Raw genomic sequence first — 56,445 nt, forward strand, 5'->3', positions numbered from 1 at the left:
CGGCGACGTTCCGCACGGCGGACGTGGTCGGCCTCGACACGATGGCGCACGTGATCAAGACGATGCAGGACAACCTCGCCGACGATCCGTTCTTCCCGGTCTACCAGACGCCTGCCGTGCTCGCCGAACTGGTGAAGCAGGGCGCGCTGGGCCAGAAGACGGGCGGCGGCTTCTACAAGAAGGAAGGCAAGGCGATCAAGGTGCTCGACGCGAAGACGGGCACTTACGTCGATTCGGGTGCGAAGGCGGACGAAACCGTCGGCCGCATCCTGAAGCGCCCGCCGGCGGAACGCCTGAAGTTGCTGCGCGAGACGGACCATCCGCACGCGCAGTTCCTGTGGTCGATCTTCCGCGACGTGTTCCACTACATCGGCGTGCATCTCGAGTCGATCGCCGACAACGCGCGCGACGTCGACCTCGCGATCCGCTGGGGCTTCGGCTGGAACGAAGGCCCGTTCGAAGGCTGGCAGGCCGCCGGCTGGAAGCAGGTTGCCGAGTGGGTGCAGGAAGACATCGCGGCCGGCAAGGCGCTCGCGAACGTGCCGCTGCCGTCGTGGGTGCTGGAAGGCGCGGTTGCCGAGAAGGGCGGCGTGCACACGGCCGAAGGCTCGTGGGCGCCTGCTTCGAAGCGCTTCGTGCCGCGTTCCGACCTCGCCGTCTACGGCAAGCAGGTGTTCCGCGCGCCGCTCGTCGGCGAAGCCGGCGCCGATCCGAAGACGTACGGCAAGACGCTGTTCGAAACCGACGCGGTGCGTGCATGGGTCGACGACCGTGCGGGCGAGGACGACGTCGTGATCGTGTCGTTCAAGTCGAAGATGAACACGATCGGGCCGAGCGTGATCGACGGCCTCGTGCAGGCGATCGAGCTCGCGGAGAAGGACTACAAGGGCGTGGTGATCTGGCAGCCGACGTCGCTGAAGCTCGGCACGCCGGGTGGCCCGTTCTCGGCCGGTGCGAACCTCGAAGAGGCGATGCCCGCGTTCATGATGGGCGGCGCGAAGGGCATCGAGCCGTTCGTGAAGAAGTTCCAGGAAGGCATGCTGCGCGTGAAGTACGCGAACGTGCCGGTCGTTGCGGCCGTGTCGGGCATCGCGCTCGGCGGCGGGTGCGAACTGATGCTGCACAGCGCGAAGCGCGTCGTGCACGTCGAGAGCTACATCGGTCTCGTCGAAGTGGGCGTCGGCCTCGTGCCGGCCGGCGGCGGCCTGAAGGAAGCGGCGCTGCGCGCGGCGGATGCGGCAACGGCCGCGAACGCGACCACCGACATCCTGAAGTTCGTCACGAAGTCGTTCGAGAACGCGGCGATGGCCAAGGTTTCGTCGTCGGCGCACGATGCACGCGCGATGGGCTACCTGAAGCCGTCCGACACGATCGTCTTCAACGTGTTCGAGCTGCTCGACACCGCGAAGAAGGAAGCACGCGCGCTGGCGGCCGTCGGCTACCGTGCGCCGCTGCGCGCGAAGGACGTGCCGGTCGCAGGCCGCTCGGCGATCGCGACGATCAAGGCATCGCTCGTCAACATGCGTGACGGCCGCTTCATCAGCGACCACGACTACCTGATCGCGAGCCGTATCGCCGAAGCCGTGTGTGGCGGCGACGTCGAAGCCGGCAGCCTCGTCGACGAGCAGTGGCTGCTCGCACTCGAGCGCCGCGCGTTCGTCGAGCTGCTCGGCACGCAGAAGACGCAGGAACGGATCATGGGCATGTTGCAGACCGGCAAGCCGGTGCGTAACTGAGCGAGCGACAAGGCAAGGAGTCTGAAATGAGCAAACAACTGCAAGACGCATACATCGTCGCCGCAAGCCGCACCCCGATCGGCAAGGCTCCGCGCGGTGTCTTCAAGAACACGCGCCCCGACGAGCTGCTGGTTCACGCGATCAAGTCGGCGGTCGCGCAGGTGCCCGGCCTCGACACGAAGGTGATCGAGGACGCGATCATCGGCTGCGCGATTCCGGAAGCCGAGCAGGGCCTGAACGTCGCCCGCATGGGCGCGCTGCTCGCGGGGCTGCCGCAGACGGTCGGCGGCGTGACGGTCAACCGCTTCTGCGCGTCGGGCATCACGGCGCTGGCGATGGCGGCGGACCGCATCCGCGTCGGCGAATCGGACGCGCTGCTCGCGGGCGGTTGCGAATCGATGAGCATGGTGCCGATGATGGGCAACAAGCCGTCGATGTCGCCGCACATCTTCGATCGCAGCGAGGATTTCGGCATCGCATACGGGATGGGCCTGACCGCCGAGCGCGTCGCCGAGCAGTGGAAGGTGAGCCGCGAAGACCAGGACGCGTTCTCGGTCGAATCGCACCGCAAGGCGCTCGCCGCCCAGCAGGCCGGCGAGTTCGGCGACGAAATCGCCGCATACACGATCACCGAGCGTTTCCCGAACCTGGCGACGGGCGAAGTCGACGTGAAGACGCGCGAGATCAAGCTCGACGAAGGTCCGCGTGCGGATACGTCGATCGAAGGCCTCGCGAAGCTGCGCACGGTGTTCGCGAACAAGGGCTCGGTCACGGCCGGCAACAGCTCGCAGACGTCGGATGGCGCGGGCGCGCTGCTGGTCGTGTCGGAGAAGGTGCTCAAGGAGTTCAACCTGACGCCGCTCGCGCGCTTCGTGAGCTTCGCGGTGCGTGGCGTGCCGCCGGAAATCATGGGCATCGGCCCGAAGGAAGCGATTCCGGCCGCGCTGAAGGCCGCAGGCCTGAAGCAGGACGATCTCGACTGGATCGAGCTGAACGAAGCGTTCGCCGCGCAATCGCTGGCGGTGATGCGCGATCTCGGCCTCGACCCGTCGAAGGTCAACCCGATGGGCGGTGCGATCGCACTCGGCCACCCGCTCGGCGCGACCGGCGCGATCCGCGCGGCGACCGTCGTGCACGGCCTGCGCCGCCGTAACCTGAAGTACGGGATGGTCACGATGTGCGTCGGCACCGGCATGGGCGCCGCGGGCATCATCGAACGCCTGTAAGCGGGGCGGGACAAGAGCGACGACGGTGCGCGGGCCACGAGCTCGCGCACCGTTTTTTCATTCCGATAGAGGAAAGTCAAAGGAGACGGTTGTGGCCGAAATTCAAGTGGAACGCGCCGACGGCGTGATGACGATCACGATCGCGCGCCCGGCGAAGAAGAACGCGCTGACGGCGGCGATGTACCAGACGATGGCCGATGCGCTCGCCGACGCGCAGGAAGACAAGGCGGTCCGCGTGATCCTGCTGCGCGGCAGCGACGGCAACTTCAGCGCGGGGAACGATCTCGAGGATTTCCTGAAGGCGCCGCCGAAGGACGAAAACGCGTCGGTATTCCAGTTTCTCGCGCGGATCAGCAGCGCGACCAAGCCGATCGTCGCGGCGGTGCCGGGCATCGCCGTTGGCGTCGGCGTGACGATGCTGCTGCACTGCGATCTCGTCTACGCGGCCGACACCGCGGCGTTCTCGCTGCCATTCGCGCAGCTCGGGCTGTGCCCGGAAGCCGCATCGAGCGTGCTGCTGCCACGCCTGGCCGGCCATCAGGTCGCCGCTGAAAAGCTGCTGCTCGGCGAAGCCTTCGATGCGCTGGAAGCGCACCGCATCGGCATCGTCAATCGCGTGCTGCCGGCCGCCGAGCTCGACGCATTCGCGGCGAAGCAGGCCGCGAAACTCGCGGCGCTGCCGGCGTCGTCGCTGCGCGTGACGAAGGCGCTGTTGAAGGAGACGGGAGGCGTGGCCGTTGCCGCGCGGATGAGCGAGGAGGCCGGCCATTTCTCCGCGATGCTGCGCGCGCCGGAGGCACGCGAGGCGATGACGGCGTTCTTCGAGAAGCGTAAGCCGGATTTCCGTCAGTTCGACTGACGGCGCGGCCTGACGGCATCAGGCCGTGCCGTAATCGACGTGGCCGGTTTCGCGGCAGAAGCAGAGCAGCCGAAGGCCGGCCGCCTTCGCGATCTCGATCGCGAGCGACGACGGCGCGGAGATCGTCGCGACCATCGGGATTCCGACCCGCGCCGACTTGCGCACGAGCTCGTAGCTCGCGCGGCTCGACAGGAACACGAAGCCGTCGGTCGCGTCGGCGCGCGACAGCACGAGCGAGCCGATCAGCTTGTCGAGCGCGTTGTGGCGTCCGACATCCTCGAACGCCATCCGGATCGCGCCTGTTGCGTCGCACCACGCGGCCGCATGCAGGCCGCCGGTGAGTCTCGTGAGCGCCTGGTGCGCCGGCAGCGCGTGGGCCGCGCGCGCGAGCGCGTCGGGCGCGAGGCGCGCGAGAAAGCCGGTATCGGGCACCCGTTCGGGCGCGAGGTCGAGCAGGTCGATGCTCTCGATCCCGCACACGCCGCAGCCGGTGCGCCCCGCGAGCGCGCGGCGGCGGTCCTTCAGCGCGGCGAACGCCTGCTGGACGACCTCCAGATGCACCTCCGCGTGCGGCAGCGACGCGTCGGCGTGGAGGATCACCTCGATGTCCTTGATGTCGCTGCCACGTTCGACGATCCCTTCCGAGATCGCGAAGCCGACCGCGAACGCCTCGAGGTCGCGCGGCGTGCACATCATCACCGCGTGCGAGATGCCGTTGAAGACCAGCGCGACCGGCCATTCCTGGCCGACGTAGTCGTGCGCGGTTTCGACGGCGCCGCCGCGCGTGCGGCGCACGGACAGCTCGATTGCGCCGCGCGGTTCTTCTGTTTCAGTCGGATTCACGAGCACTCCCGTTGATTCGAGGCAGGGCGGCGACGATCGTGTCCGCCGCTCGCGCGCAGAGGTTCTAAAATACCTCAGGCAGGCCGGCCGCGCCGGCATCCGCCACTCAGGTAACGACCATGGGACTCAGCGACGCTCCGCTGCTATTCAATTTCGAACACGATTCGTCGGAAAACCTGACGTACATCCCGATGATCGTGCGTTTCAATCTCGACCGTTTCGGTCTGCGGATTTCGCTGGAGCAGTGGCAGCTGCTGCCGCTCGAGGACCGCAAGCTGCTCGCGCGCTTTCCGGCCGACGACGACACGGCGATCGAGCCCAATTTCGATCACGCGCTGTTCGAAATGCTGCGCACGCACGCCGACCTCGAACCGTCGTGGTTCCAGCCGGACGAGCAGCCGAGCTGGCGCGCGACCGATTCGGTGCCGGACGCACTTGTGCAGCAGAGCGCGCTGGCCGGGCTGCCGGCGCCCGCGCTCGCGCAGTGGCAGCGGCTCGCGCCGTTCCAGCGGTACGTGCTGATGAAGCTGTCGCGCAAGCCGAAGCTGAACCACGATTTCCTGCCCGCGATGCGGGAGTTCGGGCTGACGGCCACGCACTGAGGCGGCCGCGGGCCGGTGGAGGGCGCCGTCGCGCGGCACTCGCCCGTCAGAGCGGCGGCAGTTGGCGCGGCTTGCGGTCAGTGCCGGTCGCGACGTAGGTGAGGGTTGCTTCGGTGACCTTCACGATTTCACCCATCAGGCGCATGCGCTGCGCGTACACCTCGACGTCGACCGTGATCGACGTGTTGCCGGTGCGCATGATGGTCGCGTAGAAGCTGAGCAGATCGCCGACGAACACCGGCTGCTTGAACACAAACGAGTTGACCGCGACCGTCGCGACGCGACCGTTCGCGCGCTGGCTCGCGGGGATCGAGCCGGCGATGTCGACCTGCGACATGATCCAGCCGCCGAACACGTCGCCGTGGACGTTCGCGTCGTGCGGTTGCGGGACGACGCGCAGCGCGGGTTGCTTTTGCGGGAGTTCGAGGGTCGAATCGGTCATGGCGGGGGCTTTCATCCTGTAATAAACATGCCGCCGCGCGCAGGCCGGCCGGCGAGGGCGCCGGCAGCGGCGCGAAGCGGCTTCTGCGACAATACAACGTTCGCAAATTGTACGAGAAAGTGACCAAGCCGGCCGCCGATGCACGCGCCCGGCGCCGCCGCCGATCCTTCCCCCCATGCGCCGATTTCCTGCTTCCGGCGAGCCCGCGCCGGCTTCGACCGGGCCTCGCAACGACTGGCAGACCATCCGGTCGTTGCTGCCGTACCTGACCACCTACAAATGGCGCGTCGCGCTCGCGCTCGGCTGCCTGATCGGCGCGAAGGTCGCCAACCTCGGCGTGCCGGTCGTGATGAAGCGCATCGTCGACCACCTGTCCTACGTCCAGCAGATCACCGCACTCGGCCGCGCCGAACAGTCGGCCGGCATCGTGCTCGCGGGCGGCGTGGGGCTGCTGGTCGTCGCGTATGCGCTCGTGCGGCTGTCGACGTCGCTGTTCACCGAGCTGCGTGAGATCCTGTTCTCGAAGGTCACCGAGAGCGCGGTGCGCCAGCTCGCGCTGCAGGTGTTCCGGCATCTGCACGGGCTGTCGCTGCGCTTCCATCTCGAGCGCCAGACGGGCGGCATGTCGCGCGACATCGAGCGCGGCACGCGCGGCATCCAGCAGCTGATTTCGTATTCGCTGTACAGCATCCTGCCGACGCTCGTCGAGGTCGGGCTCGTGCTCGGCTTCTTCGTGGTCAAGTACGAGGCCTATTACGCCTACGTGACGTTCGCGGCGCTGGTCACCTACATCGTGTTCACGGTGAAGGTCACCAACTGGCGCACGCATTTCCGCCGCACGATGAACGAACTCGATTCGCGCGCCAACTCGCGGGCGATCGATTCGCTGATCAACTACGAGACGGTGAAGTATTTCGGCAACGAGGAGTGGGAAGCGCAGCGCTACGACGAGAACCTGAAGCGCTACCGGAAGGCCGCGATTCGTTCGCAGAATTCGCTGTCGGTGCTGAACTTCGGCCAGCAGGCGATCATCGGCACGGGGCTCGTGTTCATCCTGTGGCGCGCGACGCAGGGCGTGCTCGCGGGCAAGCTGACGCTCGGCGATCTCGTACTGATCAACACGTTCATGCTGCAGCTGTACATTCCGCTGAACTTTCTCGGCGTCGTCTATCGCGAACTGAAGCAGAGCCTCACCGACATGGACCGCATGTTCGGGCTGCTGTCGGCCGCGAAGGAAGTGGCCGACCTGCCCGATGCGCGGCCGCTCGCGGTGGCCGGCGCGCAGGTGCGTTTCGAGCACGTGAACTTCGCATACGAGCCGGCGCGGCAGATCCTGCACGACGTGACGTTTACGATCGACGCGGGCACGACGACCGCGGTGGTCGGCCACAGCGGCTCCGGGAAGTCGACGCTGTCGCGGCTGCTGTTCCGCTTCTACGATCTCGACCGGCAGACGGGCGGTGCGATCCGGATCGACGGCCAGGACATTCGCGACGTCACGCAGGACTCGCTGCGTGCATCGATCGGGATCGTGCCGCAGGACACCGTGCTGTTCAACGACTCGATCTACTACAACATCGCCTATGGCCGGCCGACCGCGACCCGAGACGAAGTGATCGCGGCCGCGCGCGCCGCGCACATCCACGACTTCATCGAGAGCTTGCCGAAGGGCTATGACACGCCGGTCGGCGAGCGCGGGCTCAAGCTGTCGGGCGGCGAGAAGCAGCGCGTCGCGATCGCGCGCACGCTGCTGAAGAATCCGCCGGTGCTGCTGTTCGACGAGGCGACGTCGGCGCTCGATTCGCGCTCGGAGCGTGCGATCCAGCACGAACTCGACCAGATCGCGCGGCACCGCACGACGCTCGTGATCGCGCACCGGCTGTCGACGGTCGTGCATGCGCAGCAGATTCTCGTGATGGACCACGGTCGGATCGTCGAGCGCGGCACGCACGACGAACTCGTGCGCGCGGACGGGCTGTATGCGCAGATGTGGGCGCTGCAGCAGCAGCGCGCGGCGGCGGGCGGGGAAGCGGCCGAGGCCGCGTGAGCGTGGATGCTGCGCCGGGCGGTGCGGGAACGGTCCGTTCGCCGGCCGTTCGGCATCGGGCGGCGTTGCGCCGTCACGGCCCGGCGCTGCGGCGCAGCGTTCGCGGCGTTTGATCCAGGCGCGGCCTGCCGGCGATCGACCGGGCCGTCATCGGCCTTTCGGGCCCTTGGCCGCCACGCCGGGTGGCCCGACGGTCAGCCGCGAATCAGCTCAGCCCGCGGTGGCACGCAGCCGCGCATCCAGTTCGCCGAGCTGCGCGGGCGTGCCGACGTTCTCCCAGATACCTTCATACAATTCGCCGCTCGCGCGGCCGGCCTCGATGGTCGCCTTGAAGTACGGCGTCAGCGGCCGGTGCGTGCCGGGCACGATGTCGCGGAACATCCGCGTGTCGTACACGCCGATGCTGCCGAACGTGACACGCGGCGCGCCGGCGAGTGCCAGCCGGCCGTCGTCGCGGAGCACGAAATCGCCGTCCGGATGGAACGGCGGGTTCGGCACCATCACGAGATGCATCGCGGGCGCGTCGAGCGCGGCCATCCGCGCGGCGTGGGCGGCGAGCGTCCGGTAGTCGAATGCGCAGTACACGTCACCCGCGACCGCCGCGAACACCGTCGGCCGGCCGTCGCGCTCGAGCAGCGGCAGCGCCTGCGCGATGCCGCCGGCGGTTTCCAGCGCGTCGCCTTCGGCGGAATACGCGAGCCGCACGCCCCAGCGCGAGCCGTCGCCGAGCGTTGCCTCGAGCTGTTCGCCGAGCCACGCGTGGTTGATCACGATCGTCTCGATGCCCGCGCGCGCGAGCGCCTCGATCTGCCAGACGATCAGCGGCTTGCCGCCGACTTCGAGCAGCGGCTTCGGGCGGGTGTCGGTCAGCGGGCGCATCCGTTCGCCGCGCCCGGCGGCGAAGATCATCGCCGTGGTCAGGGTAGTGCTCATGTTCGGCTGAATGTGAGGGCGGTCAGAACGTATAGCCGACGTCGGCCGCGCCCTTGCCCTCGAGCTCGTCGAGCAGCTTCGCGAACGGCACGAGCGGGCGGTAGCGCAGCGCGACCTTGCGCGCGTACGCGAGGAAGCGCGGCAGGTCGTTCAGGTAATGCGGCTTGCCGTCGCGGTAGTTGATCCGTGCGAACAGGCCGAGGATCTTGATGTGGCGCTGCAGCCCCATCCACTCGAGCTGGCGGTAGAACTCGCCGAAGTCCGGATCGACCGGCAGGCCGGCCTTCTTCGCCTTTTCCCAGTAATACGCGAAGCAGTCGAGCTCGAACTCCTCGTCCCAGCTGATGAACGCGTCGCGCAGCAGCGACACGACGTCGTACGTCAGCGGCCCGTACACGGCGTCCTGGAAATCGAGCACGCCGGGGTTCGGCTCGCAGACCATCAGGTTGCGCGGCATGAAATCGCGCAGCATGAAGCCCTGCGGCTGCGCATGGGCGCTCGCGACCAGCAGCGCGAAGGTGCGGTCGAGCGTGCCGCGCATCGCGTCGGTGACGGGCTTGCCGAGGTGCCGGCCGACGAACCATTCGGGCAGCAGCTCCATCTCGCGGCGCAGGAATGCCTCGTCGAACGGCGGCAGCACGTCGGGCTTCGAGCTCAGCTGGAAGCGGATCAGTGCGTCGAGCGCGTCGCGCATCAGCGGGCGCGCCGCGACCGGGTCGGCCGGATCGAGCACCGAGATGTACGACGTGCGGCCGAGGTCGGTCACGAGCATGAAGCCCGCGTCGAAATCGTGGGCCAGCACGTCCGGCACGTGGTCGCCGGCCGCGGCGAGCAACTGCGCGACCTGAACGAATTCGCGACACTTCTCGGGCGGCGGCGCGTCGACCGCGACCAGCGAGCCGCCGGGGCTCGTGGCCGACGCGACGCGGAAATAGCGGCGGAAACTGGCGTCCGACGACGCGGGTGCGAGGGTCGACAGGTCGAGGGCGAAGCGCTCGGCGAGCGGGCGCAGCCACGCGGTCAGTGCGTCGAGACGGGCGTCGGGCTGGGATGCGGCGGATGGGGGTGTCATGAAACTCGGCGGAGGGGGGAACGTCTTGCCATATAATACCCCACGACTTTTTTGACGCGCCCCGCGTCAGCTTCCGCCGTGCAGGCCCGCCGCCTGTCGCGCCGTCCGCCCGCTCGCCTCCCCGGTTTGCGCTCAGCCGCAGTCGCGGTGCGACGGCGCGGCCCGCCGTGCGCGAATGTGCCGTGCAGGTGCGGTTGACAAGGGGCGATTCGCCAAACGATAGATGCCGCCCAAACCGCTATTCCCGAATGTCTTCCCCGGTGACGGGGCGCCGCGCAAAAGGCGGCTCGCGCTCGCGCTCCTGGCCGTGCCCGGCCTCGTGCCGGCCGTGTCGTACGCGCAGCTGTCGGGCGCGGCCGCGCAGCCGCAGCCGCTCGACTCGCCGTGGGACCTGCGTCTCGCCCCGCAGCTCGAGGATCATCCGCTGAAGGACGGCGCGAAGCCGGCCACCTTCGTGATTGCCGACCATACGAGCGGCACGGCCGATCAGGACCTCGCCGCGAAGGGTTCGGCCGAGCTGCGCCGCGGCGACGCGGTCGTGAAGGCCGACGCGATCCACTACGATCAGGATACCGACATGGCCGATGCGTACGGCCAGGTCAAGGTGATCAACGGCGGCACGTCGTTCGCGGGCCCCGAGGCGCATCTGAAGGTCGAGGCGAACCAGGGCTTCATGACGGCGCCGAAGTACCACTTCAACGTGACGGGCGGGTCCGGCAGCGCGGAGCGCGTCGACCTGCTCGACAGCGAGCGCTCGGTGTTCGTCAACGGCACCTACACCGCGTGCCAGTGCTCGACCAACCCCGCGTGGTACATCAAGGGCAGCCGTTTCGACTTCGACACGGGTGCCGACGAAGGCACCGCGCGCAACGGCGTGCTGTTCTTCCAGGGCGTGCCGATCTTCGCGAGCCCGTGGATGACGTTCCCGCTGTCGGGCGAGCGGCGCAGCGGCCTCTTGCCGCCGACGTTCTCGATGAACTCGAACAACGGGTTCGAGCTGACGCTGCCGTACTACTTCAACATCGCGCCGAACCGCGACCTGACGCTCACGCCGCGCATCATCTCGCGGCGCGGCGTGCAGACCGAAGCGACGTTCCGTTATCTGTCGCCGACGTATTCGGGCACGTTTACGGCCAATTACCTGCCGGATGACCGGCTCGCTCACCGCGACCGCTACGCGATCTACTGGCAGCACCAGCAGAACTTCGGCGGCGGTTTCGGCGGCTACGTCTACTTCAACAAGGTCTCGGACAACACGTATCCCGAAGACCTTGGGTCGATGAACCAGTTCATCAACGGGACGCAGACGCTGTACCAGCAGGAAGCCGGGCTCACGTACAACAACGGCCCGTGGTCGGTGCTCGCGCGCTACCAGCACTGGCAGACGCTGCCGCCGTCGATCGCGCCGTACAGCCGCGAACCGCAGTTGAACGTGAAGTACACGAAGTACAACGTCGGCGGCTTCGACTTCGGCGCGGAAGCCGACTATTCGCGGTTCCGCATCACGACCGCCGATGCGACCGAAGGCGACCGGATCGTCTTCAACCCGTACATCGCGTACGGCGTGTACGGCCCAGGCTACTTCGTCGTGCCGAAGGTCCAGTATCACTTCGCGTCGTACGACCTGAACTACCTGTCGTCGAGCACGCCGAACAACCCGAAGCGCTTCACCGAGTCGATCCCGACCGTGACCTTCGACACGGGCCTGATCTTCGACCGCTCGGTGCGCCTGTTCGGCCAGGACTTCATCCAGACCCTCGAGCCGCGCCTGTACTACGTGTACACGCCGTATCGCGACCAGTCGAACGCGCCGCTGTTCGACACGGCGGAATCGGACTTCGGCCTCGCGGAGATCTACCAGCCGAACACGTTCGTCGGCAACGACCGGATCGCGGACGCGAACCGGATCACGGCCGGCCTGACGTCGCGCTTCATCGATCCGCGCACCGGTGACGAACGCGCGCGCTTCGTGGTCGCGCAGCAGTACTATTTCGCCGACCAGCGCGTCACGCTGAACTCCGGCCAGAGCGCCGTGCTGGCGCGCCACTCGGACTTGATCGTCGGCGCCGCGCTGAAACTCGGCTCCGGCTTCATGTCGGAGACGGCGTTCCAGTACAACCAGAACAACAACCAGCTCGTGAAGTCGAGCGTCGGTTTCGGTTTCAGCCCGGGCGAGCGCCGCGTGATCAACGTCGGCTACCGCTATACGCGTGCGAACACGACGCTCGACAACCAGCCGATCAACCAGTTCCTGGTGTCCGCGCAATGGCCGCTCACGCGACGCCTGTATGCGATCGGCCGCTTCAACTACGACCTGGCCGCCGACCGGATCGTCGACGGTCTGCTCGGCTTACAATACGACGCGGATTGCTGGGCGCTCGGGGTCGGTGTCCAGCGGTACGCAAACGGCGTGAACACATCGGGGCAGCAGAATTCGTCGACGCGAGTCATGATGCAGCTGACGTTGAAGGGGCTCTCGAGCGTCGACAACGGTCTCGTGGCCGCATTCCGCGCCGGGGTGCCGGGCTACACGCCGCTGCCGTCCACGCCGCCGCCGATGTCCCGCTTCAGCAACTACGAGTAACGCCGGCTTGTCTGCACCGGTCAGCACGATTTCAATGGAGTATCAGTGGCAATGAAGAAAACCCTTCGTTTCGCGGCAGTCGTGTCCAGCCTCGCCGCGTCCGCCGCGCTGCTCGCCGCCGCGCCGGCCGCGGCGCAGGCGCTCGGTTCGCAAGGTGCGCAGCTCGCCGACGAAGTCGTCGCGGTCGTCAACAACGACGTGATCACGGGCCGCGAACTCGACCAGCGCGTCGGCCTGATCTCGCGCCGGCTGCAGCAGCAGAACGCGCCCGTGCCGCCGGCCGACCAGCTGCGCGCGCAGGTGCTGAACCAGATGGTGCTCGAACGCATCCAGGTGCAGAAGGCCAAGGACGACGGGATCCGCATCGACGACGCGACCGTGCAGTCCACGCTGCAGCGCCTCGCGCAGGCGAACGGGATGACGCTCGAGCAGTACCGCGCGCGGATCGTGGCGCAAGGCGTGCCCTGGAGCGTGTTCACGAGCGACGCCCGCACCGAGCTGATGCTGTCGAAGCTGCGCGAGCGCGAGGTCGACGGCAAGATCACCGTGTCGGACGCCGAGGTCGCGAACTACATCGCGAGCCAGCGCGGGCCGAACGCATCGCAGCAGCAGGACCTGCGCTTCCAGCACATCTTCATCAAGGCACCGACCAACGCGCCGCAGGCCGACATCGAAGTCGCACAGAAGAAGGCTGAGGCGCTGCTGCAGCAGGCCACGTCGGGCGCCGATTTCGAGAAGCTCGCGAAGAACAATTCGGAAGCGAATGACGCGAAGAAGGGCGGCGACCTCGGCTTCAAGGCGCCGGGCGCGCTGCCGGCCGACGTCGTCGAAGCCGCATCGAAGCTGCGCCCGGGCCAGGTCAACCCGACGCTGATCCGCGTGCCGGACGGCTTCGAGATCGTGCGCCTCGTCGACCGCCGCCAGAGCCAGGGCGCGACCGCCGCGGCACCGAAGATCGTCCAGACGCACGTGCGCCACATCCTGTTGCGTGTCGGCGAAGGCAAGTCGGAAGGCCAGGCGCGCCAGCAGCTGCAGGACATCCGCCGCCAGGTCGAGGCGGGCGGCGATTTCGCGAAGTTCGCACGCACTTACTCGCAGGACGGTTCGGCGTCGCAGGGCGGCGATCTCGGCTGGATCAGCCCGGGCGAGACCGTGCCGGAATTCGAGCGCGCGATGAACAATCTGCAGGACGGCCAGATCAGCCAGCCGATTCGTACCGAATACGGCTACCACCTGATCCAGGTGATGGAGCGCCGCGAGGCGGAAGGCTCGGTGCAGCAGCAGATGGATATCGCGCGCCAGGCGATCGGCCAGCGCAAGGCCGAGCAGGCGTACGCCGACTGGCTGCGCGAACTGCGCGATTCGTCGTACGTGCAGTACAAGATCGGCGGCGTCGGACCGGCGAACTGAGCGAGCTTCACATGACGGCATCCGCGCTGCAGATCGCGATCACGACCGGCGAACCCGCGGGTGTCGGCCCGGAGCTGACCGTGCAGGCGTTGCAGGATGCCGCGCGGCGCTGGCCGGGCGCGCATTTCACCGTGCTCGGCGATGCCGCGCTGCTCGACGCGCGCGCGGCGGCGGTCAATGCCGACCGTGCGCTGCTCGCCGGCGGCGGTCCGGTGTCGGTCGAGCATCATCCGCTCGCCGTGCCCGCGCAGGCCGGCAAGCTCGATGCGGCCAACGGCCGCTACGTGCTCGCGCTGCTCGATGCCGCGATCGACGGTGCGATGGCGGGCCGGTTCGACGCGATCGTCACCGCGCCGCTGCAGAAGAGCACGATCAACGATGCCGGCGTGCCGTTCACCGGCCATACCGAATACCTTGCGGAACGCACGCACACGCCACGCGTCGTGATGATGCTGGCGGGCACGGGCGAGCGGCCGCTGCGCGTCGCGCTCGCGACCACGCACCTGCCGCTGAAGGACGTGTCGGCCGCGCTGACGATCGACGGGCTCGTCGAGACGCTGGCGATCGTCGATCGCGACCTGCGGCGCGACTTCGGCCTCGCGGCGCCGCGCATCCTTGTGACGGGGCTGAACCCGCACGCGGGCGAGAACGGCTATCTCGGGCGCGAGGAGATCGACGTGATCTCGCCGGCGCTCGCGCGCGCGCAAGCGCGGGGCATCGACGCGCGCGGCCCGTATCCGGCCGACACGCTGTTCCAGCCGCGCCATCTCGAGGATGCCGATTGCGTGCTCGCGATGTTCCACGATCAGGGCTTGCCCGTGCTGAAGTATGCGACCTTCGGCGAGGGCATCAACGTCACGCTCGGGCTGCCGATCATCCGCACGTCGGTCGATCACGGCACCGCGCTGGATCTGGCCGGCACGGGCCGGGCGGATCCGGGCAGCATGGTCGCCGCGCTCGACACGGCCGTCACGATGGCGCGCCATCGCCGCGCGGCCTGACGCGCACGGCCCCAGGCCTCACTTCATTCGTCGTATTTTTCGTTTTTCTCAGTCGATGTCGAACAGCAGACAGCACCAAGGCCACTTCGCGCGCAAGCGCTTCGGGCAGAACTTCCTCGTCGATCACGGCGTGATCGACTCGATCGTCGCGACGATCGGTCCCGCGCGCGGCCAGCGAATGGTCGAGATCGGCCCCGGCCTCGGTGCGCTGACCGAGCCCCTGATCGCGCGTCTCGCGACGCCCGAGTCGCCGCTGCATGCGGTCGAGCTCGACCGCGACCTGATCGGTCGTCTGCAGCAGCGCTTCGGTGCGCTGCTGGAGCTGCACGCGGGCGATGCGCTCGCGTTCGACTTCGGCTCGCTCGCGGCACCCGGCGACAAGCCGTCGCTGCGGATCGTCGGCAACCTGCCGTACAACATTTCCAGCCCGCTGCTGTTTCACCTGATGACGTTTGCCGGTGTGGTCATCGACCAGCATTTCATGCTGCAGAACGAGGTCGTCGAACGGATGGTCGCGGAGCCGGGCACGAAGGCGTTCTCGCGGCTGTCGGTGATGCTGCAGTACCGCTACGTGATGGAGAAGATGCTCGACGTGCCGCCGGAGTCGTTCCAGCCGCCGCCGAAGGTCGATTCGGCGATCGTCCGGATGATTCCGTACGAGCCGCACGAACTGCCGGACGTCGATCCCGTGCTGCTCGGCGAAGTGGTCACGGCTGCGTTCTCGCAGCGTCGGAAGATGCTGCGCAACACGCTCGGCGACTACCGCGAGACGATCGATTTCGACGGGCTCGGCTTCGACCTCGCGCGACGCGCGGAGGATGTGAGCGTGGCCGAATATGTTGGCGTCGCGCAGGCGCTTGCGAAGGTGCGCAAGGCCGCGGAGTAGCAGGATCATGCGGGCAACGCGCGTGGTGCCCGCCGGCTCGAGATTCATGAGGCTGCCCTGACGGGCAGCCTTTTTGTTTTTCCGCGCCGCTCTCGTCGAGGCCGGACCGCGGCCGGGCGGCGTTACGCGCGCCCGCGCGGCGGCGCGTTGACGAGCGCGATCCCGGTCAGCACCAGCGCGGCCGCGGACATGAAGCGCCAGCCGACCGACTCGCCGAGCAGTAGCACGCCGAACGCGACGCCGAACAATGGCGACAGGAACGTGAACACCGACAGCCGCGACGCGCTGTAGCGCGTCAGCAGCCAGAACCACGACAGATAGCTGACGAACGCGACGATCACCGACTGGTACGCGAGGCTTGCGAGCGCGATCGGCGTGACCTGAGCGAACGACGTCTGGCCGAGCAGCGCGGCGAGCGCGATCAGCACGACGGCCGACACTGTGAGCTGGTAGAACAGCGTCTTGCTCGCGCTGGTCCGCGCGAGCGACGTCGAGCGCACGACGACCGTCGTGGCAGCCCACATCGCGCCGCCGAGGATGCCGAGCGCGTCACCGGCCAGCCCCGCCAGCACCGAGGCGCCGGGCGAGCGCGGCTTGAGGAAGCCGTCCGCGAACGCGAGCGCGATGCCGGCGAACGCGAGGCCGACGCCGGCCCACTGGACGCGCTGCAGCCGCTCGCCCGGCGCGAACAGGTGCAGGCCGAGCGCCGTGAAGCACGGTGCCGTGTAAAGGAAGATCGCCATGTGCGACGCGCTCGTCAGCGTCAGCCCCAGGAAAACGCAGACGAACTCGCCGGCGAACAGCGCACCGGCCGCGATGCCCGCGCCGAGCGTGCCGTCCGCGCGGAACAGCGGCGTGCCGCGCGAGCGGGCCCAGCCCCACAGCAGGAGCGCGGCGATCACCGAGCGCAGCCCGGCCTGGAACATCGGTGGGATCGCAGCGTTCGTGCTCTTGATCGCGACCTGCTGGAAGCCCCAGATCGCGCACAGCAGCAGCATCACACCGATGGCGCGCGTGTCGAGCGCGCGGCGCGCGTGCGTGCCGGCGAGCGCGGTCATCGGCAGACCTCGCCGATGCGGCGGGAAGGGGGCACGGGCATGGGCAGCGGCGGACGGATGTCGCGTCCGGCGCGCTCGATTCGGCGGTTTCGCACGGCAGGCTGTGTGGCTGAATGAGGGGGTGGTCGCGTTCAAAGCGGCGGACGGCATGCCCGCTTTTGGTGCGAGGTGAGAGGATGTTACCCGATCGGTGGACTTGCCGGGGGCCGTCGGATTCGGTGATCACTGCCGCCGCACGGGCATCGGACTCGCCGTCCGGAAGCCCGGTATCGGCCGAGGGCGGACGGGGCCGCCGGCGGCGGGATTCACCCGACTCCGGTAGAATTTCCGCTTCTGGAAAGTCCCCACAGGAGTACAACACATGCGTTTGCTGCATACGATGCTGCGAGTCGGCGATCTCGACCGCTCGATCAAGTTCTACACCGAATTGCTCGGCATGAAGCTGCTGCGTCGCGAGGATTATCCGGAAGGCAAGTTCACGCTCGCGTTCGTCGGCTATGAAGCCGAAAGCACGGGCGCCGTGATCGAGCTGACCCATAACTGGGATACGCCGTCCTACGATCTCGGCAACGGCTTCGGCCACCTGGCGGTGGAAGTCGACGACGCGTACGCGGCCTGCGACAAGATCAAGGCGCAAGGCGGCAAGGTGACTCGCGAAGCGGGCCCGATGAAGCACGGCACGACCGTGATCGCATTCGTCGAGGATCCGGACGGCTACAAGATCGAGTTCATCCAGAAGAAGGCGCACTGAGCGCGGGATGAGCGGCGCGCGACGCACGATGGGCGTGGCGGGCAAGGAAAACGGGCGATGCGGAGGGATCCGCATCGCCCGTTCGTATTTTCGGTGCGGCCGATCCCGTTACAGCGACGGCAGCAGCTCGGGCGGGTGATGCTTGAGCGTGTGCCGCGCTTCGCGGAATTCCGGGAAGATCGATTCGACGGTGTGCCAGAAGGCCGGGCTGTGGTTCATTTCGCGCAGGTGCGACAGCTCGTGCGCGACGACGTAGTCGATGATCGACATCGGGAAGTGGATCAGCCGCCAGTTCAGCCGGATCTTGCCGTCGCTCGAGCAACTGCCCCAGCGCGTCGCGGCCGACGACAGCGCGTACATCGAATACGTGACGCCGAGCTTTTCCGCATAGACGACGAGGCGTTCGCCGAAGATTCGCTTCGCTTCGCCCTGCAGCCAGCCCTGCACGCGATCCTTGATCTGCTGCATGTCGGCTTGTGCGGGCAGCGGCAGCGACAGCCGCTGCGCATCGGCATCGAATGCGGCCGCACCGGCGCCGAGCGCGATCGTGATCGTCTTGCCGAGATACGGGAGTTGCGCGCCGTCGCGCCAGTCGATCTGCGGCAGCGCGCGCTGCTCGGTGCGGGTTTTCCACTCCGCGAGCTTCGCGAAGATCCAGCGCTGCTTCTCGGCGATGGCGGCTTCGATGTCGGCGAGCGTGACCCAGCGCGGCGCGGTGATCGACAGCCCGCTGCCGTCGATCGTGAAGCCGATCGTGCGGCGCGCGGAGCGTTTCAGCCGATATTCGAGCACACGGCTGTCGAGTGCGAACGTGCGGACGCGGGAGCGATCGGGCGCGGGGCCCGGATCGAGCGGCGCCGTGGGCACCGCGGGAGCCGCAGCCGCTTCAGGCGACGAGGGGGGGGCGGCGGGCGCCGACGGTGTCGGCGATGCCGCCGGCCCGTCGAAGAGCGGCAGGTCCATCTGGCGATGATCGAGGGCCACGACGGCAGGCCGTGGCCGCGGCCGCTTTTTCATCAGTTCGCTTCGTTTCGTCGTTCGCAACGGCTGCAATCCGGGTGATTCAGACGCGCGCGGCATCGCGCGCGCCGGCACTGCCCGACTGGCGATAGGCTTCGGGATCGATGCGGCGCATTTCCGCTTCGATCCATGCTTCCACCTGCGAGTTCAATACGTCGGGCGTCTTGCCGTCGACGGGAATCGGCTTGCCGATCGACACGGTGACGACGCCCGGGAATTTCGTGAACGAATTGCGCGGCCACACGCGACCTGCATTGTGCGCGATCGGCACGACCGGCGTGCCGGTTTCGATCGCGAAGCGCGCGCCGCCCGTCTTGTACTTGCCCTGCTTGCCGACCGGCGTGCGCGTGCCTTCCGGAAACATGATCATCCAGGCGCCTTCCGACAGGCGCTTCTTGCCCTGGCGGATCACCGACGTGAACGCGTTCTTGCCTTCCTTGCGGTTGATGTTGACCATGTGCAGCAGCCCGAGCGCCCAGCCGAAGAACGGCACGTACAGCAGTTCGCGCTTGAACACATAGCAGAGCGGCTTCGGCATCAGCGCCGGAAACGCGAGCGTCTCCCACGCGGACTGGTGCTTCGACAGCAGCACGGCCGGGCCGTCCGGCAGGTTTTCCATCCCTTCGATCCGGTAGCGGATGCCGTTCAGCCAGCGCACGACCCACAGCGTCGATTTGCACCAGCCGGCCGCCATCCAGTAGCGTGCGTCGGGACGCATGAACGGGAACGCGATGAAGCACGCGGTGGCGTAAGGCACCGTGTACACGATGAAGTAGATCAGCAGCAGCAGGGAGCGGACGAAGCGCATCGGCGTGGGTCTGACAGTAGGGAGGATGCGCGCGGCAGCCGCATCACTCGTGTTCGTGTGAAAGGAAGTCGAGCGCGAATGCGCGCAGGTCGTCGTGGACCTTCGTGCCGTCCGGCAGATTCCCCGCGGCGAGCGTCTTCTTGCCCTTGCCGGTCAGCACGAGGTGCGGCTTGAAGCCGACCGCGACGCCGGCCTGCAGGTCGCGCAGGGAATCGCCGACGGTCGGCGTGTGACCGGGGTCGACCTCGAAGCGCTCCGCGATCATCTGCATCATGCCGGGCTTTGGCTTGCGGCAGTCGCAGTGGTCTTCCGACACGTGCGGGCAGAAGAACACCGCGTCGATGCGCGCGCCGACGGCGGCCGCCGCGCGATGCATCTTCAGGTGCATCGCGTTGAGCGCGGCCATGTCGAACAGCCCGCGGCCGATGCCGGACTGGTTGGTCGCGACGACCACGCGATAGCCTGCGTGGTTGAGTCGTGCGATCGCCTCGAGGCTGCCGGGTAGCGCGATCCACTCGTCGGGCGTCTTGATGAACGCGTCCGAATCGACGTTGATCACGCCGTCCCGGTCGAGGACGACGAGCTTGCGGTTGGGGCTGGTCGGCATCGTTCGGCCCTTATGCGGCGAGCTTCGAGATGTCGGCGACGCAGTTCATCTGCTGATGCAGCGCGGACAGCAGCGCGAGACGGTTCGCGCGCAGCGCGGGATCCTCGGCGTTGACCATCACGTCGTTGAAGAACGTGTCGACCGGCGCGCGCAGCGCCGCGAGCGCCGACAGCGCGCCCGTGTACTCACGCGCCTCGAGCTGCGACTGCACGCGCGGCGTCACGGCCGCGAGCTGTTCGTGCAGCGCCTTTTCGGCGGCCTCGACGAGCAGCGTCGGCTGCACCGCACCGTTCGCGCCGCCTTCCGACTTCTTCAGGATGTTCGAGATCCGCTTGTTCGCGGCCGCGAGCGCTTCGGCTTCCGCGAGGCGCGTGAATTCGCGCACCGCGTCGAGGCGTGCGACGAGATCGTCGACGCGCGTCGGGTTCAGGCTCAGCACCGCGTCGACTTCGCCTGCCGAGTAGCCGCGTTCGCGCAGCAGGCCGCGCAGCCGGTCCATGAAGAACGCGAAGATCGCATCGGTCGATTCGGCGACGCCCGGCACGCCTTCGAAGCGTGCGTGCGCCGTGCGCAGCAGCGAGACGAGATCGAGCGGCAGTTGCTTCTCGACCAGCAGGCGCAGCACGCCGAGCGCGTGACGGCGCAGCGCGAACGGATCCTTCTCGCCGGTCGGCGCGAGGCCGATGCCCCAGATGCCGACGATCGTCTCGAGCTTGTCGGCCAGCGCGACGGCGGTGGACACCGGCGTGGTCGGCAGCGCGTCGCCGGAGAAGCGCGGCTGGTAGTGCTCGGCGCAGGCGAGCGCGACGTCGTCGGCTTCGCCGTCGTGGCGCGCGTAGTACGTGCCCATCGTGCCCTGCAGTTCCGGGAACTCGCCGACCATGTCGGTCAGCAGGTCGGCCTTCGCGAGGCGCGCGGCGCGCTTCGCGTGCGTGGCGTCGGCACCGATCGCGGGCGCGATCTCGCCGGCCAGCACTTCGAGGCGCTCGACGCGCGCGAGCGCCGAACCGAGCTTGTTGTGATAGACGACGTTCGCGAGCAGCGGCACGCGCTCGGCGAGCGGCTTCTTCTTGTCCTGCTCGAAGAAGAATTTCGCGTCGGCGAGGCGCGGGCGCACGACGCGCTCGTTGCCTTCGACGATCTCGCCCGGCGTGTTCGTCTCGATGTTCGACACGATCAGGAAGCGCGAGCGCAGCTTGCCGGCGATGTCGGTCAGCGCGAAATACTTCTGGTTCGTCTGCATCGTGAGGATCAGGCATTCCTGCGGAACCTGCAGGAATTCGTCCTCGAAGCGGCACGGGTAGACGACCGGCCATTCGACCAGCGACGTCACTTCGTCGAGCAGCGATTCGGGCATCACGACGGTGTCGCCGTTCGCGTGCTCGTTCAGCTGCGTGCGGATCGTTTCGCGGCGATCGGCGAAGTGCGCGATCACGCGGCCCTTGTCGCGCAGCGTGTCGGCGTAGGCGCGCGCATGCTGGATCGCGACGAGGCCGTCGGACAGGAAGCGGTGGCCGAGCGTGGTGTCGCCGGCGTCGACGCCGAACGCGGTGACGGGCACGATGCGATCGTCGTGCAGCACCGTCAGGCGGTGCACCGGGCGCACGAACTTCACGTCGGAGCCGTCCGGGCGCTGGTAGGTCATGACCTTCGGGATCGGCAGCTTCTCGAGCGTTTCGTCGAGCGCGGCCTGCAGCCCGTCGGCGAGCGTCGCGCCGGCGGCCGAGTAGTTGACGAAGAACGCTTCGGCCTTGCCGTCCTGCGCGCGCTCGAGATCGGCGATCGACAGGTTCGGATGGCCGAGCGCCGCGAGCTTCTTCGCGAGCGGGGCGGTCGGCTTGCCTTCGGCGTCGAGCGCGACCGACACGGGCAGGACCTTTTCGCGGACCTGCTTTTCAGGCGCGACGGCGCGCACGTTCTGCACGACGACCGCGAGGCGGCGCGGCGTGGCGTAGCGTTCGAATACGAGTTCGCCTTCGACGAGGTCGCGCGCCGCGAGGCGTTGCGCGAGACCTTCGGCGAATGCGTCGCCGAGGCGCGCGAGGGCCTTCGGCGGCAGCTCTTCGGTCAGCAGTTCGACGAGCAGGGGGGCGGGATGATTGTGCGTCATGTCTGGAATAAATCTCGTCTCGTCAGTCCTGATCGATCTTGCGTTCGACCTTGAGCGGCGGCGCCCATGCCGGCTGGGCGGCGTCCTGGGCGTCGGTGGTGAGGCCCGGCACGCCCGGCGGGTTGCCGAGCATCGGGAAGCCGAGCTTCTCGCGCGAGTCGTAGTAAGCCTGCGCGACGAGACGCGACAGCGCGCGGATGCGGCCGATGTACGCCGCGCGCTCGGTGACCGAGATCGCGCCGCGCGCATCGAGCAGGTTGAACGTGTGGCCGGCCTTCAGCACGAGTTCGTACGCGGGCAGCGCGAGCTGCGCGTCGATCATCTTCTTCGCTTCCGCTTCGTAGCTGTTGAAGAACGTGAACAACAGGTCGACGTTCGCGTGCTCGAAGTTGTAGGTCGACTGCTCGACCTCGTTCTGGTGGTAGACGTCGCCGTACGACAGGCGGCGCAGCTCGGGGCCGTTCGGGCCGTGCTCTTCCCACTCGGTCCACACGAGGTCGTACACGTTCTCGACCTTCTGCAGGTACATCGCGAGGCGCTCGAGGCCGTAGGTGATCTCGCCGAGCACCGGCTTGCAGTCGAGGCCGCCGACCTGCTGGAAATACGTGAACTGCGTGACTTCCATCCCGTTCAGCCACACTTCCCAGCCGAGGCCCCACGCGCCGAGCGTCGGGTTCTCCCAGTCGTCCTCGACGAAGCGCACGTCGTTCTGCTGCAGGTCGAAGCCGAGCGCTTCCAGCGAGCCGAGGTACAGGTCGAGGATGTTTTCCGGCGCCGGCTTGAGCACGACCTGGTACTGGTAGTAATGCTGCAGGCGGTTCGGGTTCTCGCCATAGCGGCCGTCCTTCGGGCGGCGCGACGGCTGCACGTAAGCGGCGCGCCACGGCTCGGGGCCGACCGCGCGCAGGAACGTGTGAACGTGCGACGTGCCCGCGCCGACTTCCATGTCGATGGGCTGGAGCAGGGCGCAACCCTGCTTGTCCCAGTAGGACTGCAGCGTCAGGATGATTTGCTGAAACGTAAGCATGAAGAGCCTTCGTGGCGCTGGCGCTCCGTTGCGGGCGGCGCTCCGGGCGGGGCCCGGAGGGTCGGCTCGCGCGGCGGCGCGGCTTGTTAGTGTGCTGAAACGTGCAATTTTACCGGATCGGCGGGCGGATGCGGCTGGAACGCGGACGAAGGTGCCGCCGGCGGTGTTCCGGCGAGCCGTGCGCAGCCTGTGCGCGGCTCGCCCGTATGCGCGGTGCGCGCGCGCGTGCGGCGTCGCGATGCGCTTGTTGCACTGCCTGCCGCGCCGCTTTGCGAGGGCGTTAAGATGCGCGTATCGCGGTGCGCGCGACGCCTGCCGCGCGACCGATTTTCCACTCCGGGCCGCATGGACGATTCGAACGATCTCCTCATTCCACTGATGCCGCCGCTGCTCGCGCTGCTCGGGCAAGCCGCCGACGCGCAAGCGCGCGGCGAGCACGACGCTTACGCACGCTGGCTCGCCGCCGCCGGCCATCTGCACGCAGTCGACATGGCAGCGCTCTCGCAGCTCACAGCGACGCTCGTGGCGCGGCAGCGCACGGCCGACGCGCTCGCGCTGGCCGAGTGCGCGGCGCGCATTCATCCGGACGCCGGTGGCCATTTCAATCATGGCTACGCATTGCAGATGCTCGGTCGTCACGCGGATGCCGTCGCGCCTTACCGCGCCGCCTATGTGCTCGATCCACGCTGGCCGTCGCTGCGCAACAACCTGGCGATCGCGCTGCGGCTGTCGGGCGGCGACCGCCGCGAGGAAATCGCGCTGCTCGACGCGGCCGTGGAAGCCGACCCGCACGACGTGCAGGCGTGGATCAACCTGATCGTCGCGCGGCTTGCGACGCTCGACCTCGACGGCGCGCTCGCCTGTGCGGCACGGCTTGCGGAGATCGCGCCGGACAATGCGCTCGCGTCGAACAACATCGCGATGGCGATGAAGGAGGCGCAGCGCTGGGACGACGCCGAGCGCTACGCGGCGCGCGCGTGCGAGCTGGCGCCCGACGACGCGTCGTTCCGTTTCAACCTCGCGATCATCCAGCTCGTGCGCGGCAATTACGCGGCGGGCTGGCGCGGCCACGAAGCACGCTGGGACGGCGCCGGCGAGCTGCGCGGCCAGCGGCCGGTGCTGCCCGGCCCGCGCTGGCAGGGCGAGCCGCTCGCGGGCAAGACGCTGCTCGTCTGGGGCGAGCAGGGGCTCGGCGACGTGCTGCAGTTCGCGCGCTTCGTCGCGCCGCTCGCCGAGCGCGTGCACCGCGAGGGCGGCCGGCTCGCGTGGAACACGTTTCCGCAGGTGGGCACGCTGATGCGGCGCAGTCTCGGCGCACACGCGGACGCGTTCAGCGCCGGCGGCGGCGTCGACGCGCTGCCTGCCTTCGACTATGAAGTGCCGCTCATCGGCCTGCCGCTGATGCTCGGGATGCAGACGTCGACGCTCGGCGCGTCGGTGCCGTACCTGCATGCCGATCCGCACGCGCGCGACGCCTGGCGGGCGCGGCTCGCGGGCGACGGCCGGGTGAAGGTCGGGCTCGTGTGGACGGGCAGCGCGGGGCACCAGCGCAATCCGTTCCGGCGCGTCGGGCTCGAGCGCTATGCCGATGCGTTTCGCGGCATCGACGGCGTCGCGTTCCACTCGCTGCAGCCGGGTGCGGAAGCGGATGTCGCCGCGGCGCGCGCAGCCGGTTTCGCGATCGAGGACTTTACCGCCGAACTGAAGAGTTTCGACGATACGGCCGCCTTCATCGGCGCGCTGGATCTGGTGATCACGGTGTGCACGTCGGTCGCGCACCTGTCGGGCGCGCTCGGCGCGCGCACCTGGGTGTTGCTCGACGTGAATCCGCACTGGCCGTGGCTGCTCGAGCGCACCGACAGCCCGTGGTATCCGACCGCGACGCTGTACCGGCAGCCGACGTTCGGCGCATGGGCGCCGGTGATGGAGACACTCGGGCGGGATCTCCGCGCCCTGGCCGCGGACGCGAAGCGCAGGGGCTGAGCGGCCGCCGCACCGTGTGCGACGGCCGCCCGATGCGTCAGGCGTTCCGGTCGTCGCCGGCCTTCGCGCCGTTGCGGCGGCGCAGGCCCGGCCCGAACGTGAAGCCGAACGCGAGCAGCACCAGCGACACAGCGAGCACGATGTTGTTGCCGCTCGTCACGTAAGGCGTGAAGCTGCTCGTGCCTTCGATGCGCACGTCGAGCGAGCCGATCGTGAACGGCTTGAGCTGGCCGAGCACGCGGCCGTGCGCGTCGATCGCGGCCGTCATCCCCGTGTTGGTCGAGCGCAGCATCGGCCGGCCCGTTTCGAGCGCGCGCATCCGCGCGATCTGCAGATGCTGGTCGAGCGCGATCGTGTCGCCGAACCACGCGAGGTTCGTCACGTTGACGAGCACACCGGGCGGCTGCGGGTTGTCGCGGATCGTCGCGGCGATTTCCTCGCCGAACAAGTCCTCGTAGCAGATGTCGGCCATCACCGGCTGGTTGTGCACGAGGAACGGCTTCTGCACCGGCGCGCCGCGCGCGAAGTCGCCGAGCGGCATCTTCATCAGGTCGACGAACCACCGGAAGCCCCACGGGATGAATTCGCCGAAGGGCACGAGATGGTGCTTGTCGTAGTGATAGATGTCGCGCGAATGCGGCGTCACGCCGTACAGGCTGTTCGTGTAGTCGACGTAATGACCGTCCGGCGTCACCGACGCGCCGACCGCGCCGAACAGCACGGCCGAGCCCGTCGTGTCGCTGAACTTGCGGATCGCGACGGCGAACGGCTCGGGCAGCTCCTGGATCATCACCGCGATCGCGGTCTCCGGCGTGACGATCAGGTCGGCGGGCTTCTCGACGATCATCTGCGTGTACATCTTGATCGCCGCGTCGATGCCTTCCTGCTCGAACTTGATGTCCTGCTTCACGTTGCCCTGCAGCAGCCGCACCGTGAGCGGCGCGTTCGCGGGCACGGTCCACGTGGCCTGCGACAGCCCGAGGCCGGCCGCGACGAGCGCGACGGCGATGCCGGCCGGCGCGACGACGCGCACGCGCGCGTTGCCGGCGCCGCCGGATTCCGATTCGAATTCGGGCGACCGGCGGCCGGCGACGAGCGCCTGCACGACCAGCGCGGCGAACAGCGCGAGCACCCAGGCGACCCCGTACACGCCGACGACCGGCGCGAAGCCCGCGAACGGGCCGTCGACCTGCGGATAGCCGCTCGCGAGCCACGGAAAGCCTGTGAACACGGTGCCGCGCAGCCATTCGCCGAGCGCCCATGCGCTCGCGAAGGCGAACGCGCCGTGCCAGCTCGGCGAGAACGGCCGCGGATCGGGTGCGCGGCGATGCCACGCATGGCCCGCGCAGAACGACCAGAGCCCCGCCGAGAACGCCGGGTACAGCGACAGGTAGAGCGAGAACAGCACCAGCGCGCCGCCCGCGAGCGGCGCGGCCATCTCGCCGTACACGTGCATGCTGATGTACAGCCACCAGATGCCGCTGATGAAGTTGCCGAAGCCGAACGCGCCGCCGGTGAGCGCGGCGCCGCGCCAGCTCGACGTGCGCGTCAGCTGCGCGAAAAACCAGACGAATACGGCGAGCTGCAGCCAGCCGCCGTGCGGGGTCGGTGCGAAGCTGAGCGTATTGGCCGCACCGGCGAGCAGTGCGGCCGGATAGTGCCAGCGCGGCAGCGTGCGGCCGGGGGCCGGCGCGAAAAGGCCGCCAGCCGGGCGAGACGGGATCGGATCGTCCATGTGAAGCGAAAGAGGGCGAGCGGTTGAAGGAGACGCGGCCGGCGCGAGACGGTCAGTCCTCGTGCGAGGTTTCGGCGCGGCGGCTCGCGAGCGGGTTGCGGCGCACCAGCAGCACGTGGACCTGGCGCGCATCGCCGCGCTGAATCTCGAACACGAGGTTGCCGAGTTGCAGCTTCTCGCCGCGGTGCGGCACGCGGCCGAAGTGATGGGTGATCAGCCCGCCGATCGTGTCGACCTCGTCGTCGGGGAAGTCGGTGCCGAACGTCTCGTTGAACTGGTGGATCTCGGTGAGCGCGCGCACGCGGTAGCGGCCGTCCGGCCCAGAGATGATGTTGCCGGCTTCCTCGTCGAAGTCGTATTCGTCCTCGATGTCGCCGACGATCTGTTCGAGCACGTCCTCGATCGTGATGAGGCCAGCGACGCCGCCGTATTCGTCGACGACGATCGCGAGGTGGTTGCGGTTCACGCGGAAGTCGTGCAGCAGCACGTTCAGGCGCTTCGATTCGGGAATGAACACGGCGGGGCGCAGCATCCCGCGCACGTCGAATTCATCTTCGGCATAGAAGCGCAGCAGGTCCTTCGCGAGCAGCACGCCGATCACGTTGTCGCGGTTCTCCTCGAACACGGGGTAGCGCGAGTGCGCCTTCTCGAGGACGAACGGGATGAAGTCTTCGGGCTTGTCGGCGATGTTGATCGCGTCCATCTGCGCGCGCGGCACCATGATGTCGCGGGCGCACAGGTCGGACACCTGGAACACGCCTTCGATCATCGACAGCGAATCGGCGTCGATCAGGTTGCGTTCGTGGGCGTCCTGGAGAATTTCCAGCAACTCGGTCCGGGATTCCGGCTCGGGCGAGATGAAGTCGGTCAGGCGCTCGAGCAGCGAGCGCTTTTCTTGCGGTTTGTCGGTGAGCTTACGACTGGGATACGAATCGTTCATGGTGGTGCGCCCGGGTCATGCCGGAGCGCGCGGTCACGGAGTAGGCAAGGATACACCAAGGACATGGCGCGGCCGTGTCGCCCCGGCCGTCCGGCCAGGGGCATGCGGCGCGCGCGAGCCCCGCTCGGGAACAGCCGCGCCGGGCGCGGCGCCGTCCTTCGTCTCCATCCTATCTCAGAAAGGGGCGGCGGGGCAGCGGCGGCAAAAAAGCGGGGGCGACCGGCCGGTCAGTCGGTGTCAGCGGCATTTCGTCGCGAGCGCGACAAGCCGAGCCGAGCCGACGTTCGGGCCCTCAGAAGCGCATGCCGGCAGAGCAGCCGCCGGCAGCAGCGCCGTTGGTCGCGGCGCCGCCGCAGCCGAGGACGCCGCAGCCGGACAGCGCGACGCTCGCAGCGACGAGCAGCGCGGCCAGCGTCATGCGCGATTCGCGTGCCGGTTTCATGGGCGTCGTGCCGCCTTCGCGTGCACGGGCGGTGCGGCCGGCCCTGTCGAGCGTCACCGGCATCGCGCGAGCAGCCCTTCCAGCGCGCGATCGGGGATGCCGCTCGCACGCAGCGCGTCCACGGTGCGGCTCACGTAGTCGAGCGTCGTGCCGTAGCGGCCGGCCGCGCAGCTGAACACTTCCTTGACGACGGGGTCGGTAAGCTTGCCGGTGTAAGTGGGCACGTCGCGGCGCATCACGAATGCGAGTGCGCGCACACGTTCGCCGGTTTCGAGCGAGCACGGCAGCCACGCGGGCCGGTATGACCCCATCGGCATTTCGCGTTTCCACAACGTCTCGAGATGCGGCTGCGCGGTCGGGCCCGCGAGCCGGAATGCAATGCCCGAGCACGAGCCGCCGCGATCGAGCGCGAGCACGAGGCCCGGACGTTCGGGCGTGCCGCGGTTCACGCGCGACCACAGGTAGAGCCCACGATGATAGCCATGCACCTTGCCGCGCACGGCGGAGACGGTCGGCAGCCCGGGGTTCCAGATCAGCGAGCCATAGCCGAACAGCCAGAGATCCTGCCGGCCATCCCAGTCGCGCATCGTGTGCGCGAGCGACGCGGCGAGCTCATCGTCCGTCAGCAGCCGTCCCTCGCCGATCGACGGCGGGTAGGCGGGCGGCAGCAGCGCGGCGTGGTGCATGGTGCGGACGGCTTTACTGGTACGGGTTCGGAAAGCCCAGTTTCGCGAGGATGTCGACTTCGAGCGCTTCCATTTCGGCGGCGTCCTCGTCGCTCGTCTCGTGATCGTAGCCCTGCGCGTGCAGCGCGCCGTGCACCAGCAGGTGCGCGTAGTGGGCAGCGAGCGGCTTGCCCTGGTCGTGCGCTTCCTTCTCGACGACCGGGCAGCACAGCACGAGGTCGCCGATCACGGTGCCGTCGGGCGCCGGGTCGTACGCGAAGGTCAGCACGTTGGTCGGGTAGTCCTTGTGGCGGTAGCCGGCGTTCAGCGTGCGACCTTCTTCCTCGCCGACGAAGCGCACGGTGAGCTGCGCGCTCGCGAACAGCGCCGGCTCGATCCATTCGGCGATCAGCTTGCGCTTGGGAAGCGTCTTGCGGATGTCGCCGGTGATTTCGTCACCGTACTGCACGGACAGGTCGAGCTCCAGCTCGCGCACCTCGTTCGCCATTTCCGCGATTTCCTCGTCGCGCGGCGCGGGTTCGGCACCCACGTGCAGCGTCACGCTGTCGTAGTGCTCGGGCTGCAGCGCGAGCTTCGCGCGCATCGCCGGATCGTGGTGCTGCGCAACGATCGCAACGGCCGCCTCGCCCGAACTGCCCGACAGGTCGAACATCAGGCTGCGGCCGTCGGGGAAGTCGATTCGAAGCCCTTGCGCGCTGACGGTCCGGGCCTTGCCCTTCGCATCGAACAGCGAGAGACGGGGGAAATCGGGCGCGGCGGACTGGTCGCGCCCGGACTTGCGGGAACGGGAAGATTTCATGACGGGTGCGGCGATTGGAACGCGTTGAGGATACACCAAACGGCCGATCGCTCCCGAATTCGAAACGGCCGCGCGCGGGTGAAAAAAAGCCCGGCGCGCCGTCGGGCGGGCCGGGCCGGCAGGCCGGGGCAGCGCGCGGGCGCCGCCGGTCAGCCGTCCTGATGCTGCGCGTGGAACTCGTCGTACGCCTCGACGATGCGCGCGACGAGCGGATGGCGCACGACGTCCGCGCTCGTGAAGCGCGTGAGCGCGATGCCGCGCACGCCGCCGAGCACCTGCTGCGCCTCGACGAGGCCGCTCTTGTGCCCGCGCGGCAGGTCGACCTGGCTCGTGTCGCCGGTGACGACGGCCTTCGAGCCGAAGCCGATCCGCGTGAGGAACATCTTCATCTGCTCGGGCGTCGTGTTCTGCGCCTCGTCGAGGATGATGAACGCGTGGTTCAGCGTGCGGCCGCGCATATAGGCGAGCGGCGCGATCTCGATCATCTGGCGCTCGAACATCTTCGCGGTCTTGTCGAAGCCGAGCAGGTCGTACAGTGCGTCGTACAGCGGCCGCAGGTACGGGTCGACCTTCTGCGCGAGATCGCCCGGCAGGAAGCCAAGCCGCTCGCCGGCCTCGACGGCCGGGCGCGTCAGCACGATCCGCTTGACCTGGTCGCGCTCCAGTGCGTCGACCGCGCATGCGACCGCGAGGTAGGTCTTGCCGGTGCCGGCCGGCCCGATGCCGAACGTCACGTCGTGCGACAGGATCTGCTTCAGGTATTCGCGCTGCGCGGGCGTGCGACCGCGCAGGTCGGCGCGCCGCGTATAGAGCTTCGGCGCGGGCTCTTCGTCCGGCGTGTCCGCGTCGAGCTGCACGACGGGCTCGTCGAACGGATGGTCGGGGTCGCCGCGAAAGCGCACGTCGATCGTGTCCTGGCGGCCGTTGCCGGACGTGTGGCGCACTTCGACCAGCGCGAGCTGGATATCGTCGACCGACAGCGGATCGCGCGCGCGGTTGTAGAAGTTCTCGAGCGCCGCGAGCGCGAGCTTCGCGCCGCGCCCGCGGATCGTGATCCGGTGGCCGCGCCGCGCGAGCGTGACGTCGAGCGCCTGTTCGATCTGCCGCAGGTTCTCGTCGAGCGGGCCGCAGAGGTTGGCGAGGCGCGCGTTGTCGTCGCGCGGCGCGGTGAATTCCAGTGCTTGGACGGTCTTCAAAGTAGCGTCGGGCTCCTGTTGAACGTCAGTCGGTCAGGTCAGTGGGTGGCCGCGCTCGCGTCGTCGCTCACGAGCAGGAGCTCGCCGCGCAGCGAGTGCGGGTACGCATGATTGATCTTCACGTCGATCATCTGGCCGATCAGGCGCGGGTGCGACGCGAGCGGCGCCGGGAAGTTTACGACCCGGTTGTTCTCGGTGCGGCCCGACAGTTCGTTCGGGTCCTTGCGCGACGGGCCCTCGACGAGGATCCGCTCGACCTTCCCGACCATCGACTGGCTGATGCGCGCGACGTTTTCCTCGATGGTCGCCTGCAGATGTTGCAGGCGTTTGAGCTTGACCTCGCGCGGCGTGTCGTCGTGCAGGTTCGCGGCCGGCGTGCCGGGGCGCGGGCTGTAGATGAACGAGAAGCTGGTGTCGTAGCTCATCTCGTGCACGAGCGCCATCATCTTGTCGAAATCTTCCTCGGTCTCGCCGGGGAAGCCGACGATCATGTCGGTCGACAGCGACAGGTCCGGGCGGATCGCGCGCAGCTTGCGGATCACCGACTTGTATTCGAGCACGGTGTAGCCGCGCTTCATCGCCATCAGGATGCGGTCGGAGCCGTGCTGGACCGGCAGGTGCAGGTGGCTCACGAGCTTCGGCACCTTCGCATAGGTGTCGATCAGGCGTTGCGTGAATTCCTTCGGATGCGACGTCGTGTAGCGGATTCGCTCGATGCCGGGGATGTCGGCGACGTATTCGATCAGCGTCGCGAAATCGGCGATCTCGGTCGAACCGGCCGTCAGCGCGCCGCGATACGCGTTCACGTTCTGGCCGAGCAGCGTGACTTCGCGCACGCCCTGGTCGGCGAGGCCGGCCACTTCGGTCAGCACGTCGTCGAGCGGACGCGACACTTCGTCGCCGCGCGTGTACGGCACGACGCAGTAGCTGCAGTACTTCGAGCAGCCTTCCATGATCGACACGAACGCACTCGGCCCCTCGACGCGCGCGGGCGGCAGGTGGTCGAACTTCTCGATCTCGGGGAACGTGATGTCGACCTGCGCGCGGCCGCTTTCGCGGCGCGCATCGATCATCTGCGGCAGGCGGTGCAACGTCTGCGGGCCGAACACGAGGTCGACGTACGGCGCGCGCGACACGATCGACGCGCCTTCCTGGCTGGCGACGCAGCCGCCGACGCCGATCAGCAGGCCCGGCTTCGCTTCCTTCAGCTCGCGCACGCGGCCGAGGTCGGAGAACACCTTTTCCTGCGCCTTCTCACGCACCGAGCACGTGTTGAACAGGATGATGTCCGCGTCTTCCGGGGTATCGGTCTTTTCGAGGCCTTCGGCCGCATTGAGCACGTCCACCATCTTGTCCGAGTCGTACTCGTTCATCTGGCAGCCGAAGGTCTTTACGTAAACTTTCTTGGTCATGGGGATTCGCCGTTCGCAGTGGTTGACCTGGGGGCGTCGTCAAGGGTGAATCGGGACGGCTGCTGCCGGTGCAGCGTGGCGGACCGGGGCGCGCGGTGCGCGTCGAGCGAGCATGTCGCGAATACTCGCGCATGCATGAAAAGCCGTCGGGAAAGCTTTCCATTATAGCTTTACGCGCCGCTCCGGGCGGGCGGCAGGTTGCGGCCGCGCGACGCCTTTCATTGAACTCCGACCCCGATATGGCGGCGCGGCAACCTTCAGCGGCACGCGTTCAGCAGGTCGTCGAGCGCCGCTTCCTCGCGCGCGAAGCGTTCGGCGAGGAAGTCGAGCAGCACGCGCACGCGCGGCGCCATGTAGCGCTTGCCGTGATAGAGCGCGTGCAGCGGCGCGTCCTGGTGTCGCCAGTCGGGCAGTAGCACGCGCAGCCGGCCGGCGCGCACGTCGTCGGCGATGTCCCAGAGCGACTTCAGCGCGATGCCGTGGCCGCGCAGCGTCCATTCGCGGGTGAGGCCGCCGTCGTTGGTCTCGAAAGCCGTCGACACCGGCACCGTGTGGGTCTGTACCTCGTCGCCGCGCGTGAAGCGCCACGTGTTCATCGGGCCCGACGCGATCGTGATCACGTTGCAGGGAAAGCGGGCCAGATCGTGCGGATCGGCCGGCACGCCGTGGCGCTCGACGAACGACGGCGCCGCGCACAGCACGCGCCGGTTCGCGGCGAGCCGGCGTGCGATCAGCGCGCCGTCGGGCGGGGCGGCGAAGCGGATCGCGAGGTCGATCTCGTCCTGCCACAGGTTCGACGACGAATCGGACGCCGTCAGCGAGAACGTGACGCCCGGATGCAGCGTGGTGAATTCGTCGAGCCAGTCGAGCAGCTGATTGCGGCCGAAATCGGACGTCGACGACAGCCGCACCTTGCCGGCCACCACGTTGCGGCCTTCCTGCAATAGCGCGTGCGCGTCGTCGAGCGCCTGCAGCGCCTGCCGGCAGCAATTCAGGTAGAGCCGGCCTTCGTCGGTGAGGCGCAGCTGCCGCGTCGAGCGCTCGAACAGCCGCGTCGCGACCTTCGCCTCGAGCTTCGCGAGGCGCGCGCTCGCGGCGGCCGGCGTGAGGTTCAGCTTGCGCCCTGCCGCGGACAGGCTGCCCAGTTCCGCCGCCTCGACAAACAGCCGGATGTCGCCCAGTCGATCCATCGGATTTTCCACAATCTTTTGAAAATGGTTCAAATGCCGCGCCAATTATCAAAGATAGGCGTATTCGGGACAATGCGCGCACATCCCGCTTTTTGTGCGGTGCGGTACGGACCGGCTGCCGCGTCCGCCGCCTTTTCGGAGAACGTCATGCCCATACCGTTACTGGCGCTCGCGATCAGCGCCTTCGCCATCGGCACCACCGAATTCATCATCATGGGACTTTTGCCCGAAGTCGCGCACGACCTCGCCGTGTCGCTGCCGTCGGCCGGCCTGCTGGTCACGGGCTACGCGCTCGGCGTCGCGGTCGGCGCGCCGCTGCTCGCGGTGCTGACGAGCCGCATGCCGCGCAAGGCCGCGCTGCAGCTGCTGATGGCGATCTTCATCGTCGGCAACGTGTTGTGCGCGACCGCGTCCGGCTACGCGATGCTGATGGTCGCGCGCGTCGTCACGTCGTTCGCGCACGGCTCGTTCTTCGGGATCGGCGCGGTGGTGGCCGCGTCGCTCGTGCCGGCCGACAAGCGCGCGAGCGCGATCGCGCTGATGTTCACGGGCCTCACGCTGTCGAACGTGCTCGGCGTGCCGTTCGGCACGTTCGTCGGCCAGCTGCTCGGCTGGCGCGCGTCGTTCTGGATCGTCGCCGCGCTCGGCGTGCTGTCGCTCGGCGGCGTCGCCCTGCTGGTGCCGAACCGCCACGACAGCGGGCCCGTCGGCCTCGGCCACGAAGTGCGGGTGCTGAAGGAGCCGCAGGTCTGGCTGGCGCTCCTGATGACCGTGCTCGGTTTCGGCGGCGTGTTCGTCGTGTTCACGTACATCGCGCCGATCCTCGAAACCGTCACCGGTTATTCGCCGCGTGCGGTCGCGTTGATCCTCGTGCTGTTCGGCGCGGGGCTGACGGTCGGCAACATGCTCGGCGGCAGGCTCGCCGACCGCGCGCTGATGCCGTCGCTGATCGCGATCCTGGTCGCGCTGATGGCCGTGATGGCCGTATTCGCGAAGACGAGCCACCTGCCGGTCGCGGCCGCGGTGACCGTATTCGTCTGGGGGATCGCCGCGTTCGCGACGGTGCCGCCGCTGCAGGCCCGCGTGGTCGAAAAGGCCGCGAGCGCGCCGCATCTCGCGTCGACGCTGAACATCGGCGCGTTCAACGTCGGCAACGCGGGCGGCGCGTGGCTCGGCGGTCTCGCGCTGGGGCACGGCTTCGCGCTCGATGCGTTGCCGTGGGTCGCTGTCGCGGTGACGTTCGCGGCGCTCGTCGTCACGTGGCTCGCGATGCGGCTCGATGCCCGCGCACCGGCGCGCTGCGCGGCACCGGCCGCGCATTGAGCGGTGCACCGGGCGGCGGCGTGCCGGCGCTATGGCGACAGGAAAAGGTTCGCGAGAAACGCTTTCCTCCGCGATGCTGATAACGGTGTGAAGATAACTTCGTTTGCCGGGTCGGGGCCGGGTGATAGCGTCTCGATACGCGCCGTTCGTGGCGCAACCCGATTCCGGCTAACCCCATTCGCAGGGCCGCGCGGCGGCCCGGAGGCCATGTTATGTCTTCACCCCTGGCGCTGGTGCGCGGCGTGTCTTCCTTCGAGTCCGGCAATGCCGCCGACGCGCGGACGTCCGCGTCGCTCGACGTCCTCGAGCAGGTCGTCGGCGTGAATCTCGCGCGCTTGCGCGCCGAGCGGCAGCTGTCGCTCGATGCGCTCGCGCGGCTGTCCGGCGTGTCGCGCGCGATGCTCGCGCAGATCGAATCCGCGCGCAGCGTGCCGTCGATCAAGGTGCTCTGCAAGATCGCCGCGGCGCTGAAGGTATCGGTCGCCGCGTTCCTGCGCCGTCATGCGGTGAACGGCTTCGAGCATCTGGCGGCCGAGCGCGCGGCGCGCGTCGTCAGCTCGAACGGCCGCTTCTCGGCGCGCGCGCTGTATCCGGAAGGCGAGCCTGCCGCGGCCGAATTCCACGAGCTGCGGATCGCGCCGCTGCACACGGAACCCGGCACGCGCCGCGCGCCCGGCACGACGGTCAACCTGGTCGTCAGCGAAGGCACGCTCGAAGTCGGCGTGCACGATCGGCGCCAGCTGCTCGCGACCGGCGACGCGATCGTGTTCGACGCCGACCAGCCGTACAGCCTGCGCAATCCGGGCGACAGCGAGGCGCGCGCGTTCCGCGTGACGGTGAGCCCCGAGGTGCCGCCGCGCTGGCTCGTGCCCGACGCCGCGCACGCGGCCGGCTGAACGCGCGGCTCGCAGGGCCGGCGCCGGTTCCGTTCGGGACGGCGTGCAGGCCCGGTGTCGGCCGTTCGGACGATGCCGTTAGACGGAGTCGTCAGTAAGGTTTTAAGTGTGGTTCGCTGCGCCGCGTGCGCAGCTGATGTATGCTTGGCCCGCCGGTTCCGGGGTAGGCCCCGGCCGGTAATCAGTGCGTCTTCAGGGCGGGGCGAAATTCCCCACCGGCGGTAGGCTGGCGTTAGCCGGCGAGCCCGCGAGCGCTCGCGCATCCGCGCGGGGTCAGCAGATCTGGTCGAATGCCAGAGCCGACGGTCACAGTCCGGATGAGAGAAGATGTGCAGATAGTCATGTCCGTCAGGGCCGCTTTGCCATGCGTGCGAAGCGGGTTGTCGTTCTGTCTGTTTGCAATGCCCTGAAACGTTTTTCGCCCAAATCGTAATTGCGAGGAGCGTTTCACATGTCCTTCATGTCCGTTTCGTCGGCACCCGCCGACGCCTTTGCCGATCTCCCGTTGCTCGATTCCGAACCGGTGCCGCCGCGCATCGCCGCCGCGCTCGACGCGTTGCGCGCGGGCCGCGCGGTCGTGTTGCAGGACGATCACGACCGTGAAAACGAGGCCGACCTGATCGTCGCAGCCGAGCGCATCACGCCCGAGACGATGGCGCTCCTGATCCGCGAGTGCAGCGGCATCGTGTGCCTGTGCCTGACCGACGACAAGGTCCGCGCGCTCGAGCTGCCGCCGATGGTGCAGACCAACGAGAGCCGCAACGGCACCGCGTTCACCGTGTCGATCGAGGCGCGCGAAGGCGTGCATACCGGCGTGTCCGCGGCCGATCGCGTGACGACGATCCGCGCGGCGATCGCCGACGATGCGAAGCCGTACGACATCGTGCGTCCCGGCCACGTGTTTCCGCTGCGTGCGCAACCGGGCGGCGTTCTGGCGCGCCGCGGTCACACCGAAGGGACGGTCGACCTGTCGATCCTCGCTGGCCTGAAGCCGGCGGGCGTGCTGTGCGAGCTGATGAATCCGGACGGCACGATGACGCGCGGCGACGACGTCGAGCGTTTCGCGCAGCAGCACGGGTTGCCGATGCTGACGATCGCGGAACTCGTCGAATTCCGCGAGGCGCTGGCGGCCGCGCGCGAGCGCTGCTGCGAGCCGGCCTGAGCGAGGAGGGAGCGGGCGCGTTCGCGCGCTCCTCTCCGATACGGCGTGCGTGAACCGGCGCACGCCGGGCCGGGCTGATCCGGCCTGTATGAAAGTCAGGACTGCACGTCGCCGAATTCGCCGCGCAGGCCGGCTTCGACGAGCGCCGGCAGTTCGTCCATCTTGCGCATGATCCGCGTGATGCCCATCGCGCGCAGCGCATCCGCGTAGTTGTCGGGGATGTGGCTCGCGCCGACGAACGCGATCGTCTTCATCCCCGCCGCACGCGCGGCATTCAACCCCGATACGCTGTCCTCGACGACGACGCAGCGCGCCGGCGCCACACCGAGCGTCTGCGCCGCATGCAGGTAGACGTCGGGGTAGGGTTTCGGCCGTGCGACCTGCTCGGAGCTGAACACGCGATCGCCGAAGATTTCGGTGAGCGACGCGCGCTTTAGCGAGTTGCGCACACGCACGAGCCGGCTGTTCGACACGACGGCGGCCGGCAGGCTGACCTTCAGCAGCGCGTCGCGCACGCCGGTGATCGGCGCGAGCGATTGCGCCAGCGCGATCTCGATGTTGCGCTCGATGGTCTCGATGAAGTCGTCGGGCATCTCGACCCCGAAGCGGGATTCGAGCCCCGTGAGGAAACGCGACGTCTGCTGGCCGAACGCCGACTTCGCGGCGGCTTCGAAATCGATGTGCGGAAAGGTGGCGGTGAGCGTGTCGAGCAGCACGCGGTCGGCGATGACTTCGCTGTCGACGAGCACGCCGTCGCAGTCGCAGATGAGGTGATCGAGCATGATGGTGAAAAAGCGGGATATCGGCGACGCCGATCGATTCGCCATGATACGTGCTTTCACGCGCATGCCGCGCGACGTTTCGGCAAATCTGCCCGATGCGGCCGTGCCGTCGCAGTATTTCGTACAGGTGTGCTGCCGATCATGCGACGATGGCGGCCCGCTTGCACGGGCCGCTATCGCTTGCGTCACATCTCGATCACGCGCCCCGTTTTCCACGACGTCATCGCGGCCTCGGCCAGCTCGAGCGCGGCGAGCCCGTCATCGATCGTGGTCCTGACCGGCGTGCCGTCGCGCAGCGCGTCGACGAAGTGCGCGATCTCGGCCGCGTACGCATGCCGGTAGCGCTCCAGGAAGAACGGCTCCGGCACGTCCGACGCGATGCCGCCGGCCAGCCACGCGCTCACCTCGGTCGGCCGCACGTTGCCGGCCTGCAGCATCCCTTTGCTGCCGAGCAGTTCGAAGCGCTGGTCGTAGCCGTAGGCCGCGCGCCGCGACGTGTTGATCTGGCACAGCAGCCCGCGCCGCGTGCGGATCGTCACGGCGGTCGAATCGATGTCGCCGGCATCGAGCACGGCCGGGTCGGTCAGGCAACTGCCGGTCGCGTGCAGCGTCTGCGCTTCGTCGCCCAGGATCCAGCGGAACACATCGAAATCGTGGATCAGCATGTCCTTGAAGATGCCGCCCGAGCTGCGGATGTAGTCGACGGGCGGTGCGCCCGGGTCGCGGCTCGTGACGACCAGCATCTCCGGCGTGCCGATCTCGCCGCGTTCGACGCGCGCCTTAAGCGCGGCGAAGGTCGGATCGAAGCGGCGCTGGAAGCCGATCATGCAGGTCACGCCGGTGCGTCGCACGACGTCCGCGCATTCGCGCGAGCGCTCGACGGTCAGGTCGACCGGCTTCTCGCAGAACACGGCCTTGCCTGCGTTCGCCGCCGCGACGATCAGGTCCGCATGCGTGTCGGTGCTCGACGCGATCACGACCGCCTGCACGGCTGCATCGCCGAGCGCGCGTTCGATATCCGCGACCTGCGCGCCGTGTGCGTGTGCGAGCGCTTCGGCCGACGGTGCGTGATGGTCGATCACGTATTTCAGTTTCGCGCGCGGATGGCGCGCGAGATTCGCCGCATGGATCTTGCCGATTCTTCCCGCGCCGAATAAAGCGAATTCGATCATTCTGTTCTCCTCTTCCGTTGAGTCCGCTGTCTTCTTCCTGTCAGGCCGGCGCCTAGCGCGCACATCGAGTGCATGGCCGCACGCGTCGTCACGTGTACGGGTCGTCACGCCGGCCGCGCACTGCGGCGACGCTCAGCAATCCGCCAGTTCGCGCCGCACATAGTCGATGCTTGCCCGCAGCCGGTCTTCGATGTCGTCGGCTTCGGCGATTTCGTTCGCGAACGGCTCGAACGAGAACGCGCCGCGGTAGCCGCGCGCGAGCAGTTCGCGCAACTGCCGGATGTTGCCGAGCCGGTCGGCGCCGCCGACCAGCACGCGATGGCCGTCGCGCATCCGGTCGACCGGCAGGCCGTCTTCGTCGACACCCGAGATGTGCACGAGGCCCGTCAGGTTCGGGAAGAAGATGTCCTCCCCCGACAGATGATGGTGGAACGTGTCGTGCACGAGCCGGAAGACCTGTTCGCCGGCCGCGGCGTAGATGCCTTTCACCGCATCGGACTTGCGGCGCAGCGCACACTCCTCGAAACCGAGCGGCTCGATGAAGCCGAGCAGGCCGCGCGCTTCGAGGATCGGCTTGAGCGCCTTCAGCGCCTTCACGAGATCCGCATGGCGCACGTCCGCGCCGCGCGTGTCGCCGCGGCTGTTGGTCGGGCACAGCACCAGCGCACGCGCGCCGCACTGCGCCGCGTAGTCGGCCAGCACGGTCGCTTCGTCCGCGCGCTCGGCGTTCCATTGCTCGAAGCGCTGCAGCGCGTTGATCGTCAGGATCGTCGCGCCGACGGCTTCGGCCGTCGCGCGCACGGTGGCGGCCGGCGTGCCGTCGACGATCTCGACGCCGTCGAGATCGTTGCGGATCTCGATCGTGTCGATGCCGAGGCGCCGGCACAGCGCGACATAGCGGTCGAGCGGCAGGCGCGGCGCGCTCATCCGGTTCAGCGAAAAATGGAATGCTTGCGTCATCGTTCTGTCCTTGCGTGTCGAGTGGGGGCGGGGGCCGGATCAGGTGCCGGTGCGAGCGGTGCCGCCGGCCGGCGGGTTTGCCGGCGGCGCGGCGAGTGCGTGCCACGTGTCGCGCAGCCAGTGCGCGCACGCGACGTTGTTGTCGAAGATCGAATAGCGTGCGCCGCCGCCGTAGTCGGGAAACGGGATGAACTCGCAACTGATCTGCTCGAGCCGCGCCGGCCGAGCGTGAGCCTGCGATTGCAGCAACTGGCGCAGTGCGGTTTTCCACGTGTCGAGCAGTGCCGCGCGCCATTCGCCGTGATAGGCGCCCGGTGCCGGCGCGACGAACGGATACTGGATGCCGCGGCCGGACCGGCCGTCCGCGCGGCGCATCCAGCGGTTCTCGGGATTGTTCGGAATCACGCTGCGCGCATGCGCGTGCCGAACCCAGCCGCGCGCGATCCAGTCGGCGTAGATGGCGGCCGGCGACGCAGGGTCGAGCACGAGGCTGCCGCTGTCGACCCGTTCGCGAATGCCCGATGCGTCGAGTTCGGCGCGATTGCCGATCTTGAACAGCAGGTGCGAATGATCGAGCGTGATCCGGAACGGCGCGCCGGCCTGCTCGACATGCCGCGCGACACGCGCGACGCGCGTGAAGTCCTCGCTCCACATGTCGACGTGTACTTCGAGGCTCGGCAGGCAGCCGACCGGCTCGCCGCGTTCGTACGTACGCAGGTAGAAATCGGCGACTTCGCGGTCCGACAGCGGATGGCCGTCCGCGTGATGCGCGTATAGCTGGCAGTTGAGCACCGTGCTGCCGAACCGCGCGCCGGCATCGACGATTTCGGCGACATGCGGTTCGTCATGGCCCGCGCGCCAGATGCCGCCGATCACGCGAATCGGCAGCGCGTGGCGTTCAACCAGCGCGAAATACGGCGACAGATCTTCGCCGCGCGCCGGGTTCTTTTCGACGTAGTCGAACACGCCGGTGCCGGCGATCATCCGGAAGCGTTCGGCGGGCACCGGCAACGGCAGGCCGTCGTGTTCGAGCACGCCGTCGAGGTTCACGCCGATGAGGATCGGTTCAGCCATCGTCTCCTGTCCGTTGTTGTGCTGGGGATGGCTGTCCAATGTACGGATGCGCCGCGCGGGCTGCATGGCAAACGTTGACGAAAAAACGCCAATGCGCCGGTCGATTTTTTTCGCCACGCGCGTGCGCCGCGATGCGCGGCGCCATTCAAGGCTGCAGGTAGGCGCTCGTCCTCACGTTCGCTGCACAGAACACGCGGAATTCGACCGGGTCGCCCGGCGGCGGCTGTTCGACGATCCCGCATGCATGTAACACGTGCTGCAGCGCGGAAATCGCCTGTCCGTCCGGATCCTGGTCGATCGCGAGATCCATCGCGCCGGCGTCGATGAAGGTGCGGTGCTCGTCGAGCATCTCGTGCCCGATCCAGACCACGCGGCCGGTCGCGCCGGCCTTGCGCAGCGCCGCTTCGATGCCGGCCGAGCCGGCGCCGCTGTTGTAGATCGCGACCACGTCGTCGTGTGCCTGCAGTGCCTTCGTCACCGCGCGGTAGCAGCGGTCGTCCTGGTCGAGCGTCTCGACCGGCTCGCCGTCGCAGCGCAGCGTGGCGAACGCGTCGGCGAGCTGGTCCCGGCAGCCGGCCATCCGGTCGGCATGCGCGCGGTAGCCCATGCGGCCGCCGAGCAGCAGCACGCGGCCGGGGCGTGCCGCCAGGCGGCCGACGTAGTAGCCGGCCGTGCGCCCGGCGCGGTAGTTGTCGATGCCCGCGTAGTGCACGCGATCGATGCCGCCGATGTCGGTGACCATCGTAACGACAGTTTCGCCGCGCGCGATCGCGCCGGCCAGTGCATCGCGCACGCGGGCGGTGTCGCGTGCCGTGATGATCAGCGCCGCGCGCCGGTATGCGGGCCGTTCGATCAGAGCGGCGGCGCGTTCGTCGTCCGCGGCGGGCAGGATCGTCCGGTGCACGACCACGCGCCGGTCGAGCATCTGCAGCGAGCGCTGCAGCGCCTGCTGCAGCCGCCGGAAGAACGGCGCGTCGGTGTCCGGCAGCAGCACGTCGACGTGGATCAGCCCGTGCCGCGTGTCGGGCAGTTGCCGCGGCACGCCGAGCTGCCGCGCCGCCGCGACCACGCGCTCGCGCGCCTGCGCCGACACGCTGCCGCGCTCGTTCAGCACGCGGTCGACGGTGGTCGTGCTGACGCCCGCGAGCGCCGCGATCTCGTCGAAGCGCGCGGTGCGCTTGCGCCAGCGCGGCCCGGATTCACCTGCCATGGTCGTCTCCAACGTCGTGGTCGCCATCATCGGGTGCGTGGCGCTGCCAGGAACGCTAAAACGATGGCGAAATTTCGTCAACGTTTCGATTGAGCGGGGGCGGCCGGTCGCCTAATTTTGGTTCCATGGGGGACGCGCTTGCAGCGCTTCCCGCGCACAGGCAAACCAGGAGACACGAGTGGCCCATACCGACGACCAGGCGCGCGATCGCACGGCGGCGCGCCGTCAGGAATACCGAATGATCGGCGGCGCCGGCGAGCGCGCGCACGCGGCGGGTCTCGTCAACGCCGAGTGGTACCGGTGCGCGATGCCGCGGCCGCTGATGAAGCAGTTGATGCAGCGCAGCGACGCGCGTGCGATCCGCGACACGCTGATCTGGTATGCGGCGATCGCGGCCAGCGGCGTGCTCGCGTGGCTGGCCTGGCGCGCGCATTCGGCGTGGGCGATCCCGGCGTTCTTCGTGTACGGCACGCTCTACTGCAGCCCGGCCGACTCGCGCTGGCACGAATGCGGGCACGGCACTGCGTTTCGCACGCGCTGGATGAACGACGCGCTGTACCAGGTCGCGTCGTTCCAGGTGTTCCGCCGCGCGACGGCGTGGCGCTGGAGCCATGCGCGCCATCACACCGACACGCTGGTCGTCGGGCGCGATCCGGAAATCGCCGCGCCGAAGCCGACCGACTGGCTCGCGCTCGCGCTGAACGTCGTCGCGCTGAAGCATGTGGCCGGCGAACTGCGCAAGATGATTGCGGCCGCGTTCACTGGCCGGCTTGACGACGAGGAGCGCACCTACGTGCCCGAGTCGGAATGGCCGAAGGTCGTGCGCGAGGCGCGCATCCATATGGCGGTCTATGCGCTCGTGGCCGGTGCGTCGCTGTACTGGCACACGCTCCTGCCGCTGCTCTACATCGGCTTGCCGAGCCTCTACGGCGCGTGGCTGTACCTGTACTTCGGCCTCACGCAGCACGCAGGCATGCCCGAGAACGTGCTCGATCACCGGCGCAATTGCCGCACCGTGATGATGAATCCGGTGTTCCGCTTCCTGTACTGGAACATGAACTACCACGTCGAGCACCACATGTTCCCGATGGTGCCGTTCCACGCGCTGCCGAAGCTGCACGAGGCCGTGAAGGCCGACATGCCGCCGCCGTACCGCAGCACGCTCGCCGCGTATGCGGAGATCGTGCCGGCGCTGGTCCGGCAGACGCGCGACCCGTCCCATTACGTCGTGCGGCCGGTGCCGGACGCGGCGCACGCGTGATCGACATCGAACAACCCAAACAAGGAGACACGCATCATGACGCAATGGATCGACACCGGCGCGCTCGACGACATCGACGACGAGGACGTCGCGCGCTTCGATCACGCAGGCCACACATACGCGATCTACCGGATCGATGGCCAGGTTTATGCAAGCGACGGCCTGTGCACGCACGAGAACGTGCATCTCGCGGACGGGCTTGTGATCGACCACGTGATCGAATGCCCGAAGCACAACGGCCGCTTCGATGTGCGCGACGGCCGGCCGCTGTCCGCGCCCGCATGCGAGAAGCTGCGCACGTACCGTGCGAAGATCGAGGGCGGTCGCGTCCTGATCGAGGTGTGATGCGATGACGAACCACCGTGTGATGGCGATCGTCGGTGCGAGCCATGCGGGCGGCCGCGCGGCGCAGGTGCTGCGCGAGTCCGGCTGGCACGGGCGCATCGTGCTGATCGGCGCGGAGTCGCACCTGCCGTACGAGCGGCCGCCGTTGTCGAAGGGCGTGCTGACGGGCGAGCGCAGCGCGGCGCAGTGCCGGTTGCGCGATCCGGACGCATGGGCGGCCGACGGCATCGAGCTGATCGTCGCGACGGTCGAGCGCATCGATCCGCACGCACGCGAAGTGCGCGTATCCGGCGACCGGGTGTTCTTCTACGACGCGCTGCTGCTCGCGACCGGCGCTCGCGCGCGCCGCCTCGCGATTCCGGGCGCGGCGCTCGACGGCGTGTTTGCATTGCGTACGCTCGACGACGCGGCGGCACTCGGCACGCGGCTCGTGCCCGACGCACGGATCGTGCTGATCGGCGGCGGCTTCATCGGTCTCGAAGTCGCGGCGTCGGCGCGGCTGCGCGGCTGCCGCGTGACCGTGGTCGACGCCGCGCCGCGCCTGCTCGGACGCGCGGTGCCGGAGACGATCGCGGCGCGCGTGCAGGCGCTTCACGAGGAGCAGGGCGTGGCGATCCGCGTGAACCGGAAACCCGTTGCGATCGAGCGGACCCCGGGCGGCGCGCTGGCAGTCGTGCTCGACGACGGCGACACGCTGATTGCCGATACGGTCGTGGCCGGCATCGGCATCGAACCGGCTGACGAGCTGGCGCGCGACGCGGGCCTCGCGGTCGATCGCGGCATCGTCGTGAACGCTCGGCTCGAGACGTCGGCGCGCGGCATCTATGCGGCCGGCGACGTCGCGGTGTTTCCGAGTGCGTTGTCGGGGCGATCGGTCCGGCAGGAGACATGGCACGGCGCCGAGACCCAGGCACGCGCCGCCGCGCGCAACATGCTCGGCGCCGACGAACCGTATCGAGCGATGGCATGGTTCTGGTCGGATCAATACGATGCGCAGTTGCAGGTGGCAGGGGAGCCGGCGCTCGGTGAACGGTCGGTTGCGCGCGTGCTCGGCGACGATGCGGAAATCCACTTTCATTTCGACGCGGGCGGACTGCTCGTCGCAGCGAGCGGTTTCGGCCGCGCGTCAGGATTCGTCAAGGAGATGAAGCTGGCGAGGATGCTGGTCGAACGCGGCGCCGCGGTGGTGCCCGCGGTGGTCGCCGACGCGAACCTGAAGCTGAAATCGCTGTTGCCGGCGTCGGCCTGCGGGTAGGCGGAACGTGCAATGAAAAACAGCCCGCGGCCTTCCGGCACGCGGGCTGTGTTGCTTCGTCGATGGACGGGCCGCGTCAGTGCGGCACGTGCAGTTGCAGATAGAGCACGGCTGCGAGCGAGCCGCCGATCAGCGGGCCGACCACCGGGATCCACGCATAGCGCCAGTCGCTGTCGCGCTTGCCGGGAATCGGCAGCAGCGCATGCATGAGGCGCGGCGCGAGGTCGCGCGCGGGGCTCATCGCATAGCCGGTCGGGCCGCCGAGGGAGATGCCGATGCCGAGCACGAGCAGGCCGACGGGCAGCGCGTCGAGTGCGCCGAGGCCGACCTGCGGCGATGCGAGATACAGCACGCCTAGGATCAGCACGAACGTGCAGATCGCCTCGGTCAGCACGTTGTGCCGGACGCTGCGAATCGCGGGCGCCGTGCAGAACACCGCGAGCTTCAGGTCCGCATCGGCTTCCTTCGCGAAGTGCTGGCGATACGCGAGCCACACGAGCAGTGCGCCCGCCATCCCGCCGAGCATCTGCGCGAGAATGTAGCCGCCGACTTTCGACCACGCGAACTTGCCCGCGAGCGCGAGGCTGATCGTCACGATCGGGTTCAGGTGCGCGCCGCTGAACGACGCGGTCACGTAGACGGCGACGAATACGGCCATCGCCCAGCCCCACACGATCACGATCAGGTCCGCGCCCTTGCCCTTGGTCTTGGCAAGCAGCACGTTGGCGACCGCGCCGTTGCCGAGCAGCACGAGGATCGCCGTGCCGATGAATTCTGCAATATAAGGTGACATGCTTGTCTCTCGTATGTCGCGGCGGACTCGCGCGTCGCGCGGTCCGCCGGTGTTGTTTTAATTCGTTCGGATTGCTTCTGGTTGCCGCGGGTTACTGCGTGTCGTCGGCCCACGCCTTGGCGGCGCGCACCGCGCGTTGCCAGCCGGCCATGCAGCGCTCGACCTGCTCCTTCGGCATCGACGGGGAGAAGCGGCGATCGAGCTGCCACTGGCTGCGCACTTCGTCGAGGTTCTTCCAGTAGCCGATCGCGAGGCCCGCGAGGTAGGCCGCGCCGAGCGCGGTCGTCTCGGTGATCTGCGGTCGCACCGCGTCGACGCCGAGCAGGTCGGCCTGGAACTGCATCAGCAGATTGTTCGCGCTCGCGCCGCCGTCGACGCGCAGCTCGCCGATGCTGATGCCGGAGTCGGCTTCCATCGCGGCCAGCACGTCGAGCGACTGGTAAGCGATCGCGTCGAGCGCCGCGCGCGCGAGGTGAGCGGACGTCGTGCCGCGCGTGACGCCGAACACCGAACCGCGCGCCCGTGCGTTCCAGTGCGGCGCGCCGAGGCCCGCGAACGCCGGCACGAGATAGACGCCGTCGGTATGCGGCACGCTCGCGGCGAGCGCTTCGATCTCGGCGGCCGACTTGATGATGCCGACGCCGTCGCGCAGCCACTGCACGACCGCGCCCGCGATGAAGATGCTGCCTTCGAGCGCGTACTGCACGTCGTCGCCGATCTGCCAGGCGATCGTCGTGACGAGGTTGTTCTTCGACTCGATCGGCTTGTCGCCGGTGTTCATCATCAGGAAGCAGCCGGTGCCGTAGGTGTTCTTCACCATGCCCGACGTCGTGCACATCTGGCCGAACAGCGCCGCGTGCTGGTCGCCGGCGATGCCCGCGAGCGGGATCTTCGACGCGAACACCGTGGTTTTCGTATGGCCGTAGATTTCCGACGACGCCTTCACTTCCGGCAGCATGCTGCGCGGGATGTCGAGCAGTTCCAGCAGCTCGCTGTCCCACTCGCGCGTGTGGATGTTGAACAGCATCGTGCGCGATGCGTTGGTCACGTCGGTCACGTGCAGTTCGTGCTTCGTGAAGTTCCACACGAGCCAGCTGTCGACGGTGCCGAACGCGAGCTTGCCCTGGCGCGCCTTGTCGCGCGCACCCGGCACGTTGTCGAGGATCCAGCGGATCTTGGTCGCGGAGAAGTACGAGTCGATCGGCAGGCCGGTCTTCGCGCGTACCTTGGCTTCGAGGCCCTGCTTCTTCAGCGCATCGCAGAAGTCGGCGGTGCGGCGGTCCTGCCACACGATCGCGTTGTAGACGGGCTGGCCCGTCTCGCGATCCCAGACGATCGTCGTCTCGCGCTGGTTGGTGATCCCGATCGCGGCGATCGACGTGCCGTTCAGGCCCGTGCGCGTGACCGCTTCGGCGGCGACGCCCGCTTGCGTCGACCAGATTTCCTGCGGGTCGTGCTCGACCCAGCCGGGTTGCGGGTAGATCTGTTCGAATTCCTTCTGGGCGATCGATACGATGTTGCCCTGGCGATCGAACAGCATCGCGCGGGAGCTCGTCGTGCCCTGGTCAAGCGCGAGGATGTACTGATCCTGCATGTCTCTCATCTCCATCCGTGGATTGGCGTAGTTGTGATGCGCGCCGCATGTTACGCGGCGCGTCGGTGAATCAACATCGGTCAGGCAAATGCAACTGCAAACGAATCATGCGTGCGGCGCATGTACGGCGGCGAACCACGCGTCGACCGCGGCCGTCACTGCGTCGAGCGTGCCCGGCGCGACGTGCAGGCCGAGCTTGGAGCGGCGCCACAGCACGTCCTGCGCGCAGGTCGCCCATTCGGCGTCGCGCAGGTAGCGCAGTTCGGCATCGTGGATGCCCGGCGCGATCTCGGCGCCGAGGTCGGCGAGCGACGTCGCGCCCTCGACCACGCGTTCCGCGCGCGTGCCGTACGCGCGCGCGTAGCGGCGTGCGAGTGCGGCGGGCAGCCACGGATGGCGCTTCGCGAACTGCGCGGCGAACGCGTCGAACTTCGCATCGGCGATGTCGCCGCCCGGCAGCGCGACGCCGGCCGTCCAGGTCTTCGCGTCGCGGCCGAGCGCGCGGCACAGCATGTCGCCGGCTTCTTCCGCGAGCTTGCGGAACGTCGTGATCTTGCCGCCGAACACCGACAGCAGCGGGGCGCCCGCGCCGTCGTCCAGCTCGAGGCGGTAGTCGCGCGTGACGGCCGATGCGTTCGCGGCGTTCTCGTCTTCCAGCAGCGGGCGCACGCCCGAGTAGGTCCAGTGCACGTCGGCCGGCGAGATCTTGCGCTTGAAGTAGCGGTTGATCGACTCGCACAGGTACTGCGTCTCGTCGCGATCGATCGCGACCTTCGCGGGATCGTTCGTGTATTCGACGTCGGTCGTGCCGATCAGCGTGAAATCGTGTTCGTACGGAATCGCGAAGATGATCCGCTTGTCCGGGTTCTGGAAGATGTACGCGTGGTCGTGATCGAACAGGCGGCGCGTGATGATGTGGCTGCCCTTCACGAGCCGCACGCTGTGCTGCGCGCCGCGGCCGAGCGCGCCGTGCAGCACGTCGCCGACCCACGGGCCGGCCGCGTTCGCGATCGCACGCGCATGCACGACGCGGATCGACCCGTCGGCGTGCTGCAGCCGCGCTTCCCATTCGTCGCCGCGGCGTTCGGCTGACACCAGCTTCGTGCGCGTCAGGATCTCGGCGCCGCGCTCCTTCGCATCCATCGCGTTCAGCACGACGAGGCGCGCGTCGTCGACCCAGCCGTCCGAATAGACGAAGCCGCGCTTGATCGAATCGATCAGCGGCGCGCCGGCCGCATGGCGGCGCATGTCGATGCCGCGCGAGCCGGGCAGCAGTTCGCGTTTCGCGAGGTGATCGTAAAGGAACAGGCCGATGCGGATCAGCCAGGCCGGACGCAGGTTCGGCATGTGCGGCATCACGAAGCGCAGCGGCCACATGATGTGCGGCGCCGCGCGCAGCAGCGTCTCGCGCTCCTGCAGCGCCTTGCGCACGAGCCCGAACTCGTTGTATTCGAGGTAGCGCAGGCCGCCGTGAATCAGCTTCGTGCTGGACGACGACGTGTGCGATGCGAGATCGTCCTGCTCGCAGAGCATGACCGACAGGCCGCGGCCGGCCGCATCGCGCGCGATGCCAGCGCCGTTGATGCCGCCGCCGACGACGAGCAGATCGTAGCGATTCGGTTGGGTCACCTGCTGTCCTTATCGTCTGATGGAAATGGATGAACAGAAAATGTTCGAATTCGAAATTTAACGAACGAAATCGAAAAAGTAAAGTTCGAAAAGCGGGGCCAGTAGCGCGCGACACGATCCCGGACGATACTGGCGGAATCGACCGTTTCGCGAGGTGAATCATGCGTATTGGGATGTGGGCCGGCGTGTGCGCCGTCCTTCTGGCGGGGTGCAGTGCCGGCATGCCGCCGCTCGTCGGCAACTGGCGCACGCCGTCGTTCGTCGACCTGCAGACGTCGTGCGGCGGCACGGCGCGCGACTGGGGCGCGGACGCGCAGCCGGTCTACGCGACGCTGTACGACGCGTATGTGGCGAAACGGTATCGCGGGCTGACCGAAGCGAACTATTGTGCGTTCGTAAACGAACTTTCGACGCGCTATGCGGCGCCTGATGCGGCGGCGCGTGCCGGCTGGATCGCGTATTTCAACGGCGCGCGTGCGCAGGCCATCAGCTGGCGGGCGGCGGTCGATCCGACGTTGCGCGGCGGCTGAAGCAGGCCGCGACGGGCTGGCGGCGGGTGCGGGAACGGCCGCGCGGCCCGGAATCCGGGCCGCGCGGTCAGGTCAGGAGCGGTGTGGTTTTACGAATAGCGGTATTTGATGGATCGCAGCGCGGCGTCGCCGGTTTCGGTCACGCAGTATTTGCGCCCCGATCCGAGTGCTTCCAGGCGAACGAGCTGCTGTTCGAGCAGTGCGTCGATCTCGTCCCGATCCATGTTGGTTTGATCGGGGGCGTCTTTCACAAGCAATAGCGTGGCGAATTCATGCGGACTCAGCATCGTTCTCTCCATGGCGACCAGTCAGCCCGCGCGGCCGGCGTAAAAACCGACGCGCGATACCCATCGGGATATGGCTTGGGGGGAAAGCTGTATTCGCCGGCCATGCCATTCGTCCGCGCCCTGGCACAGGCGGAACGGTCGAACGGGCCGGGGAACTGGAGTCTAGTCGAGCGCGCGGGCAACGACAAATCGTGCCCCGTTAATTTTCCCTTTGACAGCCGGGCCGCGCGCAAGCGGTTTGCTTGCGACGCCAACTTCTTGATTTCACTTGAAGTTTCGGGTGCGGTGCAGCATCGGTGCGGTCATTCCGCGACGTACACCTGGGTGCCGGCGGCCGCCACCGTATCGGCCATCTCGGGGGGCAGCGGCTTGTCGGTGAAGAGCGCGTGCACCTGGCTCAGATGGCCCTGGCGCACCAGCGCGGGCCGGCCGACCTTCGAATGGTCGGCCACGAGGTAGACCGTGCGCGCATGCTGCATGATCGCCTCGGCCACGCGCACCTCGCGCGTGTCGAAGTCGCGCAGCGTGCCGTCGGCCTCGATCGCCGACGTGCCGATGATCGCGTAGTCGACCTTGAACTGGCGGATGAAGTCGATCGCGAGTTCGCCGACGATCCCCTTGTCCCACGGCCGCACGATGCCGCCCGTGATCAGCACCTCGCAGTCGGGGTAGCCGCTCATCATCGACGCAACGTTCAGGTTGTTCGTGATCACGTGCAGCCCATGGTGGCGGTTCAGCGCGCGCGCAACTTCCTCGGTGGTGGTGCCGAGGTTGATGAACAGCGATGCCTGGTCGGGTATGTGCGACGCGGCGAGCGCCGCGATGCGCCGCTTCTCGTCGTGGAACATCCGCTGGCGCGCGGTGTACGACACGTTCTCCGAGCTGGTCGGCAGGCTCGCGCCGCCGTGGTAGCGGCGCAGCAGGTTCAGGTCGGCGAGCCAGTTCACGTCGCGGCGGATCGTCTGCGGCGTGACCGCGAAGTGCGCGGCGAGATCGTCGACGGTCACGAAGCCGTCACGCTGCACCCATTCGAGCAGTTCCTGCTGGCGCGCGTTGAGGGTGAGGCGGGGATCTCGGGTCATGGCTCGGCGGTCAGGTCGTGAGGCGGAGCGGGTATTGTAAGGGCGGGAAGGGCGTTCGACCGGCCTCCGGCATATCACTGTGCGGAATTCATGCGTAAAGCACATGTATTCATGTGACAAATGAATTTGTGCGATCGCGCGGATCGCGCTGCAATGGCGGACTGTCCGCGCGCACCGGTCGTGCGTCCGGCGCGTTCATTCAGCTTTCGACGAGGTGCAACCGATGACTGGCTTCAACTGGCACAACCCGTATCCGACGACCCGCATTCCGGTGTTCGCGCGCAACGTCGTGTCGACGTCGCACCCGCTCGCGGCGCAGGCCGGTCTGCGGATGCTGTGGAAGGGCGGCAATGCCGTGGATGCGGCGCTGGCCGCGGCGGCCGCGATCACGGTGGTCGAGCCCGTGTCGTGCGGGCTCGGAGGCGATGCGTTCGCGCTCGTGTGGGACGGCGAGCGGCTGTCGGGGTTGAATGCATCGGGCGTCGCGCCGGCCGCGTGGAACCCCGAATACTTCCGCCAGCGCCACGGCGAGGACGCACGCGGCATCGCGAACAAGCCGACGCGCGGCTGGGACACCGTCACGGTGCCGGGCGTGATCGCGGGCTGGGAAGCGCTGCACGCGAAGTTCGGTTCGCTGCCGTTCGCGGACCTGCTCGAGCCGGCGATCGAGATCGCCGAGCGCGGCTATTCGGTGTCGCCGATCGTCGCGCACAAGTGGGCGGCCGCGGTGCCCGAGCTGCAGGCGCTGCCGGGCTTCGCCGATACCTTCATGCCGCGCGGGCGCGCGCCGCTCGTCGGCGAGCGCATGTGCCTGCCGGGCCACGCGCGGACGCTGCGCACCCTCGCGAAGGACGGTCCGCGCGCGTTCTACGAGGGCGCGCTCGCCGGGCAGATCGCGGCATTCGCGCGCGAAGGCGGCGGCGCGCTGACCGAAGCCGACCTGCGTGCGTACCGTCCGGAATGGGTCGAGCCGATCGGCAAGCGCTTCGGCCGGCACACGATTCACGAGATTCCGCCGAACGGGCAGGGCATCGCGGCGCTGATCGCGCTCGGGATCGCCGAACATGCGGGCGTGGCCGAATGGCCGGTCGATTCGGCCGACTCGCAGCACCTGCAGATCGAGGCGATGAAGCTCGCGTTCGCGGACGTCTATCGCTACGTCGCCGATCCGCGCGCGATGGACGTGACGCCCGCGCAGATGCTCGACGACGCGTATCTCGCGGAACGCGCGAAGCTGATCGATCGCGCGCGCGCGACGCACTTCGCTGCCGGCCGGCCGCATTCGGGCGGCACGATCTATCTGTCCGCGGCGGACGAGCGCGGGATGATGGTGAGCTTCATTCAGTCGAACTACATGGGTTTCGGTTCGGGGCTCGTCGTGCCGGGTACCGGCATTGCGTTGCAGAACCGCGGGCACGGCTTCTCGATGGACCCGGCGTCGCCGAACGTGGTCGCGGGCGGCAAGCGGCCGTTTCATACGATCATCCCGGCGTTCGTCACCGAGGAAGTCGATGGCCGCACCGAGGCGGCGATGAGTTTCGGCGTAATGGGCGGCGACATGCAGCCGCAGGGCCACCTGCAGACCGTCGTGCGGATGCTGGGCTACGGGCAGCAGCCGCAGGCCGCCTGCGACGCGCCGCGCTGGAAGGTCAATCGCGACTTCACGCTCGACGTCGAGTCGACGATGAATCGCGAGACGGTCGATGCGCTCGCCGCGCGCGGTCATACAATCAAATCGATCGACGATCCTTACATGGATTTCGGCTCGGGGCAGTTCGTGTGGCGGCTCGATCGCGACGATCCCGAGCGCGGCTACGTGGCCGCGAGCGACAGCCGCCGCGACGGTCTCGCGGCCGGTTTCTGACGGAACGCTTCCGGTCTTGCGCTCGACGGGCGGCCGGATGGCCGCCCGTTTTGCTTGACGCAGCGCATCTCATCGAACGCGCGCACCCGGTTCGAACAACTCATCTAACGAACCGCAGCATGCGCGGTGGAACTGCGCCCGTCGGCTATGGTCAGTGCTTTGAAGCACGAACATAAAAGTCCGGCTAAGATGCCAGAATGGTTCGGCCGGACCAACTCACTAAAAATGCAAGCAAAACGTCGCCTGCGGGCGCGCCGGGCCTGTGCCGAAGATCGGGGCCGGCCGGCCGCGCGACGACTGGGAGCGCACCACCATGCCTACTGAAACGACGCATGTCATGCCGTGGCGTATCGAGGACATCGACCTGAACCGGATCGATCGTCAGCGCGCCGCCGCGAATGAGGATCTGCTGCTGTTGCTGTGCGCGTCGTCGTTCATCGAAAGCGGCTCGGATCTCTACACGAGCAACCTGAGCGAGTTCTTCAACGACGATCCGGAAGTGTCCGCGTGGCTCAACAATGCGTGGGAGCACGAGGAACTGCAGCACGGGCGCGCGCTGAAGGCGTACATCGCGCACGTGTGGCCCGAGTTCGACTGGGATACCGCTTTCGCGAATTTCTTCGCCGAGTATTCGAAGACCTGCTCGGTCGACGCGTTCGAGAAGACCCGTGCGCTCGAGATGGTCGCGCGCTGCGTGGTCGAGACGGGCACGGCCACGCTCTATCGCGCGATCAACGAATGCTCGGACGAGCCGGTGCTGAAGGAAATCACCGACAACATCCGCACGGACGAAGTGCGTCACTACAAGCACTTCTTCAAGTTCTTCAAGAAGTACAACAAGCTCGAAGGCAACGGTCGGCTCGCGGTGCTCGGCGCGCTGATGCGCCGTGTGATGGAAATCAAGAACGAGGATTCCGAGATCGCGCTGCGCCACGTATTCGCGATCCGCTACCCGGATCGTGTCGGCGACAATCAATACAACCGCGAGCGCGCTGCGCGCATCAGCTCGCTCGTGCGTCGCAACCTGTCGGCCGACATGTGCGTGAAGATGCTGCTCAAGCCGCTCGACCTGCCCGCGAAGATCCAGCCGAGTGTCCACTATCCGCTGACGAAGATCACGCGGCACGTGTTCATGCGCTGAATGTCGCCGCGCGGTCCGGCGGCGCGCGTATGCTTCGGCATCATCGTCTGCTTCTCACCGGGGCCGCCATCATGACCGATACCCATCGCCACGCGCTCGAACAATGGACGTTCGACGCGTGGCCGCCGGCCGTCGTTGCGCTGTTCGACGGCACCGCGCTCGAACGCCATGCCGACTTCGCCGCATCGTTGATCGTCGCGACCGACGATGGCCAGTTGCGCACGACGCTGCTCAGCGTCGGCGAGATTCATGCACGCGACGCACGCACGCTGCTGCTTGCGCTATGGCCGCAATCGCGCGCGGCGCGCGCGCTGGCGCAACGGCGCGCGGCCGCGTTGACGCTCGTCGCGGACGGCGCATTCTTTCAGGCACAACTGAGGATCGAGCCGCTCGAAGGAGACTTCGGCGGACTGGCCGGGTTCGCCGCGACGATCGCGCATGGCGATGCGCAGCGGGTCGGCTATGCGCGTCTCGCGACGGGTATCACGTTCGCGCTGGAAGGGGAGGCGCGCGCCGAGGTGCTCGTGCGCTGGCAGCGCCAGGTCGAGCACCTGCGGCGCGCGGCCGCGCGGCTTCAGTGACCGCGCTGACCGCTGCGCGACGAACGGTTGCGGTTCGCGTGCGCGGCATTGCCGGTCGCCGGACGCGCGCCGTTGCCGCCTGACGGGCGACCGCCGGCGCCGGCGTTGCCGCTCGCGCTGCCGGCCGTGCGCGGCTTGGCCGCCTTCGCGGCCTTCGGCTGCGCATTGCCTTCGCGCTTCGCGGCCGGCTGGCCGGAGCCGCCTGCACGCGGCTGGCGATTGCCGCCACCACCACCGCCGCGCGGCTGCTGCTGTCCGCGGCGTTGCTGGATCGGCTCCGGCTTCACGTTCGGATCGGGTTCGAAGCCCGCGATCACCTCCTGCGGAATCTCGCGCTTGATCAGCCGCTCGATGTCGCGCAGCAGCTGCTTCTCGTCGACGCATACGAGCGACACGGCTTCGCCCGTCGCGCCCGCGCGGCCCGTGCGGCCGATCCGGTGCACGTAATCTTCCGGCACGTTCGGCAGGTCGAAGTTGACGACGTGCGGCAGCTGGTCGATGTCGATCCCGCGTGCGGCGATGTCGGTCGCGACCAGCACCTGCAGCGTGCTGTTCTTGAATTCCGCAAGCGCGCGCGTGCGGGCCGACTGGCTCTTGTTGCCGTGGATCGCCATCGCGCTGATGCCGTCCTTCGTCAGCTGTTCCGCGAGCCGGTTCGCACCATGCTTGGTGCGCGTGAACACGAGCACCTGGAACCAGTTGTGTTCGCGGATCAGGTGCGTGAGCAACTCGCGCTTGCGATCGCGGTCGACCGGGTGGATCTTCTGCGCGATGCTTTCGGCGGTGGTATTGCGGCGCGCGACCTCGATCAGTGCCGGCGAATCGAGCAGGCTGTCGGCGAGCGACTTGATCTCGTCGGAGAAGGTGGCCGAGAACAGCAGGTTCTGGCGTTGCGGCGGCAGCTTCGCGAGCACGCGCTTGATGTCGTGGATGAAGCCCATGTCGAGCATCCGGTCGGCTTCGTCGAGCACGAGGATGTCGAGATCCGACAGGTCGATCGTCTTCTGCTGCATGTGGTCGAGCAGACGGCCCGGCGTCGCGACGACGATGTCGACGCCGCGCTTGAGCGCATCGATCTGAGGATTGATGCTGACGCCGCCGAACATCACGGTCGAGCGCAGCTTCAGGTACTTGCTGTACGCGCGCACGCTTTCCTCGACCTGGGCGGCGAGTTCGCGCGTCGGCGTGAGGATCAGCGCACGCACCGCGCGCTTCGCGCCGCGATGCTCGGCGTAGAACGTGTGCAGGCGCTGCAGGATCGGCAGCGTGAAACCGGCGGTCTTGCCTGTGCCGGTCTGTGCGCCGGCGAGCAGGTCGCCGCCGCCGAGGACGGCCGGGATCGCCTGCTGCTGGATGGGAGTCGGCGACGTGTAGCCGAGCTCGTTGACTGCCCTGACGAGCGGTTCGGCCAGGCCGAGAGATTCGAAAGACATAGATACCACTCTTGAGTTTTATGATCGGCGACGCCTCGCGCGGCCCGCGCGGGGACTGGCGTCGCAAAAAGCAAAGGGGCGCGGAACGCAGGTCACTCACCTGTTGCGGCGAGATCGGCGTACCGTTGTTGCCCCAGGACATCCGGATATACGTTACAACGGCTGCGACTTCCTGGTTCGACAGCGACTGCGCGAACGGCGGCATCCCGTAGGGGCGCGGATTCTTGAACGTGCTCGGCGGATAGCCGCCATTCAGCACCATGCGGATCGGGTTGACTGCCGATTCCATCACGATCGAATGGTTGCCCGCGAGCGGCGGATACGCCGGCGGCTTGCCCGCGCCGGTTTCGGCGTGGCAGGTCGCGCAGTTGTCCGCGTAGATCTTCTTGCCCTGGTCGAACAGCGCGTTGCCGAATTGCTTCGACGGCTCGTACTGCATGTTCTTCGGCGCTTCAGCCTTCTGCGGGATCGACTTCAGGTACGTCGACATCGCGCGCGTATCTTCGTCGCTCATGTACTGCAGGCTGTTGTGAACGACGTCGGCCATCGGGCCGAACACCGCACCCTTGTTCGACACGCCGGCCTGCAGCAGGTCCGACAGCTCCTGCACGTGCCAGTCGCCGAGGCCGAGTTCCTTGTCGTTCGTCAGTGACGGCGCATACCAGT

General features: G+C 68.1%; 51 protein-coding genes, 1 pseudogene and 1 riboswitch (2 of these 53 running past the window's edge). Of the genes and pseudogenes, 21 read left to right on the plus strand and 31 right to left on the minus strand.

Translation table 11 applies throughout. From position 1 onward, the window contains the following. From DIE11_RS02470 to DIE11_RS02480, 3 genes are all read left to right on the plus strand, one after another. A protein-coding gene (locus DIE11_RS02470) for a 3-hydroxyacyl-CoA dehydrogenase/enoyl-CoA hydratase family protein (RefSeq protein ID WP_124621301.1) crosses the window boundary here: on the plus strand, positions 1-1,736 show its 3' portion. Its footprint begins 700 nt before the window's first position; only the last 1,736 of its 2,436 coding nucleotides appear in the window; the start codon falls outside the window, past its left edge; it ends in the stop codon at positions 1,734-1,736. A 26-nt stretch (positions 1,737-1,762) separates the two neighbouring features. Further along, the gene (locus tag DIE11_RS02475) at positions 1,763-2,962 is read left to right on the plus strand and encodes an acetyl-CoA C-acyltransferase (RefSeq protein WP_059607650.1); all 1,200 of its coding nucleotides are present in this window, start codon (positions 1,763-1,765) and stop codon (positions 2,960-2,962) included. 91 nt (positions 2,963-3,053) lie between these two features. After that, a complete protein-coding gene (locus DIE11_RS02480) occupies positions 3,054-3,821 on the plus strand; it encodes an enoyl-CoA hydratase (protein WP_059607648.1) in 768 nt (255 codons plus the stop codon). A gap of 18 nt (positions 3,822-3,839) precedes the next feature. Here the strand turns inward: DIE11_RS02480 and fdhD are convergent, their stop codons facing one another. Beyond that, entirely contained in the window at positions 3,840-4,670 is an 831-nt protein-coding gene (fdhD, locus tag DIE11_RS02485; RefSeq protein WP_108064683.1) for a formate dehydrogenase accessory sulfurtransferase FdhD, read from the minus strand. A 113-nt stretch (positions 4,671-4,783) separates the two neighbouring features. Here fdhD and DIE11_RS02490 point away from each other — a divergent pair, with 113 nt between their 5' ends. Further along, positions 4,784-5,266: a nitrate reductase associated protein gene (locus DIE11_RS02490; RefSeq protein ID WP_059528173.1), complete on the plus strand. Its 483-nt coding sequence runs from the start codon at positions 4,784-4,786 to the stop codon at positions 5,264-5,266. Between the two features lie 46 nt (positions 5,267-5,312). Here DIE11_RS02490 and DIE11_RS02495 read toward each other — a convergent pair whose 3' ends face one another. After that, positions 5,313-5,708: an acyl-CoA thioesterase gene (locus tag DIE11_RS02495; RefSeq protein WP_059607646.1), complete on the minus strand. Its 396-nt coding sequence runs from the start codon at positions 5,706-5,708 to the stop codon at positions 5,313-5,315. 175 nt (positions 5,709-5,883) lie between these two features. On the opposite strand from DIE11_RS02495, the gene DIE11_RS02505 reads away from it, so the two are divergent. Further along, positions 5,884-7,755 (plus strand): ABC transporter ATP-binding protein/permease, encoded by a 1,872-nt coding sequence (locus tag DIE11_RS02505; RefSeq protein WP_124621303.1) that lies wholly within the window; start codon positions 5,884-5,886, stop codon positions 7,753-7,755. Between the two features lie 210 nt (positions 7,756-7,965). On the opposite strand, the gene murU is transcribed toward DIE11_RS02505, so the two are convergent. Both murU and DIE11_RS02515 read right to left on the minus strand, forming a co-directional pair. After that, the gene (murU, locus tag DIE11_RS02510) at positions 7,966-8,688 is read right to left on the minus strand and encodes an N-acetylmuramate alpha-1-phosphate uridylyltransferase MurU (RefSeq protein WP_124621305.1); all 723 of its coding nucleotides are present in this window, start codon (positions 8,686-8,688) and stop codon (positions 7,966-7,968) included. Between the two features lie 22 nt (positions 8,689-8,710). Further along, positions 8,711-9,760: an aminoglycoside phosphotransferase family protein gene (locus DIE11_RS02515; protein WP_124621307.1), complete on the minus strand. Its 1,050-nt coding sequence runs from the start codon at positions 9,758-9,760 to the stop codon at positions 8,711-8,713. Between the two features lie 223 nt (positions 9,761-9,983). On the opposite strand from DIE11_RS02515, the gene DIE11_RS02520 reads away from it, so the two are divergent. The 4 genes from DIE11_RS02520 to rsmA are packed head-to-tail and all read left to right on the plus strand — an operon-like array spanning position 9,984 to position 15,641. Further along, the gene (locus DIE11_RS02520) at positions 9,984-12,344 is read left to right on the plus strand and encodes an LPS-assembly protein LptD (RefSeq protein WP_124621309.1); all 2,361 of its coding nucleotides are present in this window, start codon (positions 9,984-9,986) and stop codon (positions 12,342-12,344) included. 51 nt (positions 12,345-12,395) lie between these two features. Beyond that, complete coding sequence (locus tag DIE11_RS02525) at positions 12,396-13,754, plus strand: peptidylprolyl isomerase (RefSeq protein WP_124621311.1); 1,359 nt, start codon at positions 12,396-12,398, stop codon at positions 13,752-13,754. A gap of 11 nt (positions 13,755-13,765) precedes the next feature. Then, positions 13,766-14,755: a 4-hydroxythreonine-4-phosphate dehydrogenase PdxA gene (pdxA, locus tag DIE11_RS02530; protein ID WP_059607634.1), complete on the plus strand. Its 990-nt coding sequence runs from the start codon at positions 13,766-13,768 to the stop codon at positions 14,753-14,755. Between the two features lie 55 nt (positions 14,756-14,810). After that, on the plus strand, positions 14,811-15,641 hold the full coding sequence (gene rsmA / locus DIE11_RS02535) for a 16S rRNA (adenine(1518)-N(6)/adenine(1519)-N(6))-dimethyltransferase RsmA (protein ID WP_059607632.1): 831 nt from the start codon (positions 14,811-14,813) through the stop codon (positions 15,639-15,641). A gap of 122 nt (positions 15,642-15,763) precedes the next feature. Here the strand turns inward: rsmA and DIE11_RS02540 are convergent, their stop codons facing one another. Beyond that, positions 15,764-16,699: a DMT family transporter gene (locus tag DIE11_RS02540; RefSeq protein WP_124621313.1), complete on the minus strand. Its 936-nt coding sequence runs from the start codon at positions 16,697-16,699 to the stop codon at positions 15,764-15,766. A gap of 361 nt (positions 16,700-17,060) precedes the next feature. Between DIE11_RS02540 and gloA the strand changes: the two genes are divergently transcribed. Continuing rightward, on the plus strand, positions 17,061-17,450 hold the full coding sequence (gloA, locus tag DIE11_RS02545; protein WP_124621315.1) for a lactoylglutathione lyase: 390 nt from the start codon (positions 17,061-17,063) through the stop codon (positions 17,448-17,450). Positions 17,451-17,558: 108 nt separating this feature from the next. Here the strand turns inward: gloA and DIE11_RS02550 are convergent, their stop codons facing one another. From DIE11_RS02550 to glyQ, 5 genes are read right to left on the minus strand one after another with little or no spacing between them, the layout of a single operon-like run. Further along, positions 17,559-18,467, minus strand: coding sequence for a M48 family metallopeptidase (locus DIE11_RS02550; RefSeq protein ID WP_124621317.1), 909 nt, complete (start codon positions 18,465-18,467; stop codon positions 17,559-17,561). A 46-nt stretch (positions 18,468-18,513) separates the two neighbouring features. Continuing rightward, the gene (locus tag DIE11_RS02555; RefSeq protein ID WP_124621319.1) at positions 18,514-19,278 is read right to left on the minus strand and encodes a 1-acyl-sn-glycerol-3-phosphate acyltransferase; all 765 of its coding nucleotides are present in this window, start codon (positions 19,276-19,278) and stop codon (positions 18,514-18,516) included. Between the two features lie 43 nt (positions 19,279-19,321). After that, positions 19,322-19,885: a D-glycero-beta-D-manno-heptose 1,7-bisphosphate 7-phosphatase gene (gene gmhB, locus DIE11_RS02560; protein WP_124621321.1), complete on the minus strand. Its 564-nt coding sequence runs from the start codon at positions 19,883-19,885 to the stop codon at positions 19,322-19,324. A 10-nt stretch (positions 19,886-19,895) separates the two neighbouring features. Then, positions 19,896-21,995, minus strand: a complete 2,100-nt coding sequence (gene glyS, locus DIE11_RS02565; RefSeq protein ID WP_124621323.1) for a glycine--tRNA ligase subunit beta — start codon at positions 21,993-21,995, stop codon at positions 19,896-19,898. A gap of 22 nt (positions 21,996-22,017) precedes the next feature. Then, the gene (glyQ, locus tag DIE11_RS02570; RefSeq protein WP_082729061.1) at positions 22,018-23,022 is read right to left on the minus strand and encodes a glycine--tRNA ligase subunit alpha; all 1,005 of its coding nucleotides are present in this window, start codon (positions 23,020-23,022) and stop codon (positions 22,018-22,020) included. Positions 23,023-23,367: 345 nt separating this feature from the next. On the opposite strand from glyQ, the gene DIE11_RS02575 reads away from it, so the two are divergent. Beyond that, positions 23,368-25,005: a hypothetical protein gene (locus tag DIE11_RS02575; RefSeq protein ID WP_124621325.1), complete on the plus strand. Its 1,638-nt coding sequence runs from the start codon at positions 23,368-23,370 to the stop codon at positions 25,003-25,005. A 37-nt stretch (positions 25,006-25,042) separates the two neighbouring features. Here DIE11_RS02575 and lnt read toward each other — a convergent pair whose 3' ends face one another. The 9 genes from lnt to DIE11_RS36150 form a co-directional block, all read right to left on the minus strand. Beyond that, on the minus strand, positions 25,043-26,740 hold the full coding sequence (gene lnt, locus DIE11_RS02580; RefSeq protein ID WP_124621327.1) for an apolipoprotein N-acyltransferase: 1,698 nt from the start codon (positions 26,738-26,740) through the stop codon (positions 25,043-25,045). Positions 26,741-26,792: 52 nt separating this feature from the next. Then, positions 26,793-27,680, minus strand: a complete 888-nt coding sequence (locus DIE11_RS02585; protein WP_124621329.1) for an HlyC/CorC family transporter — start codon at positions 27,678-27,680, stop codon at positions 26,793-26,795. Positions 27,681-27,972: 292 nt separating this feature from the next. Further along, positions 27,973-28,122, minus strand: a complete 150-nt coding sequence (locus tag DIE11_RS36145) for a hypothetical protein (RefSeq protein WP_185633701.1) — start codon at positions 28,120-28,122, stop codon at positions 27,973-27,975. A 53-nt stretch (positions 28,123-28,175) separates the two neighbouring features. Next, on the minus strand, positions 28,176-28,808 hold the full coding sequence (locus DIE11_RS02590; protein WP_059607618.1) for a gamma-glutamylcyclotransferase: 633 nt from the start codon (positions 28,806-28,808) through the stop codon (positions 28,176-28,178). 13 nt (positions 28,809-28,821) lie between these two features. Then, positions 28,822-29,607, minus strand: a complete 786-nt coding sequence (gene ybeY, locus DIE11_RS02595; protein WP_059607616.1) for an rRNA maturation RNase YbeY — start codon at positions 29,605-29,607, stop codon at positions 28,822-28,824. A gap of 149 nt (positions 29,608-29,756) precedes the next feature. Next, on the minus strand, positions 29,757-30,803 hold the full coding sequence (locus DIE11_RS02600; protein WP_059607614.1) for a PhoH family protein: 1,047 nt from the start codon (positions 30,801-30,803) through the stop codon (positions 29,757-29,759). Positions 30,804-30,841: 38 nt separating this feature from the next. Continuing rightward, positions 30,842-32,215 (minus strand): tRNA (N6-isopentenyl adenosine(37)-C2)-methylthiotransferase MiaB, encoded by a 1,374-nt coding sequence (miaB, locus tag DIE11_RS02605; RefSeq protein WP_059528119.1) that lies wholly within the window; start codon positions 32,213-32,215, stop codon positions 30,842-30,844. Positions 32,216-32,472: 257 nt separating this feature from the next. Further along, positions 32,473-33,405, minus strand: a complete 933-nt coding sequence (locus DIE11_RS02610; RefSeq protein WP_059607610.1) for a LysR family transcriptional regulator — start codon at positions 33,403-33,405, stop codon at positions 32,473-32,475. 29 nt (positions 33,406-33,434) lie between these two features. Further along, positions 33,435-33,620, minus strand: coding sequence for a hypothetical protein (locus DIE11_RS36150; RefSeq protein WP_170296421.1), 186 nt, complete (start codon positions 33,618-33,620; stop codon positions 33,435-33,437). Between DIE11_RS36150 and DIE11_RS02615 the strand changes: the two genes are divergently transcribed. The 3 genes from DIE11_RS02615 to ribB all read left to right on the plus strand — a co-directional run bounded on the left by DIE11_RS02615 (position 33,553) and on the right by ribB (position 36,786). Beyond that, the gene (locus DIE11_RS02615; RefSeq protein WP_124621331.1) at positions 33,553-34,728 is read left to right on the plus strand and encodes an MFS transporter; all 1,176 of its coding nucleotides are present in this window, start codon (positions 33,553-33,555) and stop codon (positions 34,726-34,728) included. The two genes, DIE11_RS36150 and DIE11_RS02615, sit on opposite strands and share 68 nt — an antisense overlap. A 212-nt stretch (positions 34,729-34,940) precedes the next feature. Beyond that, entirely contained in the window at positions 34,941-35,624 is a 684-nt protein-coding gene (locus DIE11_RS02620; protein WP_124621333.1) for a helix-turn-helix domain-containing protein, read from the plus strand. 184 nt (positions 35,625-35,808) lie between these two features. Continuing rightward, positions 35,809-35,957: riboswitch (FMN riboswitch) on the plus strand. A 118-nt stretch (positions 35,958-36,075) separates the two neighbouring features. Beyond that, on the plus strand, positions 36,076-36,786 hold the full coding sequence (ribB, locus tag DIE11_RS02625; protein ID WP_124621335.1) for a 3,4-dihydroxy-2-butanone-4-phosphate synthase: 711 nt from the start codon (positions 36,076-36,078) through the stop codon (positions 36,784-36,786). Positions 36,787-36,881: 95 nt separating this feature from the next. On the opposite strand, the gene DIE11_RS02630 is transcribed toward ribB, so the two are convergent. The 5 genes from DIE11_RS02630 to DIE11_RS02650 form a co-directional block, all read right to left on the minus strand. Continuing rightward, entirely contained in the window at positions 36,882-37,568 is a 687-nt protein-coding gene (locus DIE11_RS02630; protein WP_124621337.1) for an HAD family phosphatase, read from the minus strand. A 185-nt stretch (positions 37,569-37,753) separates the two neighbouring features. Beyond that, on the minus strand, positions 37,754-38,740 hold the full coding sequence (gene iolG, locus DIE11_RS02635; protein ID WP_124621339.1) for an inositol 2-dehydrogenase: 987 nt from the start codon (positions 38,738-38,740) through the stop codon (positions 37,754-37,756). A gap of 132 nt (positions 38,741-38,872) precedes the next feature. Further along, positions 38,873-39,700 (minus strand): TIM barrel protein, encoded by an 828-nt coding sequence (locus DIE11_RS02640; RefSeq protein ID WP_124621341.1) that lies wholly within the window; start codon positions 39,698-39,700, stop codon positions 38,873-38,875. Between the two features lie 39 nt (positions 39,701-39,739). Continuing rightward, positions 39,740-40,774, minus strand: a complete 1,035-nt coding sequence (locus DIE11_RS02645) for a xylose isomerase (RefSeq protein WP_124621343.1) — start codon at positions 40,772-40,774, stop codon at positions 39,740-39,742. Between the two features lie 145 nt (positions 40,775-40,919). Beyond that, positions 40,920-41,984: a LacI family DNA-binding transcriptional regulator gene (locus tag DIE11_RS02650; RefSeq protein ID WP_124621345.1), complete on the minus strand. Its 1,065-nt coding sequence runs from the start codon at positions 41,982-41,984 to the stop codon at positions 40,920-40,922. Between the two features lie 178 nt (positions 41,985-42,162). On the opposite strand from DIE11_RS02650, the gene DIE11_RS02655 reads away from it, so the two are divergent. From DIE11_RS02655 to DIE11_RS02665, 3 genes are read left to right on the plus strand one after another with little or no spacing between them, the layout of a single operon-like run. Continuing rightward, entirely contained in the window at positions 42,163-43,245 is a 1,083-nt protein-coding gene (locus DIE11_RS02655) for a fatty acid desaturase family protein (RefSeq protein WP_124621347.1), read from the plus strand. Between the two features lie 36 nt (positions 43,246-43,281). Continuing rightward, positions 43,282-43,590, plus strand: a complete 309-nt coding sequence (locus tag DIE11_RS02660; RefSeq protein WP_124621349.1) for a non-heme iron oxygenase ferredoxin subunit — start codon at positions 43,282-43,284, stop codon at positions 43,588-43,590. Positions 43,591-43,594: 4 nt separating this feature from the next. After that, positions 43,595-44,845, plus strand: a complete 1,251-nt coding sequence (locus DIE11_RS02665; protein WP_124621351.1) for an NAD(P)/FAD-dependent oxidoreductase — start codon at positions 43,595-43,597, stop codon at positions 44,843-44,845. A 76-nt stretch (positions 44,846-44,921) separates the two neighbouring features. Here the strand turns inward: DIE11_RS02665 and DIE11_RS02670 are convergent, their stop codons facing one another. From DIE11_RS02670 to glpD, 3 genes are all read right to left on the minus strand, one after another. Then, on the minus strand, positions 44,922-45,638 hold the full coding sequence (locus DIE11_RS02670; RefSeq protein WP_034178959.1) for an MIP/aquaporin family protein: 717 nt from the start codon (positions 45,636-45,638) through the stop codon (positions 44,922-44,924). Between the two features lie 91 nt (positions 45,639-45,729). Continuing rightward, on the minus strand, positions 45,730-47,232 hold the full coding sequence (gene glpK / locus DIE11_RS02675) for a glycerol kinase GlpK (RefSeq protein WP_124621353.1): 1,503 nt from the start codon (positions 47,230-47,232) through the stop codon (positions 45,730-45,732). A gap of 105 nt (positions 47,233-47,337) precedes the next feature. Further along, entirely contained in the window at positions 47,338-48,861 is a 1,524-nt protein-coding gene (glpD, locus tag DIE11_RS02680; protein WP_124621355.1) for a glycerol-3-phosphate dehydrogenase, read from the minus strand. Between the two features lie 161 nt (positions 48,862-49,022). Between glpD and DIE11_RS02685 the strand changes: the two genes are divergently transcribed. Further along, positions 49,023-49,391 carry a hypothetical protein gene (locus tag DIE11_RS02685; RefSeq protein WP_124621357.1) on the plus strand — a complete coding sequence of 123 codons (369 nt, stop codon included), beginning with the start codon at positions 49,023-49,025 and terminating at the stop codon, positions 49,389-49,391. Between the two features lie 89 nt (positions 49,392-49,480). Here the strand turns inward: DIE11_RS02685 and DIE11_RS02690 are convergent, their stop codons facing one another. Both DIE11_RS02690 and DIE11_RS02700 read right to left on the minus strand, forming a co-directional pair. Next, complete coding sequence (locus DIE11_RS02690; protein ID WP_059607743.1) at positions 49,481-49,678, minus strand: hypothetical protein; 198 nt, start codon at positions 49,676-49,678, stop codon at positions 49,481-49,483. A 302-nt stretch (positions 49,679-49,980) separates the two neighbouring features. Further along, positions 49,981-50,760 carry a DeoR/GlpR family DNA-binding transcription regulator gene (locus DIE11_RS02700; protein WP_040141834.1) on the minus strand — a complete coding sequence of 260 codons (780 nt, stop codon included), beginning with the start codon at positions 50,758-50,760 and terminating at the stop codon, positions 49,981-49,983. Positions 50,761-50,983: 223 nt separating this feature from the next. Here DIE11_RS02700 and DIE11_RS02705 point away from each other — a divergent pair, with 223 nt between their 5' ends. The 3 genes from DIE11_RS02705 to DIE11_RS02715 all read left to right on the plus strand — a co-directional run bounded on the left by DIE11_RS02705 (position 50,984) and on the right by DIE11_RS02715 (position 54,346). Further along, complete coding sequence (locus DIE11_RS02705; RefSeq protein ID WP_124621359.1) at positions 50,984-52,624, plus strand: gamma-glutamyltransferase family protein; 1,641 nt, start codon at positions 50,984-50,986, stop codon at positions 52,622-52,624. Between the two features lie 313 nt (positions 52,625-52,937). Beyond that, complete coding sequence (locus DIE11_RS02710; protein WP_059684382.1) at positions 52,938-53,765, plus strand: ferritin-like domain-containing protein; 828 nt, start codon at positions 52,938-52,940, stop codon at positions 53,763-53,765. 71 nt (positions 53,766-53,836) lie between these two features. After that, the gene (locus DIE11_RS02715; protein WP_124621361.1) at positions 53,837-54,346 is read left to right on the plus strand and encodes a hypothetical protein; all 510 of its coding nucleotides are present in this window, start codon (positions 53,837-53,839) and stop codon (positions 54,344-54,346) included. On the opposite strand, the gene DIE11_RS02720 is transcribed toward DIE11_RS02715, so the two are convergent. Beyond that, a complete protein-coding gene (locus tag DIE11_RS02720) occupies positions 54,340-55,779 on the minus strand; it encodes a DEAD/DEAH box helicase (RefSeq protein WP_124621363.1) in 1,440 nt (479 codons plus the stop codon). The genes DIE11_RS02715 and DIE11_RS02720 overlap by 7 nt on opposite strands. 73 nt (positions 55,780-55,852) lie before the next feature. Continuing rightward, positions 55,853-56,445 (minus strand): annotated as a pseudogene (locus DIE11_RS02725) (c-type cytochrome); its annotated part runs 700 nt beyond the window's last position; the annotation flags it as partial.

Origin of the sequence: Burkholderia sp. Bp9012 (genome assembly GCF_003853825.1) — a bacterium.
Lineage (GTDB): Bacteria > Pseudomonadota > Gammaproteobacteria > Burkholderiales > Burkholderiaceae > Burkholderia > Burkholderia diffusa.

Coding starts and splice junctions, on each gene's coding strand:
- DIE11_RS02475 (WP_059607650.1), top strand. CDS start 1,763: ATGAGCAAACAACTGCAAGACGCATACATCGTCGCCGCAAGCCGCACC.
- DIE11_RS02490 (WP_059528173.1), top strand. CDS start 4,784: ATGGGACTCAGCGACGCTCCGCTGCTATTCAATTTCGAACACGATTCG.
- DIE11_RS02495 (WP_059607646.1), bottom strand. CDS start 5,708: ATGACCGATTCGACCCTCGAACTCCCGCAAAAGCAACCCGCGCTGCGC.
- DIE11_RS02505 (WP_124621303.1), top strand. CDS start 5,884: ATGCGCCGATTTCCTGCTTCCGGCGAGCCCGCGCCGGCTTCGACCGGG.
- murU (WP_124621305.1), bottom strand. CDS start 8,688: ATGAGCACTACCCTGACCACGGCGATGATCTTCGCCGCCGGGCGCGGC.
- DIE11_RS02515 (WP_124621307.1), bottom strand. CDS start 9,760: ATGACACCCCCATCCGCCGCATCCCAGCCCGACGCCCGTCTCGACGCA.
- DIE11_RS02520 (WP_124621309.1), top strand. CDS start 9,984: ATGCCGCCCAAACCGCTATTCCCGAATGTCTTCCCCGGTGACGGGGCG.
- DIE11_RS02525 (WP_124621311.1), top strand. CDS start 12,396: ATGAAGAAAACCCTTCGTTTCGCGGCAGTCGTGTCCAGCCTCGCCGCG.
- pdxA (WP_059607634.1), top strand. CDS start 13,766: ATGACGGCATCCGCGCTGCAGATCGCGATCACGACCGGCGAACCCGCG.
- rsmA (WP_059607632.1), top strand. CDS start 14,811: ATGTCGAACAGCAGACAGCACCAAGGCCACTTCGCGCGCAAGCGCTTC.
- DIE11_RS02540 (WP_124621313.1), bottom strand. CDS start 16,699: ATGACCGCGCTCGCCGGCACGCACGCGCGCCGCGCGCTCGACACGCGC.
- gloA (WP_124621315.1), top strand. CDS start 17,061: ATGCGTTTGCTGCATACGATGCTGCGAGTCGGCGATCTCGACCGCTCG.
- DIE11_RS02550 (WP_124621317.1), bottom strand. CDS start 18,467: ATGAAAAAGCGGCCGCGGCCACGGCCTGCCGTCGTGGCCCTCGATCAT.
- DIE11_RS02555 (WP_124621319.1), bottom strand. CDS start 19,278: ATGCGCTTCGTCCGCTCCCTGCTGCTGCTGATCTACTTCATCGTGTAC.
- gmhB (WP_124621321.1), bottom strand. CDS start 19,885: ATGCCGACCAGCCCCAACCGCAAGCTCGTCGTCCTCGACCGGGACGGC.
- glyS (WP_124621323.1), bottom strand. CDS start 21,995: ATGACGCACAATCATCCCGCCCCCCTGCTCGTCGAACTGCTGACCGAA.
- glyQ (WP_082729061.1), bottom strand. CDS start 23,022: ATGCTTACGTTTCAGCAAATCATCCTGACGCTGCAGTCCTACTGGGAC.
- DIE11_RS02575 (WP_124621325.1), top strand. CDS start 23,368: ATGGACGATTCGAACGATCTCCTCATTCCACTGATGCCGCCGCTGCTC.
- lnt (WP_124621327.1), bottom strand. CDS start 26,740: ATGGACGATCCGATCCCGTCTCGCCCGGCTGGCGGCCTTTTCGCGCCG.
- DIE11_RS02585 (WP_124621329.1), bottom strand. CDS start 27,680: ATGAACGATTCGTATCCCAGTCGTAAGCTCACCGACAAACCGCAAGAA.
- DIE11_RS36145 (WP_185633701.1), bottom strand. CDS start 28,122: ATGAAACCGGCACGCGAATCGCGCATGACGCTGGCCGCGCTGCTCGTC.
- DIE11_RS02590 (WP_059607618.1), bottom strand. CDS start 28,808: ATGCACCACGCCGCGCTGCTGCCGCCCGCCTACCCGCCGTCGATCGGC.
- ybeY (WP_059607616.1), bottom strand. CDS start 29,607: ATGAAATCTTCCCGTTCCCGCAAGTCCGGGCGCGACCAGTCCGCCGCG.
- miaB (WP_059528119.1), bottom strand. CDS start 32,215: ATGACCAAGAAAGTTTACGTAAAGACCTTCGGCTGCCAGATGAACGAG.
- DIE11_RS02610 (WP_059607610.1), bottom strand. CDS start 33,405: ATGGATCGACTGGGCGACATCCGGCTGTTTGTCGAGGCGGCGGAACTG.
- DIE11_RS02615 (WP_124621331.1), top strand. CDS start 33,553: ATGCCCATACCGTTACTGGCGCTCGCGATCAGCGCCTTCGCCATCGGC.
- DIE11_RS36150 (WP_170296421.1), bottom strand. CDS start 33,620: ATGATGATGAATTCGGTGGTGCCGATGGCGAAGGCGCTGATCGCGAGC.
- DIE11_RS02620 (WP_124621333.1), top strand. CDS start 34,941: ATGTCTTCACCCCTGGCGCTGGTGCGCGGCGTGTCTTCCTTCGAGTCC.
- ribB (WP_124621335.1), top strand. CDS start 36,076: ATGTCCTTCATGTCCGTTTCGTCGGCACCCGCCGACGCCTTTGCCGAT.
- DIE11_RS02630 (WP_124621337.1), bottom strand. CDS start 37,568: ATGCTCGATCACCTCATCTGCGACTGCGACGGCGTGCTCGTCGACAGC.
- iolG (WP_124621339.1), bottom strand. CDS start 38,740: ATGATCGAATTCGCTTTATTCGGCGCGGGAAGAATCGGCAAGATCCAT.
- DIE11_RS02640 (WP_124621341.1), bottom strand. CDS start 39,700: ATGACGCAAGCATTCCATTTTTCGCTGAACCGGATGAGCGCGCCGCGC.
- DIE11_RS02645 (WP_124621343.1), bottom strand. CDS start 40,774: ATGGCTGAACCGATCCTCATCGGCGTGAACCTCGACGGCGTGCTCGAA.
- DIE11_RS02650 (WP_124621345.1), bottom strand. CDS start 41,984: ATGGCAGGTGAATCCGGGCCGCGCTGGCGCAAGCGCACCGCGCGCTTC.
- DIE11_RS02660 (WP_124621349.1), top strand. CDS start 43,282: ATGACGCAATGGATCGACACCGGCGCGCTCGACGACATCGACGACGAG.
- DIE11_RS02665 (WP_124621351.1), top strand. CDS start 43,595: ATGACGAACCACCGTGTGATGGCGATCGTCGGTGCGAGCCATGCGGGC.
- DIE11_RS02670 (WP_034178959.1), bottom strand. CDS start 45,638: ATGTCACCTTATATTGCAGAATTCATCGGCACGGCGATCCTCGTGCTG.
- glpK (WP_124621353.1), bottom strand. CDS start 47,232: ATGCAGGATCAGTACATCCTCGCGCTTGACCAGGGCACGACGAGCTCC.
- DIE11_RS02685 (WP_124621357.1), top strand. CDS start 49,023: ATGCGTATTGGGATGTGGGCCGGCGTGTGCGCCGTCCTTCTGGCGGGG.
- DIE11_RS02690 (WP_059607743.1), bottom strand. CDS start 49,678: ATGCTGAGTCCGCATGAATTCGCCACGCTATTGCTTGTGAAAGACGCC.
- DIE11_RS02700 (WP_040141834.1), bottom strand. CDS start 50,760: ATGACCCGAGATCCCCGCCTCACCCTCAACGCGCGCCAGCAGGAACTG.
- DIE11_RS02705 (WP_124621359.1), top strand. CDS start 50,984: ATGACTGGCTTCAACTGGCACAACCCGTATCCGACGACCCGCATTCCG.
- DIE11_RS02710 (WP_059684382.1), top strand. CDS start 52,938: ATGCCTACTGAAACGACGCATGTCATGCCGTGGCGTATCGAGGACATC.
- DIE11_RS02715 (WP_124621361.1), top strand. CDS start 53,837: ATGACCGATACCCATCGCCACGCGCTCGAACAATGGACGTTCGACGCG.
- DIE11_RS02720 (WP_124621363.1), bottom strand. CDS start 55,779: ATGTCTTTCGAATCTCTCGGCCTGGCCGAACCGCTCGTCAGGGCAGTC.